Origin of the sequence: Pseudomonas sp. 2822-15 (genome assembly GCF_002742515.1) — a bacterium.
Taxonomy (GTDB): domain Bacteria; phylum Pseudomonadota; class Gammaproteobacteria; order Pseudomonadales; family Pseudomonadaceae; genus Aquipseudomonas; species Aquipseudomonas salomonii.
This window is the reverse complement of the sequence record NZ_LJRY01000377.1, coordinates 283924-337252: the sequence shown is the minus strand read 5'-3', so window position 1 is coordinate 337252 and position 53329 is coordinate 283924. Positions and strand designations below refer to the sequence as shown.

The window sequence follows — 53329 nt, the reverse complement described above, 5'->3', positions numbered from 1 at the left end:
CCCACGCAGAGCGTGGGAACGATCAAAAACGCCGGGCTAAGCCCGGCGTTTTTGTGTGTGCAGTTTAAGGTCAGGTGCGTTTGCGCTTGGGCAACACGTCCTTGAGCTTGGCATGCATGCTGCGCAGGGTGGTCTCGGTGGCGGACCAATCGATGCAGGCATCGGTGATCGACACGCCGTACTGCAAGTCGGCCAGGTCTTTTGGAATCGACTGGCAACCCCAGTTCAGGTGGCTTTCGACCATCAAACCGATAATCGACTGGTTGCCTTCGAGAATCTGGTTGGCGACGTTTTCCATCACCAGCGGTTGCAGGGCCGGGTCCTTGTTGGAGTTGGCGTGGCTGCAGTCGACCATGATGTTCGGCTTGATCCTGGCCTTGTTCAGCGCCTGTTCGCACAGCGCCACGCTGACCGAATCATAGTTGGGCTTGCCGTTGCCGCCGCGCAATACCACGTGGCCATAGGCGTTGCCCTTGGTGGTGACGATGGACACGCCACCTTCCTGGTTGATACCCAGGAAGCGGTGCGGGCTGGACACCGATTGCAGGGCGTTGATCGCAACCGTCAGGCCGCCATCGGTGCCGTTCTTGAAGCCCACGGCCGACGACAGGCCGGACGCCATTTCGCGGTGGGTCTGGGACTCGGTGGTGCGTGCGCCGATGGCCGACCAGCTGATCAGGTCCTGCAGGTATTGCGGGGAGATCGGGTCCAGCGCTTCGGTCGCGGTCGGCAGGCCCATTTCGGCCAGGTCCAGCAGCAATTGACGACCGATATGCAAGCCGTCCTGAATCTTGAACGAGTCGTCCAGGTACGGGTCGTTGATCAAACCTTTCCAGCCGACGGTGGTGCGTGGTTTCTCGAAATAGACGCGCATCACCAGGTACAAAGTGTCGGACACTTCAGCCGCCAGCACTTTAAGGCGCTCGGCGTATTCGTGGGCGGCCTTGAGGTCATGGATCGAGCAGGGGCCGATCACTACGAAAAGGCGGTGGTCGGTGCCGTCGAGAATGTCACGAATGACTTCGCGGCCCTTGGTCACGGTCTGCAGGGCAGCATCGCTCAAAGGGATTTCGCGCTTGAGCTGATCAGGGGTGATCAGGGTCTCGTTGGATTCGACGTTAAGGTCATTGATCGGTAAATCAGCCATCGTGTTACTCGCCAGGGTCACGGGTGCCGGCCGCCAGCTATCCCCGTGCGGCGGGCACAGCATGATTTGAATGCAGGGGGGAGGAACCTTAGCGCGTAACACGGGGCCGCGACAATGGGCAAAGCCGGCTTTAATCCAGCACCGGCGCCACAAAGGTGTCGTGGGCGAACTCACCGGCATGACGCGAAACCCACTCACGGGCCATGGTCTCGAGCTGGGCAGGGGTTGGCTCGGCGTCTTCGTGCAGGCGGCAGTAGCGTTCGATCTGGCACACTTGCTCGCCCATGCGCGCACCGAACAAGGCATGTTCATCGGTAAAGGAAATGCCGATACGGTAGCCATTTTCGACTTTGCGACACCAGGCTACATAGCCCGGATAACGGGCGCTGGCGCCCAGGGACGGGATACGCAGATCAACCGCCGTGCCCTGGCGCCAGGCACGCGGGCAATTGCAGGCGACGCCGCCCAGGCCGATAGTGTGCAGGCGTTGGCGGGGAATAGCGGGGGCGGGGCGTTGGATTAACTCGACAGCGACATCATCAGGGTGAGGTAAAAAACGACCCATGTACACGGACTCCGAGCACCGTCCAATTGACGGCAGTGGCAGCAGTATAGTGAAGGAACTGGAATTGACCGACCTGGATATTGACCAGCAATTGCTGGGATTGCCAGGTATTTCGCTGCTGGTGTTTACCAGCGCAGGCTGTTCCAGTTGCCGTTGGGCACGCCAGCAACTGCCCGGCTGGACGTTGCCGGTTGAGCGCGTGTGCTGGGTGGATGCCGGGCACAACGGCGGTGCGGTCGAACGCTACCAGATCTTTCATTTGCCTGCGTTGTTCCTCGTGTGCGAGGGTCAATTCCTTGGGCAATTACACACGCGTCTTACCCAGCCCGAGCTTGCGGACGCGATTAATCAAGCACTTACCCGTACTCCAGAGGATCTGCCATGACCCCCCAGTCGCCCCGCATCGGCATTATCGGCACCGGTGCCATCGGTGGTTTTTACGGCCTGATGCTGGCGCGTGCCGGGTTCGATGTGCACTTTCTGTTGCGCAGCGAATACGCGGCGGTCGCCGAGCACGGCCTGCACCTCAACAGTACCTTGCACGGCAAGCTGCACCTGCACCCGGTGCAGGCCTATGCCCAGGCGGCCGATATGCCGGCGTGCGATTGGCTGCTGGTCGGCACCAAATCCACCGGCAACGTGGAGCTGGCCCCGACCCTTGCCCAGGTTGCCGCACCGGGCGCCAAGGTGGTACTCCTGCAAAACGGCCTCGACGTCGAAGACAGCCTGCGCGAACACCTGCCAGCGTCGCTGCACCTGTTGGGCGGCCTGTGTTACATCGGCGTGCATCGTTCCGGGCCGGGTGTCGTCGAGCATCAGGCGCTGGGCCGCGTGAATCTTGGCTACCACAGTGGCACGGCGGCCGATGATGAGGCGCAGCAGAAAGCCATTGTCGAGGAGGGCGCCGCGCTGTTTCATCAGGCCGGCATCGAGTCCCAGGCCATGGCCAATGTGCACCAGGCGCGGTGGCATAAGTTGGTCTGGAATGTGCCGTTCAATGGCCTCTCGGTGTTGCTGGGCACCGGCACCAGCGCGATGATGGCCGATGAGTCCAGCCGCGAGCTGATCCAGGCCCTGATGACTGAAGTGGTGAAGGGCGCCCGTGCCTGCGGCCATGAAATTCCCGGCAGTTACGTCGAGCAAATGCTCACCATGACCGACACTATGGCTGACTACCTGCCCAGCATGTACCACGACCACGTGCACAAACGCCCCCTGGAACTGGCAGCGATCTACGCTCGGCCATTGGCCGCTGCCAAAGCGGCGGGCTGCGAATTGCCACGCATGCAGGCGCTCTACCAGGCCTTGAGTTTTATTGATCGGCGCAACCGCTGATTCGGGGAGAAATACCATGGCGAAAGGATTGGGCGACAAACTGGTGCTGGCGATTTCGTCGCGGGCACTGTTCGACCTGAGCGACAGCCACAAGGTCTACCTGACCGAAGGGGTGGAGGCGTATCGCAAATACCAGATCGAACACGAGGAAGAAACCCTCGAACCCGGCGACGCCTTCCCGTTGGTCAAGAAGCTCCTGAGCCTCAACGCCAGCCTCGGGCGTGCCCGCGTCGAAGTGGTGTTGGTGTCACGCAACAGCGCCGACACCGGTTTGCGCGTGTTCAATTCGATCCAGCATTACGACCTGGATATTTCCCGCGCCGCTTTCGTCGGTGGGCGTAGTCCCTATCCTTATTTGGCCGCGTTTGGTTGCCATCTGTTTCTATCCACCCATGCTGAAGATGTGCGCAGCGCCCTGGACGCAGGTTTCGCTGCGGCGACGATTTTGTCGGGCGGCGCACGCCGGGCATCGAGTGAAGAACTGCGCATTGCATTTGACGGCGATGCGGTGCTGTTTTCCGATGAATCCGAGCGGGTGTATCAAACCGGTGGGATAGCGGCGTTTCATGCCAGTGAGCGCGAGTCGGCACGCGAGCCTTTGCACGGCGGCCCGTTCAAGGGCTTCCTGGCAGCGCTCAACCTGTTGCAGCGCGAGTTTGCGGACGACGCCTGCCCGATCCGCACCGCCCTGGTCACTGCGCGTTCGGCGCCGTCCCATGAGCGGGTGATTCGCACCTTGCGCGAATGGGACATCCGCCTGGATGAGTCGCTGTTCCTTGGCGGCCTGGAGAAATCCGCGTTTTTGGAAGCGTTCGCCGCCGATGTGTTTTTTGATGACCAGGCCGGTCATTGTGAGAAAGCCAGGGAGGTGGTAACCACCGGGCATGTGCCCCATGGCATCAGCAATGAGTTGAAAATCCAGAGCGAGCACTAGCTGCTAAGCTCAATCAATCCCCGCCATCCTGGCAGTCCAGGAGGTTCTATGATTCGTTCGATGCTGTATGCCACGGACCTCGGTCTGTATGCGCCGTATGTCATGCAACATGCGCTGGCGCTGGCCCGAACGTTCAAGGCGGATTTATATGTGATCCATGTGGTTGAGCCGATCGGGTTGTTCGCCGAATCGGTGTTGCAAAGCTACCTTGATGAGCAGGCCCTGAGTGAATGGCAGAGCCAGGGCCTGAACACGTTGATGGCGACCATCGAGCAACGGGTGCTCGACAGTTTCCGCGAGGAGTTGGGGGAGGGCGAGCAAGACCTGCAGTTGATTCGCTCGGTGCGCGTGATCCAGGGGGACCCGTGCGAGGTGATTCTCGACCAGCTGCGTAAACTTTCCGTGGACCTGTTGATCGTAGGTAGTCATAGCCACGCAACTGCGGCCGCCACACCGCTTGGGCGCACGGCGGCGCGGGTGCTGCAACTGGCCACAGTGCCGGTTTACATGGTGCCGTCGCTGCAGCGTCGACGCAGTGATGACGCGTGATTGGTAAAAACGATAAAAAGTTCTAGATTTATCTGTCTGACCTTTAATATAGTTATATACCGTCGCTGATACCCGTGGCGTCTATCCGCTTTGAGGGACATATATGAAGCTTCAACAACTGCGCTACATCTGGGAAGTGGCGCACCACGACCTCAACGTTTCCGCTACCGCTCAAAGCCTTTACACCTCGCAACCCGGTATCAGCAAGCAGATCCGCCTGCTCGAAGACGAGCTGGGCGTCGAAGTGTTCGCGCGCAGCGGCAAGCACCTGACCCGAGTCACCCCGGCCGGTGAGCGCATCATCACCACCGCCGGCGAGATCCTGCGCAAAGTCGAAAGCATCAAGCAGATCGCCCAGGAATTCTCCAACGAGAAGAAAGGCACCCTGTCGATCGCCACCACCCACACCCAGGCGCGTTATGCCTTGCCGCCGGTGATCCGCGATTTCATCAAGCAATACCCCGATGTGGCCCTGCACATGCACCAGGGTTCGCCGATGCAGATCGCCGAGATGGCCGCTGACGGCACCGTCGATTTTGCCATCGCCACCGAAGCCCTTGAGCTGTTCGGCGACCTGGTGATGATGCCGTGCTACCGCTGGAACCGTTGCGTGGTCGTGCCCCAGGGCCACCCGTTGGCCAAGCTGCCGAAACTGACCCTCGAAGCCCTGGCTGAATACCCGATCGTCACTTACGTGTTCGGTTTTACCGGCCGTTCCAAGCTCGACGAAGCCTTCAGCCATCGCGGCCTCACGCCGAAGGTGGTGTTCACCGCCGCCGACGCCGACGTGATCAAGACCTACGTACGCCTGGGCCTGGGCGTGGGCATCGTCGCCAAGATGGCGGTCGACACCAACCTCGATAAAGACCTGGTGGTACTCGACGCCAGCGAGCTGTTCGAGTCCAGCGTGACCAAGATCGGCTTCCGCCGTGGCACCTTCCTGCGGGGTTTCATGTGCGACTTCATCGAGAAGTTTGCGCCGCACCTGACCCGTGAAGTCATGGCCAAGGCCATCCAGTGCCATAACAAGCAGGAACTGGAAGAGCTGTTTGACGGGGTTGAATTGCCCGTCCACTGAGTGGTTTATTTGGCCTCGGTAACCGTAAAGTGTTGCCGGGCGCCCGCCACCAGAATCTCCACCTCATCACCCTCGAACTTGCCCAGCAGGCTTTTGCCCAGAGGCGAGCGCGGGGTGATGACGGTCACCGGCTGGCCCACCACATCGACTTTCAAGCCGGCTGCATCCGGCGCCAGGAACAGCCATTGCTGGCGGCCGTTCTCGTCCTCCAGGCCCAGTAGCGTGCCGACCTCTATCCCGCGTTGATCATCGTAGGCGCGTAGTTGCAGGTTCTGGCACAACGCCAACGCTTGTTTGATCTCTTCGACGCGCCTGGCCTGCCCGGCTGCGAGGTAGGAAGCTTCCAGCCCCAGGGTGTCGTATTTGTTCTCCGCGATGTTTTCTTCGTGGGTCGCGGTCTCGTAGGCGGTCTGCGCGGCACGCTGGGCGATGTCGAGGTCGACGCTGAGTTTTTCCAGGATCAACTGGTGAACGGCATGTTTATTCATGGGTGTGTTGGGTCATTCGCAAAATTGCAGGACATTCGCCTTGCTCTTTTCATTGGGCGCGTTCCGGTCTTGTTGCAGCCAGAACTGGCATTTGGGGTTGGACAGGTTGCGCGCATTGTTGCGCGCCTGGTCCAGGGTTTGTTGTTGTTCCTGTTTGCGCAGGTTCTCGGTGTACTGCTCGAACATACGGTTGGGCGGCTCCGGTGCCACGGCGGCCGGTTTGCCGATCTGTTGAACGGCTTGTTGAACCGCTTGAGCCACGGGGGCGACGCTTTGCGGGAACAGGTAGCGCGAGGCCAGCCAGGCGGTCAGCACGATGGCGATAAACCCCAGCCACAGGCCAAAAGCCACGGCAGCACTGAGCTTGAACAGCGACAACGGACGTTCGGACATGTTGGCCTCCTGGCAGGCATTGATGGCGTGGCGGCGATTGTCGCACAGCCACTGTGCAGAATAATCGCGATCAAGCCTTCTGCATCGGCGCATTTATGCGGACAATCGAGCCTTTGAAGGTTGGAGCCCGGAATGAAAGCCCGCTGGGATATTTTTTGCAGCGTCGTCGACAACTACGGCGACATCGGCGTGACCTGGCGCCTGGCCCGGCAGTTGGTGGTGGAGCACGGGTGCGAAGTGCGCTTGTGGGTCGACGACCTGCGCGCCTTCGAGCGCATGTGCCCCGAAATCGATGTGCAGCTCGATCAGCAATGGCAGGAGGGCGTTGAAGTGCGCCACTGGCCGGGCGACTGGCCGCAGACGCAACCTGCTGACGTGGTGATTGCCGCCTTTGCTTGCCAGTTGCCGCCCGATTATATGGAAGCCATGGCGGCGTGCGAACGCACGCCGTTGTGGATGAACCTGGATTACCTCAGCGCCGAAGATTGGGTGGTGGGTTGCCACCGCCTGCCGTCGGTGAAGTTCAAGGGCGTGCAGAAGTACTTCTTCTTTCCGGGGTTTCGTCCGGGCACGGGCGGGCTTTTGCGTGAAAGCGGCTTGTTGGAACAGCGTCAGGCATTTCAGCAAGACGGCGCAGCGCAACAACAATTCCTACAGTCCATAGGCGTCGTTCCGGCAGCCGGTGCGCGGCTGATGTCGTTGTTTGCCTATGAAAATGCCGGGCTCGCCAGCTGGCTGGACGTGTTGGCGACGGATGGGCATGCCACTCATCTGTTGGTGCCGGAAGGCCGCATCCTCGGCGACGTGCAGCGCTGGCTCGGTGTCGAGGCGCTGGCGGTGGGCGATGTGCATCAACGCGAGGCGCTGACCGTGCAGGTGCTGCCGTTCGTGCGCCAGGAACAATATGACCGCCTGCTGTGGTGCTGCGACTTCAACGCCGTGCGCGGCGAAGACTCGTTCGTGCGTGCCCAGTGGGCCGGGCGGCCGTTGCTGTGGCACATCTACCGCCAGGACGAAGACATCCACCTGGACAAGCTTGATGCCTTTCTAGCGCTGTACACCGCCGCCTTGTCGCCCGCCGCCAAGGTCGCTGTGGTGACCCTGTGGCAAGCGTGGAACGCTGATGGCGATATGGCACAAGCGTGGAAAATGCTCATGGAACACTGGCCGCAGGTACACCTGCACGCGCAAACCTGGTGTCTGGAACAAGGCTTGCAGGCCGATCTTGCGACGGCGCTGGTACAGTTTTATGAAAGTTGGATATGATACGCCACCTTGAATTTTGTAAATCCCATCCAAATTTCGGATATATGCAATGAAAACTGGTAAAGAACTGAAACCCGGTACAGTGATCCGTCTCGAAAACGACCCTTGGCTGGTTCAGAAAGCTGAGTTCACCAAGTCTGGTCGTAACAGCGCAATCATGAAGACCAAGCTGAAGAACCTGCTGACCGGTTACAAGACCGAGATCGTTTACAGCGCCGATGACAAACTGGACGACGTGATCCTCGACCGCAAAGAAGCGACCCTGTCCTTCATCAGCGGCGACACCTACACGTTCATGGACACCACCGACTACACCATGTACGAGCTGAACGCTGAAGATATCGAAGCTGTTCTGCCGTTCGTGGAAGAAGGCATGGAAGACGTCTGCGAAGCGATCTTCTTCGAAGACCGTCTGGTTTCCGTAGAGCTGCCGACCACCATCGTGCGTAAAGTTGCCTACACCGAAGGTTCCGCTCGCGGCGACACTTCGGGCAAGGTGATGAAGCCTGCCAAACTGGCTAACGGTACCGAGCTGCAGGTTGCTGATTTTATCGAAATCGACGACCTGATCGAGATCGACACCCGTGAAGGTGGTTCGTACAAAGGTCGCGCCAAGAAGTAATTCTGGCCAAACCGTACGACACAAAAAGCCCGACCTGGCGTCGGGCTTTTTTGTGCGCGTCTGTTAATCAGACCGTCACGTGCAGGCGCACATCGACGTTGCCACGGGTAGCGTTGGAGTACGGGCAGACCTGGTGCGCGGCGTCGACCAGGCTTTGCGCCTCGTCTTGTGCCAGGCCCGGCAGGCTGATGTGCAGGTCGATATCCAGGCCGAAACCGCCGGGGATTTGACCGATGCCGACGTGGGCGGTGATCGAAGCGTCATCCGGGATTTTGCGTTTTGTCTGGCTGGCGACGAATTTCAGCGCGCCGATAAAGCAGGCCGAGTAGCCGGCGGCAAACAGTTGCTCCGGGTTGGTGGCCTGGCCGCCAGCGCCGCCCAGCTCTTTGGGCGTGGAGAGTTTGACGTCGAGGATGTTGTCGCTGGAAACAGCGCGACCATCACGGCCGCCGGTGGCGGTGGCTACTGCGGTATAGAGCGTTTGCATGGTGTCGTCCTCTTGGGTTTTTAGCACTAAATGTTTGTGCGCTAAGTAGTTGGTGAGGCGAATATATAGCGCTAATATTTAGCGCGCAAGATAAATTTACAAAATGTTTAGTTGAGTACAAAAATCCCAAAATGTGGGAGCGGGCTTGCCCGCGATGGCGGTGAATCAGTTAGCACATCTGGCGACTGACACACCGCTATCGCGGGCAAGCCCGCTCCCACATTCAGATTTTTAGTGTTTGGAAAATCGCGTCAGACGGCGTTCTGCAAATGACTACGCAACGCAATCAAATCCGCCTGCAGCTTGCGCAACTGCTCAAGCTGCATACCGCTCGCCCCTAGAATGCACTGCGGAATCCCCATCGCCTTTTCCTGCAAGGCACGTCCCGCTTCGGTCAATTTCACCACCACCACCCGTTCATCTTCGCGCTTGCGGGTGCGGCTGAGCAGGCCTTCGGCTTCCAGGCGCTTGAGCAATGGCGTGAGGGAGCCTGGGTCGGTGAGCAGGCGGTGGCTGATTTCGCCGACGGTCAAGCCGTCCTCTTCCCACAGCACCATCATGGCCAGGTATTGCGGGTAGGTCAGGCCGAGGGCCTGCAGCAGCGGCTTGTAGACTTTGGTCATCAGCAGCGACGTGGAGTGCAGGGCGAAACACAGCTGGTTGTCCAGCATCAGGTTTTCGCACGGGTTGGGATTTTTACTCATGGTGATGCCTTAAAAAGCGTGTCTGCCCAGGAATCTAGCGGGCAAACCTTTAATGCGCCAGATAATTCTGGCGCATCGGTCAGACCAAGCCGCTTTGCAGCGCCAGATCCCATGGCGGCACGGGGCTGAAGCGCGATTTGAGGTATTCCAGCAGCAAGCGGCTGCGCGCATTGGGTTGCTGTTCCAGGCGCAACGCATAGATGCCGGCGGTTTCCGGGCTGGGCAGTCCGTTTTCGCAAAACAGCGGCAGCAGCTCGCCGCGCACCAGGTATTCGCTGGCCAGCCACGTGGGCAGGTGGGCGATGCCCAGCCCGGCCAGGGCGCCAGACAGCAGGGCTTCGGCATTGTTGGCGCTCATGCGGATACGCCGCGGCCGGTAGAGGGTGCGGCGCCCATCCAGTTCGAAGCGCCAGGCGAACATCGGCGCCAGGCCGTCCCAGTCCAGGCCATCGTGCTCGCTCAACTCGCGTGGGTGGCTCGGCGTGCCATGGCTTTTGAGGTACGCCGGGCTGGCGCAGGCGATGCGCACAATGCTCGCCAGGGGCGTGGCCACCAGGCGCGTGTCAACGATATGCCCGGCGCGCAGCACCAGATCGACTTTGCCCAGGTGCGCACCCTGCATATCGACAAAGCTGTCGATCAAGTGCAGGTGCACATCGAGCCCAGGGTACACATTCAAAAAGTCGGCAATCACCGGCGCCAAGTGCCGTCGACCAAAGGCGGCGGGGGCGTCGACCCGGATCAAGCCTTCCGGCGCATGGCTCAAGGACACGGCTTCGGCGCGGGCCAGTTGCAATTCGCTGACGATCCGCCGCGCCCGCTCGGCAAAGGCCAGGCCCGCCGGCGTGGGCACCACCGCGTGGGTGCTGCGCTGGAACAGGCGGCTGCCCACCGAGCTTTCCAGGCTGTCGATGCGCCGCGCCACCGCCGAGGGTGTCAGTGGATGGCGGCGCGCGGCGGCGGAAAAGCTGCCGGCTTCCAATACATCCAGAAACAGGCTCAGTTGCTCGGTCAGGGTGTTGGGGTTCATGGGCATGTGCTTATGCGAGATTGGCACAGCCATTGTGCGTTGCTGTGCGTTTCCGCGCTAGAGTCGACTGCGTAGCATGCAAGGCCTGGGCTTCTGGAGTGGTGAGCTGTGGTGGATTTGGCGATGTATCTGGTATTGGGCGCGGCGCTCGGCACGGTCGGCGGCTTGTTTGGCATTGGTGGCGGGCTGATTGCAATTCCGGTACTGGGCGTGTTGTTCGGCCTGGATCAACAGATTGCCCAAGGCACGGCCTTGGTGATGGTTGTGCCCAACGTGATGCTGGCCTTGTGGCGTTACCACCAGCGTAACCGGATTGAATTGCGCCACGCGTTGCCGCTGGGGGTCATGGGCTTCAGCTTTGCCTGGCTGGGTTCGATCTGGGCGGTGGGCCTGGACGCCGGGGCCATGCGCATCGGCTTCATCGCGTTCTTGCTGACGCTGGCGGCGTACAACCTGCTGCGCCTGTTCACCCGCAACGCGCCGCCGACCGCGCAAATGCGTTATTCCTGGCCATGGCTTGGCGTGCTGGGTGCCGCGTCCGGCTCCATGGGCGGCTTGTTCGGCGTGGGCGGCGCGGTGGTTGCCACGCCGGTGCTGACCAGTCTGTTCGGCACCACTCAGGTGGTTGCGCAAGGCCTGTCACTGGCCCTGGCATTGCCCAGCACCAGCGTGACGCTGGTCACCTACGCCTGGCACCATGAGGTGGACTGGATGATCGGCGTGCCATTGGCGGTGGGCGGTCTGCTCAGCATCAGTTGGGGCGTGAAAGTCGCCCATGCACTGCCCGAGCGTGTGTTGCGCGGGCTGTTCTGCGCCTTCCTGGCCGTGTGTGCGGTGATGTTGACCTTTAAAGTCTGAAGCCTTCGACGATGTAGTCCGCCAGGCATTCGGTGATCGGCGAGGTCATCGCCGGGTTACGCAACAAGTGCAGGTTCATCGAAGGCAGTGGCGGGAAGCCTTCGTCACTGCTCAGGACTCGCAAGTCGTCGGTCACCAGGCTTTCCATGCACACCATCACGGCCAGGCCCGCGTTAACCACCGCCTGGATCGCTGCCACATTAGAGCTGTGGTAGGCCATGCGATAATCACGCCCGGCCGCATCCAGCGCTGCGCGGGTCCACTGGTAGTAGAGGCAGTCAGTACCGGAACCGGCCAGGGGCAGTGCCTCGTGCTCGTCCACGCAGAAGCACGGCGCGGCCGCCCACACCATGCGCTCGGTACGCAGCAACTCGCCGATTTCCTTGCCGGGTTCGCGGCTGATGACGGTCAGCGCCAAGTCTCTGCGCTGCATCAACACCGATGACGACTCACAGTGCATCTCGATCTGGATCAGCGGGTAGGCCTTGGAAAACTGTTTGAGAATGCCAGGCAGAAAACGCATCACGTAGTCATCCGGCGTGCCGATGCGCACCAATCCCACCATATGCGGCTCGCGCAGGGTGTTGAACACTTCACTGTGCAGTTTCAGGATGCGCCGTGCGTAACCCAGTAATACCTCGCCTTCCGGCGTGAGCCTGACTTGGCGGCCATCGCGCTCGAACAGCTTGCGTTGCAGCACGTCTTCTTCCAGCCGCTTCATCTGCATGCTCACTGCCGATTGCGTGCGGTTGACTAACTCGCCGGCGCGGGTAAAGCCGCCCTGGTCGGCAATGGCGACGAAGGTGCGCAGCACGTCGGTGTCGATGCTTGGGTAGCCGGACAATTGATCAATCTCCGAGATGTATTGCATAAGAAACATTCGTTGGATTGATCATAAGGTCAGGCACACACTTGCGCCATCCCCACGGGAGGGCGAGAAGATGAAAGGTCAGAAAGGTTTTGTGTTGCTGGGCAAACGCCCGTTTTCCGGGCTGTTGCGCACGGTCGCCCGCTGGCAGGCGCTGCATGAAGAGCGCCATGCCCTGGCAAGCTTGAGCGATGAAGCGCTCAAGGACATCGGGCTCAATCGCGGCGATGTCGAGCAGGAGCGTCACCTGCATTTCTGGCAAGACCCGCTGCGAAAATGACCCGGGATGCAGTAGGGTGGTCGGCGAGCTCACACGGAGAGAACCATGCCCGCCGACCTGTCCTTTTCCCTCAAGCAAGCACGCCGCATGGCGCTGGCGGCCCAGGGTTTTTCCGGGCGCCAGGCGCCAGCCTTGATCAAGACTGCGCACCTCAACCGTTTGATTGAGCGGTTGGGTGTATTGCAGATCGATTCGGTCAACGCCGTGGTGCGTTCCCATTACCTGCCGCTGTTTTCGCGCCTGGGCCATTACTCCCCGTTGATCCTTGAACACGCTGCCTGGAGCCAGGGCCGGCGCCGCTCGTTGTTTGAGTACTGGGGCCATGAGGCCTCTTTGCTGCCCATGGCGCTGTACCCGTTGATGCGCTGGCGCATGGAGCGGGCGAAGTTGGGGCAGGGCATCTATTCGCAGATGGCGCGTTTTGGGCGTGAGCAGCAGGCCACCATCGAGCGCGTGCTGCACACCGTCGAGCAGCAGGGCGCATTGGGCGCGGGCAGCTTGTCGACCCGCGAGGAGCGTGCCGGCCCTTGGTGGGATTGGAGTGAGGAAAAACACGCGCTGGAATGGCTGTTCGCTGCCGGTCTGGTCACCGTCGCGGGGCGGCGCGGTTTTGAGCGGCTTTATGATTTACCGGAACGGGTCATTCCTGCCGACATTCTTCAAGCGTCTGTGAGCGAGGCCGAAGCTCAGCGTGGCTTGCTGCTGCACAGCGCGACCGCATTGGGCGTCGCCACCGAAAAAGACCTGCGCGACTATTTCCGCCTCGACCCCGCCGACAGCCGTGGCCGCCTGGCCGAGTTGGTCGAGGATGGGCAGTTGCAGGTGTGCCAGGTGCAGGGCTGGAAACAGCCGGCGTACTGCCTGCCTGAACCCAAAGTGCCGCGCAAAGTGCCAGCAAGCGCCTTGCTCTCGCCGTTCGATTCATTGATCTGGGAGCGCAGCCGCACCGAGCGCCTGTTCGACTTCCGTTACCGGCTTGAGATCTACACCCCGCAACACAAACGGGTGTATGGCTACTACGTGTTGCCGTTTTTGCACAACGAACGGATCGCCGCACGGGTTGACCTGCGCGCTGAGCGCGCCAATGGGCGCCTGGCGGTGCACGCGGTGCATGAGGAGGAGCCGGGGCTGGATGAGGAAGGGATGCAGGCGTTAGCCCTGAATCTGCGGCAGATGGCGGACTGGCTGGGGCTGGAGCAGGTGCAGCTCAACTGCCAGCGGCCGAGTGCGGCGCGGCTTCGGGTGGCGATGTTGCAAATATGAGTTGTCGAGGGCTTTTGTGGCGAGCGGGCTTGCCCCGCGTTGGGCTGCGAAGCAGCCCCATCACAAACACCTCGGTATATCTGGAAGAACGGGGTGGCTGGTTTCAGGGTGGCTTCGCCACCCAACGCGGGGCAAGCCCGCTCGCCACAACAAGCCTATGAGTCAGCGTTTGACTTGCTTCAACGTCTCGGCAATCAGAAACGCCAGTTCCAGCGACTGGTCGGCATTCATCCGTGGGTCACAGTGGGTGTGATAACGGTCCGACAAACCATCTTCGGTAATCGGCCGTGCGCCGCCGATGCATTCGGTGACGTTCTGCCCGGTCATCTCGATATGGATCCCGCCGGCATAGCTGCCCTCGGCCTGGTGCACCTGGAAGAACTCCTTCACCTCGCCAAGAATCTGCGCAAAGTCGCGGGTCTTGTAGCCGCTGCTGGCTTTGATGGTGTTGCCGTGCATCGGGTCCGAACTCCACAGCACCTGCTTGCCCTCGCGCTGTACCGCACGAATCAGGTTGGGCAGGTGGTCGCCGACCTTGCCGGTGCCCATGCGCGCGATCAGGTTGAGGCGGCCTGGGTCGTTGTCCGGGTTGAGGATGTCGATCAGGCGGATCAGGTCCTCAGGCTTCATGCTTGGGCCGACCTTGACCCCGATCGGGTTGTTGACCCCGCGCAGGAACTCGACATGGGCGCCGTCCAGCTGACGGGTGCGGTCACCGATCCAGAGCATATGGGCCGAGCAGTCGTAATAGTCATTGGTCAGGCTGTCGCGGCGCACGAAGGCTTGTTCATAGTTCAGCAGCAGCGCTTCGTGGGCGGTGAAGAAGCTGGTTTCGCGCAGTTGCGGCGAGCTGTCCATGCCGCAGGCACGCATGAACGCCAGGGTTTCGTCGATGCGGTCGGCCAGTTGGCTGTATTTTTCGGCCAGCGCGGAGTTGGCGATAAAGTCCAGGTTCCACTTATGCACCTGGTGCAGGTCGGCAAACCCGCCCTGGGCAAACGCACGCAGCAAATTCAGGGTGGCAGTGGACTGGTGGTAGGACTGCAGCAGGCGGTCCGGGTCCGGCACGCGGCTTTTTTCATCGAAGCCGATGCCGTTGACGATGTCGCCACGGTAGGCGGGCAGGGTGACGCCGTCGATGGTTTCATCGTTGGCCGAGCGCGGCTTGGCGAACTGGCCGGCCATGCGTCCGACTTTGACCACCGGGCAACCGGCGGCGAAGGTCATCACGATCGCCATCTGCAGCAGCACCTTGAAGGTGTCGCGGATTTTTGCCGCAGAAAACTCGGCAAAGCTCTCGGCGCAGTCGCCACCCTGCAACAGGAAGGCGCGGCCCTGGGTCACTTCGGCAAACTGGCGGCGCAATTCGCGGGCTTCTCCGGCAAACACCAGTGGCGGGTAGCTGGCCAGGCTTTGCTCCACGTGCAGCAAGTGCGCAGCGTCCGGGTACTGGGGTTGTTGCTGGATCGGCAGGGCGCGCCAGCTGTCGGGGCTCCAGGGTTGGCTCATCATGAACTCGATAGGTTGATTGACGGTTGGGCGCCAATGTTAGCAGCAATTAGTGCGTGACCTGTTGCCGCCGCTTGGCCGACAATCGCGCCTTTGCCGTGCGGTAAACCCTTTAGGAGTAGTGATGAGCGAGGAGCGTGTCGAGCGCCTGCTGGCCGAAGTCCATGATGATTTCGGCATGATCCGTGTGCTCGAAGTGGCCGATTACCGTTTTCTCGAGTTTGGCGATGCCATCGAGCAAAGCTGCGTGTTTACCGCCGACCCGAGCTGGCTGGAGTATGACTACACCCGTGCGATGTTGATTGGCGCGTTGTGCCATGAGCAACCGGAGAGCGCGCTGTTCCTCGGCCTGGGCGCCGGCACGCTGACCCAGGCGTGCCTCAAGTTTCTGCCGCTGGAAGACGTCGAGGCCATTGAACTGCGCCCGGATGTGCCGCGCCTGGCCATCGAGTACCTGGGGCTGGATGACGACCCGCGCTTGTACATCCGCATTGGTGACGCGCTGCAATTGCTCGATACCGCCGAGTCGGCCGACCTGATCTTTGTCGACCTGTACACCGATGTCGGCCCGGGCGTCGGGCACCTGGCCTGGACCTTCCTGGAAAACTGCCAGAAAAAGCTCAACCCCGGCGGCTGGCTGGTGATCAACCAGTGGGCGACCGATGACGGTAAACCATTGGGCGCGGCGTTGTTGCGCGGGTTGTATCACCGGCATTACTGGGAACTGCCGGTGAAGGAGGGCAATGTGATTTTGCTGGTGCCTTCCGAGCTGGATCAAGAACTGGATATGGCTGCGTTGTCGGACCGCGCCGAGGCGTTGGCGCCGCGGTTGGGGTATTCGTTGCAGGCGTTGATCAAGGCGATTCGGCCGGCGACTTAGTTGCCTGTACTGACGCCATCGCGGGCAAGCCCGGCTCCTACAGTTGAATAGCATTTTCCGGTTGAAATGCATTCCACCTGTGGGAGCGGGCTTGCCCGCGATGAGGCCCGCACAGCCTACTCAAATCCCCTTGAACACCCCCGGCCGCTTCTCAACCATCGCCCGCACACCTTCTTTGGCATCTTCACTGTTCAACAGCTTCTCCACCACCCCCTGCAATCCGGCCGCCGCCACGGTTTCACCTTCCATGCGCGCCTGACGCGCCGACATCAATGTCGCCTGCACCCCTAACGGCGCCTGGCGGGCAATGCGGCTGGCCAGTTCGATGGCGCGCGGCAGCAGGTCTTCACTGGCCATCACTTCCTGCACCAGCCCCAGCCGCAGCGCCTCATGGGCGTCGAATTCATCGCCGGTCAGCAGCCAGCGCATGGCGTTGCCCCAGCCGGCAATCTGATGAAAACGCAGGGTCGCGCCGCCGAACGGGAAGATCCCGCGCTGCACTTCCATCTGGGCAAAGCGCGTGTTGCTGGCACAGAGGTTGATATCCGCCGCCAGCATCAACTCGATGCCGATGGTCAGGCAGTAACCCTGGGCCGCGACGATCACCGGTTTATTGACGCGGGGGCCGGCAAACACGCCCCACGGATCGCAGCCGCCCAACGGTGGTTGCCAGCCTCCCGACATCACGCCACTGACATTGGCCAGGTCCAGCCCGGCGGTAAAATGCTCGCCGTGGGCAAATACCACCGCCACCCGAGCGTCGTCGTTTCGATCAAATTCGCCATAGGCCAGGCTCAGCTCATTGAGCAGGTCCAGGTCAAAGGCATTGCGCTTGGCCACTCGATCCAGCCCCAACAGCAGGACATGACCCTTTAATTCACGGCTGACGCGACTGCTGCTGGCTTGATTCATCGGGGGTGGCCTCGGGGGCTTGGGTAGGGTTTTAGACCAATGGGTCTTGATGCACAGGTGAACCGTTTAAGTGTTGTGACCAACAGGGCCGGGCCTTTGAAAAATAGACCTTGGCGCGGGTATGCGCAAAGACTGTGACGCAGCGCGGTATATCGGCACTTTCGGATAAAAAAAGCTCCCTTTTTCAGCTATTTCCGGTATAGTGCGCGCCGGCCTTTAACCGGGCCGCGTTTAGGTAGCGCAATTCCCCGAAGTCAGCTTCGGCTGCACGTCCGCACAGCGGACTCTCCCTTGACGAATCTTTTTCATTCATTCGTTTTCGCAAATCCCCGCCGACAAAGCAGCCAGGGCGACTCTTGAGTCTCAACACGGCATGCGCAGCTTTGGAGCATGGGTCTTTGCGGATGCACTTAGAGGCAGACCCATGACCCAGGAAACCGGCGGCTTCGCCGCTTTTAATCTTAACCCGAACATTCTTGCTGCCGTCATTGCGACCGGCTACGAAGAACCTTCGGCTATTCAGCAGCAATCGATCCCGATCATCATGGCCGGCCAAGACATGATTGGCCAGGCGCAAACCGGTACCGGTAAAACCGCCGCGTTCGCCCTGCCTATCCTGCACTGCATCGATCCTGCCAAGCGCGAGCCGCAAGCCCTGATCCTGGCGCCAACCCGTGAGTTGGCGCTGCAAGTAGCAACCGCTTTTGAAACCTACGCCAAGCAAATGCCAGGCGTAACCGTTGTGGCCGTTTACGGCGGCGCGCCTATGGGCCCACAACTCAAAGCAATCCGTAACGGCGCACAGATCGTTGTCGCCACCCCGGGCCGTCTGTGCGACCACCTGCGTCGTGACGAGAAAGTGCTGTCGACCGTGAACCACCTGGTTCTGGACGAAGCTGACGAAATGTTGAAGCTGGGCTTCATGGATGACCTGGAAGTCATCTTTAAAGCGCTGCCACCGACCCGTCAGACCGTACTGTTCTCGGCCACCCTGCCACAGTCGATCCGTGCCATTGCCGAACGCCACCTGCGTGATCCGCAACACGTGAAGATCCAGACCAAGACTCAGACCGTTACCGCGATCGAACAGGCTCACCTGTTGGTTCACGCTGACCAGAAGACCTCGGCTGTATTGAGCCTGCTGGAAGTCGAAGACTTCGACGCCCTGATCATGTTCGTGCGCACCAAGCAAGCGACCCTGGACCTGGCCAGCGCCCTGGAAGCCAAAGGCTACAAAGCCGCTGCGCTGAACGGTGACATTGCCCAGAACCAACGTGAGCGTGTGATCGACTCCCTCAAGGATGGCCGTCTGGACATCGTTGTGGCGACCGACGTTGCCGCCCGTGGCCTCGACGTTCCACGTATCACCCACGTGTTCAACGTTGACATGCCTTACGATCCAGAGTCCTACGTTCACCGTATCGGCCGTACCGGCCGTGCGGGTCGCGAAGGTCGTGCATTGTTGCTGGTGACTCCACGTGAGCGCCGCATGCTGCAAGTGATCGAGCGTGTCACCGGTCAGAAAGTTGCCGAAGTCCGCCTGCCGGATGCCCAGGCCGTTCTCGATGCGCGCATCAAGAAACTGACCAACAGCCTGTCGCCGCTGGTGGCTGACGCTGAATCGACCCACGGCGACCTGCTGGACCGCCTGACTGCCGATATCGGTTGCACCCCACGTGCCCTGGCTGCAGCTCTGCTGCGCAAAGCCACCAACGGTCAGGCCCTGACCCTGGCAGCGATCGAGAAAGAACGCCCACTGGTACCGAACAACGCGCCACGCGGTGATCGTCCAGAGCGTACTGGCGACCGTCCGGACCGTGGTGATCGTGAGCGTCGCGCTCCGGTTCCATTGGCCGAAGGCCGTGCTCGTTGCCGTACCGCGCTGGGCGCGCGTGACGGTATCGCCGCCAAGAACCTGCTGGGCGCTATCCTCAATGAGGGTGGCCTGGCACGTGAAGCCATCGGTCGCATCCAGGTGCGTGACAGCTTCTCCCTGGTGGAGCTGCCGGAAGACGGTCTGGAAAAACTGCTGGCCAAGCTCAAAGACACTCGCGTTGCCGGTAAGCAGCTGAAGCTGCGTCGCTACCGCGAAGATTGATCTGCCTTTGGGCTGATTGATCGCACATAAAAAATCCCCGACTGGTTCGGGGATTTTTTTTGCCTGGCATTTCTTTCGAATCAGCACCCGATCAAATGTGGGAGCTGGCTTGCCTGCGATAGCGGTGTATCAGTGGCAAATAGGCTAACTGAACCACCGCTATCGCAGGCAAGCCAGCTCCTACCTTTAGATCTCCGTCAACCGAAGCGGTAGATGTCCATACCCAGCGCGCCCAGGGTAAAGCCCTGATGCGCCACACTGAAATCCCCTCCGGCACCCCGTGCAAAGTACAACGGCAACAAGTGTTCATCGCTGGGATGGCTGCGCACGGCGTGTGGCGCCTGGCGGCGGTAGTCGTGCAGGGCCGCTTCATCGTTGGCGGCAAGTTTATCCACCATCCAATCGCGAAAATCCCGTGCCCAGGGCTCGATGCTCTCGGGTCCGGCGCGCCAGTTCAGCTCACCCAGGTTATGGGTGATGCTGCCGGAGCCGATCAACAGCACACCCTGTTCACCCAGGCTCGCCAGGGCATGCCCGACTCGGGTTTGCAGTGCCGGGCCCATGCGGCTGGGCAAGGACACCTGCACCACCGGAATATCCGCCGCCGGGTACATCAGTGACAGCGGTACCCAGGTGCCGTGGTCGAAGGGGCGACGTGCATCGAGTTGCGCATCCAGGCCATCGGCTTGCAACAGCTCGACGATCTGCCCGGCCAGCTGCGGGTTGCCCGGTGCCGGGTACTGCACGGCAAACAGTTCGGCAGGGAAGCCGCCGAAGTCGTGCCAGGTTTCCGGGGCGGCGCTGCCCGTGACGAGTAATTCGTGGCTTTCCCAATGCGCCGATACCACCACAATCGCTTTTGGCCGTGGCAGTTCAGCCGCCAGACGGCGCAGCGCAGGGCCGCTGGCACCGGGTTGCAGGGCGAGCATGGGCGAGCCGTGGGAGATAAACAGGCTGGGGAGCATAAGTCGGGTCCTGAGGGTTAACATAGGCCCATCTTCAATCAGATCATTGATCTAAATCTAATATAAGTTTTAGCGCCTTTTGATCGAATTTTCAGGGTGATTTATGCAACCTAAGTTTTGGCAAGAGCGCTGGGCGCGCAATCAGATTGGCTTTCACCTGCCCGACGTCAACCCTTACCTGCAACGGCATTGGCCGAAACTGGCACTGCAGGACGGCGCAAAAGTGCTGGTGCCGTTGTGTGGCAAGAGCCTGGATTTGATCTGGCTCGAAAGCCTTGGGTATCGCGTAATGGGCGTGGAACTGTCGAAGCAGGCGGTTGAAGCCTTCTTCAGTGAGCAAGCGTTGACGCCGCATATCCGCCAGCAAGGCGCGTTCAAGGTATATGTGTCCGGCTTGATCGAGGTGTGGTGCGGCGACTTCTTCGCCATTGACGCCGAGGCGGTGAGCGATTGCACTGCACTCTATGACCGCGCGGCGTTGATCGCTCTGCCGCCGCTGATGCGGGCGCAATACGCTGAGCATCTGCATACGCTTGTGCGCCCTGGCTGCAAGGGGCTGCTGATTACCCTGGATTATGATCAGACGCAGAAGGCTGGACCGCCGTTTGCGGTGACTGACGAAGAAGTCAGGGTGTTGCTGGGCTTGCGTTGGAGCTTGGAGATATTGGAGGAGCGAGACATCCTGAGTGAGAGCTGGAAGGCTATGCAGGATGGCGTCACGCGGCTTGATGAGCGTGTGTATCAGCTGACTATGCGTTGACCCAGCCATCGCCATCGCGGGCAAGCCCGGCTCCCACATTGGAATGCGTTCACTGTGGGAGCCGGGCTTGCCCGCGATGGCGTTATCAGCACCCACAAAAAAGGGGCGACCAAGTCGCCCCTTTTTGTGTCACTGCAAAGCCGTCACTGCTGAGCCATCATCGCTGAGCTATCAGCCCCGGCGACGCAGCGCATCGATACGCTCCTCCAGCGGCGGGTGGCTCATGAAGAAGCGGGCAAAGCCTTGCTTGATGCCACCGTTGATGCCAAATGCGGTCAGGCTGTCCGGCATGTGCACCGGCAGGCCTTGTTCCGAGCGCAAGTGTTGCAGCGCTGCGATCATCGCCCCGGTGCCGGCCAGGCGGGCACCGGCTTCGTCTGCGCGGAATTCGCGTCTGCGCGAGAACCACATGGTGATCGCGCTGGCCAGGAAGCCCAGCACTACTTCAGCGAAGATGGTCGCCACGAAGTAGGCGATGCCACGGCCTTCTTCGTTCTTGAAGATCACCTTGTCGACAAAGTTGCCGATGATCCGTGCGAAGAACATCACGAAGGTGTTCACCACGCCTTGTACCAGCGCCAGGGTGACCATGTCGCCATTGGCCACGTGGCCGATCTCGTGGGCCAGCACGGCCTTCACTTCGTCGTAGGAGAAGCGTTCGAGCATGCCCTGGCTCACCGCAACGAGCGCGTCGTTCTTGTTCCAGCCGGTGGCGAAGGCGTTGGCTTCATAGGCGGGGAAGATCCCGACCTCAGGCATCTTGATGCCGGCCTCGCGGGACAGTTGCTCAACGGTTTGCAGCAACCATTGCTCATGCCGGGTGCGTGGCTGGGTGATGACCTGGGTGCTGGTGCTCATCTTCGCCATCCATTTGGAGATGAACAGCGAAAACAGCGAGCCGGCAAAACCAAAGACCGCACAGAAAACCAACAGCTGATTGAGGTTCAGATCAACCCCGTTGGCCGCCATGAACCCGTTGAAGCCGAAAAGGCTCAGGGTGATGCTGGCAATCAGCACGACCGCCAGGTTAGTGGCCAAGAACAGCAGGATGCGCATCATGGTTGTAGAGTTCTCCTCATGCTTAATATGTCGCGTACTGCGGGGTATATAAGGTGCGGCCTGGGGTGATTCAACCGAGCGACTATTTCAAACTGTGTCCTACAGCATCAATGTAGAGCCTTGAAGGGAATTTCTGACCTGAAAAGTGACCGCTGATCACCCCGCTCATGCCTTGGCGCCCTGTAGTTACAAGGGGCTGACCGGTCCGTGGTGTGCAGCGGCAAGCGAGGAGGGGAGGCAGGCTAGAGAAGTGTTGCCAGATACTCGCTGTACGACCGAATGGTGGTCGTACAGCGACTTTTACATTACTGGCGATAGGACTTGAGGAAGTTGCCGATGCGACCAATGGCCATGTCCAGGTCATCCACACGCGGCAAGGTCACCACGCGGAAGTGATCCGGCCACGGCCAGTTGAACGCCGTTCCCTGCACCACCAGCAGCTTTTCCGACAGCAGCAGGTCGAGCACGAATTTCTCGTCGTTGAGAATCGGGCAGACTTTCGGGTCGATGCGCGGGAAGGCATACAGCGCGCCCATGGGTTTCACGCAGCTGACGCCCGGGATCGCGTTGAGCAGTTCCCAGGTGCGGTTGCGTTGTTCCAATAGACGGCCCTGGGGCAAGACCAGGTCGTTGATGCTCTGGTAGCCGCCGAGGGCGGTCTGGATCGCATGCTGGCTCGGCACGTTGGCGCACAGGCGCATATTGGCCAGCATGTCGATGCCTTCGATGTAGCTCTGGGCATTGTGCTTGGGGCCCGAGATGGCGATCCAGCCGGAACGGAAACCCGCCACCCGATAGGACTTGGACAGGCCGTTGAAGGTCAGGCACAGCAGGTCCGGCGCGAGGGAGCCGGTGCAGATGTGCACGGCGTCGTCGTAGAGGATCTTGTCGTAGATCTCGTCGGAGAACACCACCAGATTGTGCTGGCGCGCCAGTTCGAGCATGCCCAGCAACACTTCTTTGGAATAGACCGCGCCGGTGGGGTTGTTCGGGTTGATGATCACCAGGGCCTTGGTGTTCGGGGTGATCTTGGCCTTGATGTCGGCCAGGTCCGGGAACCAGTCCGCGCCTTCATCGCACAGGTAGTGCACCGGGTGGCCGCCGGCCAGGGTCACGGCAGCGGTCCACAGCGGGTAGTCGGGCGCCGGCACCAGCACTTCATCGCCATTGTTGAGCAAGGCCTGCATGGACATCACGATCAGCTCGGACACGCCGTTGCCCAGGTAGATGTCTTCGATGCCGACACCTTCCACCTGCTTTTGCTGGTAGTACTGCATCACGGCTTTACGGGCGCTGAACAGGCCTTTGGAGTCGCTGTAGCCCTGGGCGGTCGGCAGGTTGCGGATCACGTCCTGGAGGATTTCGTCCGGTGCTTCGAAACCAAAGGGCGCCGGGTTGCCAATGTTCAGCTTGAGGATGCGATGGCCTTCCTCTTCCAGGCGTTTGGCGTGCTTGAGCACTGGGCCGCGAATGTCGTAGCAGACGTTGGCGAGCTTGTTCGATTTGCTGACCTGCATGGCGATGTGATCCTGAAAATGAACGATCCAGACGGCGTGGACACTACCGTACTGCGAAACCTGCGGGGCCCGCACCCATAAATACGTTTGAATGCCGGTAGCGCGGGTGCCAGACTGGCGTTTTGAAGAGGCGCAATCATACGTGCCGCCTGATCCATGGAAAAGACACAGATCAGGGTTTTTCAGTTGCCGAGGTGTACCGATGGATAAGTTGCAGAAAACCGTTGATGAATGGAAGGCGATGCTTGATCCGGAGCAGTACAACGTGTGCCGTCTCAAAGGCACCGAGCGACCTTTCAGCGGCAAATACAATGCCACCAAGACCGATGGCGTGTACCACTGCATTTGCTGCAATGAGCCGCTGTTCGATTCCACCACCAAGTTCGATTCCGGCTGCGGCTGGCCGAGCTTCTACGCACCGATTGCCGACAGCGCGATGATCGAGATCCGTGACGTCAGCCACGGCATGATCCGCACCGAAGTCACCTGCGCCAAGTGCGACGCGCACCTGGGGCATGTGTTCCCGGACGGCCCGCCACCCACCGGCCTGCGTTACTGCATCAACTCGGTGTGCCTGGACCTCGTTCCACGCTGACTGATCGTGACTGATCGTGACTGATCGTTCCCGCGCTCCGCGTGGGAATGCCTCCTGTGACGCTCCACGTCACGACTTTAGAAGCGAACGCAAAGCGTTCTGGGCTGCATTCCCACGCAGAGCGTGGGAACGATCTATGTAAAAGCATCACTGCGGTCAATTAAATTGCACACAATTAAATTGCCTACTATCTTTGCAGTTCTTTCCCCGTATTCGAGGCGCTGCCATGAGCGACAACCTGCTGAGCATCCCGTGCACCACCATCAAGGGTGAGCAAAAGACCTTGGCCGATTTTGCCGGCAAGGCCATTTTGGTGGTCAACACCGCCAGCAAATGTGGCTTCACCCCGCAATACAAGGGCCTGGAGCAGGTTTGGCAGCAGTACAAGGATCAAGGTCTGGTGGTGCTGGGCTTTCCCTGCAATCAGTTCGGCAAACAGGAACCTGGCAACGAAGGGGCGATTTCCGAGTTCTGCGAGCTGAACTTCGGCGTCAGCTTCCCGCTGTTCAAGAAGATCGACGTGAATGGCAGCGACGCCCACCCCCTGTTCGTGCAACTGAAAAAACAAGCGCCGGGGCTGCTGGGCTCCCAACGCATCAAGTGGAACTTCACCAAGTTCCTGATCGGCCGTGATGGCAAGTTGGTTAAGCGTTTTGCCCCGACCACCAAGCCCGAAGCCCTGACCCAAGAGATCGAAGCCCTGCTCAAATGACCGACGTGCCCCGTGTGTCCCTGGCCCTGGACGACCAGCTGTGCTTCAAGCTCTATGCTGCGTCCCGCGCGGTAACGCGGGCGTACAAGCCGATGCTCGACCCGTTGGGCCTGACCTACCCGCAATATCTAGCGATGCTGGTGTTGTGGGAGTGGCACGCCGCCACCCCGGCGCAACCCACAGTCAAAGCCCTGGGCGAGCGCCTGATGCTCGACTCGGGCACGCTGACGCCGTTGCTCAAGCGCCTGGAACAGTTGGCGTTGGTGCAGCGTCGGCGCAGCGCGCTGGATGAGCGCGAGGTGCATCTGAGCCTGAGCCCCGCGGGCGTGCAGTTGCGCGACCAGGCCCATGCCTTGAAAACCCGGCTGCTGTGCGACAGCGGCGTCGACCTGAACCAGGCCGACGTGTTGCGCAAGGGGCTGGACGAGTTGCTGGCGCAGATCAAAGGCTTGTCGAGTTCCGCACCCACAGGTCCAGCAGGGCCTTGAGCTCTTCGCGGCGAAACGGTTTGGCCAGGTAGTCATCCATTCCCGCCGCCCGGCAGCGCTCGCGCTCCTCCGCCAGGGCGTTGGCGGTCAAGGCGACGATAGGCAGTTCCGGCCAGCGCCCGCTGCGACGAATCTGCCGACTGGCCTCGTAGCCGTCCATCACCGGCATATTGCAGTCCATCAACACCATGTCGAAGCGCTGTTCTTCCAGCAATTTGAGCGCTTCGCCGCCATGGGCCGCCACGATCACTTCGCAGCCGAGCTTGCTGAGCATGCCCTTGGCCACCAGTTGATTGACCGGGTTGTCCTCCACCAGCAGGATGCGCGCGCGATGCGCCTGGGGCGCGGCCTCCATCTGGACAGGGTCGAGGATCAGTTGCGCCTCGCTGCGCAGGTTGCGTTGCAGAATCTGGTACAGCGCATTGCGACTCAGCGGGCGTGCCTGTTGCTGCAGCGGCATCAGGGCCGCGACTTCTTCGCTGGGCATGAAGTTGCCGTAGGCGGTCACCAGCAGAATCGGTGCGCTGATACCTGGGCGCAGGCGGAACAGGCACTCCGGGCAATCGGTGATCAGCAGGTCGGGGCGCAGCCCGGTCAAGTCATCGTCCTGGGAATAGCAGCGCAGCGCCAACCCCCAAGTCGGCAGCAAGGTGCCGAGCAATTCCGCCAGGCCGCTGCCGGCGTTGGTGATGGCGATGACTTCGCCCGTGAGTGGCGCTTGGCGTGCGGCCGGTAAATGTGTGGGCAGCGGCAGGTCGGCGCAGAACTGGCTGCCGAAGCCGACTTCCGAGCTGATGCTCAAGCGGCCCTTCATCGCTTCACACAGGTTATGCGTCAACGCCAGCCCCAGCCCGGTGCCGCCGAACTGGCGCGTGATACCCGCACCTGCCTGGGTAAACGGCTGGAATATCTTCACCTGCGCTTCCTGGGCAATGCCGATGCCGGTGTCACACACTTCGATTTTTACCCGGCCATTCTCGGCACTGAGGCGCACGTCCACGCGGCCGAAGCGGGTGAACTTCAAGGCATTGGACAGCAGGTTGCTGACGATTTGCCGTACCCGTGTCGGGTCGCCAATCACCTGCGCCGCAAACAGCGGGTCGATCAGGCAGGTCAACTCGACACTCGGCGCCGCGTTCTGCGACAGCAGGTTGGCGGTGTCCTCCACCAATGAGCCGAGGTCGAACGGGATGCGTTCGAGCTCCAACTGGCCGGCGTCGAATTTCGACAGGTCGAGGATGTCGTTGAGCAGTTCCACCAGCACCTTGCCCGAATCGTGGGCGATGGACAGTTGCTGGCGTTGTTCGGCGTTCAGCGGGCTGTCCAGCGACAGCGCGATCATGCCCAGCAAACCATTGAGCGGCGTGCGGATCTCATGGCTCATATTGGCCAGGAACGCGGCGCGCGCCTGGGCCATGGCCAGGGCGGTCAATTTGGCGGCTTCGAGCTCATCGTTGGATTGGCTCAAGCGCTGGTTGCTGGCCTTGAGCTCAAGGGTGCGTGCCGAGACGATATCTTCCAGTTGGCCCAGGTACTCGGTGAGGCGGTCCTCGGCATGGCGCCGTTGCTGGATTTCGGTCTGCATGTTTTCGAATTGCTGGTTGGCGACGTTCACCAGCACGCCGATTTCATCGTTTTCGTGACCCGGCGGGCAATCCAGGCGGGCCTGCTTGCTGGTGCTCAGCGCACGGATAATGCGCACCAGCGGCTGGGTCAGCATCACGTAGAACAGGCCCAGCAGAATGCCTGTGAGCAGCAGGCTGCGGGCGAACCCGTTGAGCAGGGTAATCTCGGCACGGTGCAGGAAACGGCTGCCAAAGGCATAGGTGTCGACGTCCAGGCGCAGCACGCCGAGGGAGTCATTGGGCATGTGGCTCAGGAACAGTCGGTCTTCAAACAGGCGGTTGGCGCCAAACAGGAAGTCACTGATGGGCCGGTACGCGCTCTCTTTGCGCGGCCGGTTCACGTCGGCCAGCACCACGCCATTGTTATCGACCAGTTGCGCGTGGGTGACGGCCGGCGAGTGCAACAGGCCCAGGGCCAGTTCCTGGGCGAGTTCGGCATCAATGTTGTAGGCGATACGTGAGGCAGGGTTATGGCTGATTTCGATCAGTGAGCGTATTTCACGGTTGATCGAGGCGTCTTCGCTGGCATAATCAATGCCGATTTGGATCAGACTGAGCAAGGTTCCCAAGACGAAACCGACCAGCACAGTCAATCGAGCTTGTTTATAAGACAAGCGGTGGGCGAACTTGATATCCATCGAGTGTTGAACCACTTCACGTTTCCCTTCGCCCGGCAAGCATAGCTGAACATCCACAGGCTTTGGCTTGGCCGGCATGAATCGTTTTATACGCAGCCTCGTGGGGTCTGCCACAGGGTTGCCAATACGCCATCTTTTGCAAGAACTTGCCAGAGGAATAATCGTGGACTCTCGATTGAATGCCTTTCTTGAGCGGGCCGATGCGGTTCTGGCTCGCCTGGAACCGCTGTTACCGGCACCGCGTCAAGCCATCGACTGGAATAATTGCCTCGCCGCCCGTTGGCAGCGCGAAGGCCGCAGCGGCTTTTTGCTGCCGCTGGACGTGAGCCTGGACATGCGCCTGTCCGACCTGATCGGCGTGGACAAGCAACGTGAGCAACTGGCGCGCAACACTCAGCAATTTCTCGATGGCCTGCCCGCCAACCATGCGTTGCTGTGGGGCTCGCGCGGCACCGGCAAATCCTCCATGGTGCGTGCCTTGCTGGCCCAGCATGCCAAGGCCGGTTTGCGCCTGATTGAAATCGAGCGCGACCACCTGGCTGACCTGCCGCGTGTGGTCGAGCAACTGCTCAAGCTGCCGCAGCGGTTTATCCTGTTCTGTGACGACCTGTCTTTCGAAGCGGGTGAGGGCGATTATCGCGTACTCAAGAGCGTGCTGGACGGCTCCCTTGAGCAAGCGCCGGAAAACGTCTTGCTGTATGCCACGTCCAACCGTCGTCACCTGGTGCCGGAAAACCAGAGCGACAATGACAATTGGAAGCGCGTGGACGGTGAGTTGCACCCCAGTGAGGCAGTGGAAGACAAGATTGCCTTGTCCGACCGTTTTGGCCTGTGGCTGTCGTTCTACCCGTTCAGCCAGGAGCACTTCCTGGACGTGGTCGAACACTGGATCGGCGAACTGGCCAGCAAGGCCGGCTTGCAGTGGCAGCGTGATGAAGCCCTCGATATCCTGGCCGTGCGCTGGGCCACCGGGCGTGGCAATCGCAACGGCCGGTGCGCGTATCAATTCGCCCGTTACTGGGTGGGTCTCAAGTTGTTGGAGCGTCAACCATGATCGATTTACAACAGGCCGGCACCGGCCTGGACGGTTATGCCATGCTCTGCGCGCAGCTGGAATCGCTGCTCGCCGATGAGCGTGACTTTATCGCCAACAGTGCGCAGTTCTCGGCGTTCCTGTTCAACCAGTTGGACGACTTGAACTGGGCGGGCTTCTACCTCAATCGCAATGAAGAACTGGTGCTTGGCCCGTTCCAGGGCCAGATCGCTTGCGTGCGTATCCCCTTCGGGCGTGGCGTCTGCGGCGCGGCAGCGGCATCGCGCCAAACCCAGCGGGTGGAAGATGTGCATGCATTCGCGGGCCATATTGCCTGTGACAGCGCTTCCAACAGCGAACTGGTGGTGCCATTGGTCAAGGATGGCATGCTGGTGGGTGTGCTGGATCTGGACAGCCCGTCGCTGGCCCGTTTCAGCGAGCAGGACCAGGCAGGCATCGAGCAGTTGGCGGCGATTTTCCTGCGGTTGACCGACTGCTGATCCAGCAGGAGAGGGCGGGTCGCCGTTATTGACTGCCCAGCTTATGGAGCTGCACCTGCAGCGTCCTCTCCAGCTCCAGCATGAGTTTTTCCAGGGCCTTGACCCCCACGTCCAACGTGGCGCGCGCTTCGTTGCGGGCACAGGCCTGTTCCAGCGCTTCGCATTGCGCGGCCAATGCACTTGCCTGGACGATGCGCGCGGCGCCCTTGATCTTGTGGGCTTGCTCAATGATCGCCTGGGGCGCTGCTTGGCGGGCCATCAAGGCCACCAGGTCCTCGCGGTCCTGACGGCTGCTGCTCAACAGTTCCGCCAGCAAACGTCGGCTCAATTGCGGGTCGCCGCCGGTCAGTGCGTCCAGGCACTCAAGTTCCAGCCGCTGGCCGCCGGATTGCGGTTTGATCTGCGCCAGATGCTGCTCCAGTGCCGTAAGGCTGATGGGCTTGAACAGGCAGTCATTCATGCCCGCTTGCGCACAACGAAGTTTTTCCTCGGGTTGGGCATTGGCGGTGAAACCGAGGATCACGCAGGGCAGCTGTTGCTCTCGCTGCTCGTATTCACGGATCGAACGGCTCAACTCATAGCCATTCATCACGGGCATGTTGCAGTCGGCAATCACCAGATCGAAGTGCTCCTGGCGCCAGGCCTGAAACCCGGCGGCACCATGTTGGGCCGCCGTGAACTGGTGCCCCAGGTAACCCAATTGCTGGCACATCAGCAAACGGTTCGCCGGGTGGTCGTCCACCACCAGCACATTGAGCACCGCCGCAGCTGTCGGCGCCTGGGACTTGAGCTCGTCCAGCGCTTCAATGGGCTTGAGGCAGGTCATCCTCAGGCTGACCTGTACTTGAGTGCCCACCATGGGCACGCTGCTCAGGCTCAGTTGCCCACCCATCATCTCGCACAGGCTGCGACAGATCACCAGCCCCAGGCCCGCTCCACTCCTGGCCAGGTGCCCGGAGTTGTCCGCCTGGGCAAAGGGTTCGAACAGGCGCAGTTGGTCGTCGCGGCTGATGCCGATGCCCGTGTCCTCGACCACCAGCTTCATCTGCACCTCGTGGGGCTGCTCGGTGGCTTGCACCTGCACCTTGATCTTCACCTGCCCACGCTCGGTGAACTTGATCGCGTTGCTGACCAGGTTGGACAGCACCTGCTTGAAGCGCAGCGGGTCTATCAGCACGGCGGTGTTGTCGAGGTGGGTGTCGAATTCGAGCAGCAGGCTGAGGGTTTTCTGGCGGGCCAGGCCGTCGAAGACGCGTACCACCGACTCGATCACTTCGCGCAGGTTCACGCGCTCGGGTGCCAGGCTCAGGCGGCCGGATTCGATGCGTGCAATGTCGAGGATATCGCCGATCAGCTCCAGCAGGTCCTTGGCCGAGTTGTAGGCCACTTCGATCGCCGGGCGGTCGAGATGGCCCTGGTCGGCGCGCTTGAGGGTCAGCTCGAGCATCCCGATCACGGCATTCATCGGCGTGCGAATTTCATGGCTCATGGTGGCGAGGAAGGTGCTTTTGGCCCGGTTGGCCTCGTCGGCGCGTTCCTTGGCGGTGCGCAACTCGTCGAACAGTTGGCGCCGGTCACTGATATCGATCCAGCCGCCGATGATGCCCTGCACTTCGCCGTCCGAATCGCGGTAGGGCAGGATCCAATGGTAGATCGTGAGTTTTTTGCCGTGAATGTGCAGGGTGCGATCGAGGATCAGCGGAGTGCCTTCCACCACTACCCGTTGGTAGTCGGCATGGTACTGCGCGGCCTCAGGGGCCAGTGCCATGTCCATTTGCACCACACTCTTGCCGATCACCTCTTCGCGTTTGACCCCGAACACTTGCAGGTAGCTGTCATTGCAGGTCTGCAACAGGCCCTTGCGGTCGCGTACGTAGATCGGGTGCGGTGTTTCATTGACCAATGCGCGCATGAACTCGAACTGGTCATTGAGGGCGCGCTCGGCCATTTTGCGATGCTTGATCTGGCGGCGCATGTAGGCGTTCCAGGTCAGGGAAATAAGCAGCAGCAACCCGGTGCCAACGATGATTTGCGCAATCAGTTGATGGTAATTGCGCCAGTAACTGTCGGAGGCCGGCGTGTAACCGCGCCAGCGGCTGTTGATCACGCCCATTTCGTCCGGGGCAATGCTCAGCAGCGCTTTGTCCAGGATTGAGCTCAGTTCAACGGCACCGCGTGGCGTGGCCAGCGCGAAGGTCGCGGGCAGTGTGCCGATGCTGGCGCTGATCTGCAGTTTGTCCTGGAACACCTGGGACGCCAGGAAATAGTTGGCGATGACCAACGAGTTCACCGCGCCGTCCACACTGCCTTGGGCCAGCATTTCCGAAGCCTTGAAGGTATCACTGACTTCCACCAGGCGAATCTGTGGGAAGTTATCCTCCAAGGTTTTCTCCAGCGGGTTGCCCAGGGTGATTGCCAGGCGCTTGCCTGCCATCTGCTCCAGGTTTGCGGCCGCGTCGGGCTCCTTGCGGGTCAGCAGGACGTAGGAGTTTTCCAGGTAAGGGCGGCTGAAGCTGAGCTGAGTCTCGCGTTCGGCGCTGGGGACGATGGCCCCGATGACATCAGCTTTACCCGTGGTGAGCTGCTCGATCATGGTGCTGAGTTCGCGACTGCGCTGGACTTCAAAACGCAGGCCGGTGCGCAGGCGGATCAGTTCCAGCAGGTCGGCGGTAATACCGCGAAAGTTGCCGTCGGCATCGAAGAACGTCAACGGCGCGAACGTCTCATTGACCACGACTTTGACCACCGGGTGTTCTTTGAGCCAACGCTCTTCACGCTGGGTCAATTGCAGTTTCTTGTCGGTCAGCAGGATGTCGCTGCCGGCGCTCCAACGCTTGGCGATGCTGTCGCGCTCGTTAATGGGGACGGCCGCCAGCACCGCATCGACGATGCTCAGTAGAACGTCCTGGTCGTGGCGCAAGGCGAAGCTGAACCCATAAGCTTCATGCTTGCCGAAGTTGGCCATGTGGACGTTTTTCAGGTAGCCCTTGTTGATCATGTAATGGGTGGAAATAGTGTCCCCCAGGAACACGTCCGCCTGATCGAACGCCACGGCATTGAGCGCGTTCTGATAAGAGGGAAACGCGCGGATATCCGCCTGCGGGTATAACTTTTCCACTTCGCTCAACGGCAGGTAGTGATAGACAAGGCTCAAGCGCAGGCCGGCCAGGCCATCGCTCAAACTGCGGGTTTCACCTTCGCGGGTCACCAGTACGGGCTGGTCCACCGCATACGGCTGCGACAGCATGAGCTTGGGGTTGGCAGCCTCAAAGCCGTTGGAAGAGCCCAGCAGGTCGATCTCCCCGGTTTCAAGCGCCTGGATCGCAGCGTCTCGTGTCGGATAGCGCAACACCTTGACGGGCAAGGCCATGGCTTTGGCCAGCAGCCCTGCGTAATCGGCGGTCAGGCCCTCATAGTCGCGACCGCTGGAGGTGAGGTCGAAGGGTGGATAGTCGGGGGCCGAGGTGCCCAGTACCAGCTCGCGTTTGTACAGTAGCCACTGGCGCTGGGCCTTATCCAGTTGAGTATCGAGTTGAACGGTACCCGCGCGGCTCAATAAGGTGAAGTGTTCCGGTCCGATTTGAAGGGCTGCGGGCACGGTCGTGCTCAAGCACAGGCCGGCCAATAATATAATCAGATAGTCCTTTATACGCCTGGGCATCCGCTTTCTCACACTAGCGCGTTTCGTTTTGCCATCTCGATAAGTTCTACCAAGGACTTGGCTTTAAGTTTTTGCATCAGCCTTTTTTTGTAAGTGCTTACTGTCTTGTTACTTAGAAACATTCCTTTGGCGATTTCTTTGTTCGTACGACCTTGTGCGAAAAGTTGCAACACCATCAGTTCGCGGTCGTTCACGGCCTTGAACAGTTCAAGTTCCAGTGCGTCCTTGCTGTCGACGCCATTGGAACTGAGTGCCTGGCTGGGGAAGTAGTTGTAACCCGACAGCACCGCACGAATGGCGCTCAGCAATTCGCTCAGGTCGCCTTCCTTGCACACATAGCCGTCTGCACCCGAGCGCATGCAGCGCGTGGCAAACAACGTCGGGCTCTGGGCAGTCAGGATCAGGGTTTTCATCGAGGTGTTCATCGCGTTGAATCGGCAGAGCACTTCGAGGCCGTCGAGTTTGGGAATACTGATGTCCAGAATGATCAGGTCGGGCAGGCATTCGCGAACCATCTGTATCGCATCACACCCGTTGTCCGTTTCGCCAACGATTTTATAACCCTCGTGTTCCAGCAACATGCGAATGGCCAGCCGGATAACCGGATGGTCATCAATGATAAAAACCGTGTTCATAATCATATTCCATGCAAGTGCAAATAAAGCGGGCACATTAGCTCAGAAGATGAGGCAGGAGGATGAGCGTTGGGGGGAGTAGATATAAAACAGGAGAATTCCTACATAATAAAAGGTAACGACCTACCGTTCGATAAGGCTTTGCGTCGTCGGATGTAAGCAATAGTTGAATCAGTCAGCCCTGGAACGGTGTCAGGGGTTCAACGAGGGTATTGCGGCGATTATAGACCCGTGAACAGTGTTTACAGTCCTGCATTTATATCGAGGACAGTGGCGCAATCAATTCGGCCAGCGCCTCTTTATTCAGCGGCTTCAATAAGTAACCCAGCAGTGGCAAGCCGCGCTGCAGGGCCTGGAGTGTCAGGTTGGACAACTCTGTTGCCGGCAGGCTGCTCAATAAGATGGCGCCGGTGATGAAGTGTCCGCGATGGGCAATGTCTACCAGTTCCAGCCCAGGCAGGTCAGGCAGGCATTGATCGCACAGCATCAAGTCAAAGGGGCGGGCGGCGCAGGACATCGAGCGGATCGCCTGTTCGGCATTTTCCGCAAGGGTCAGTTGCTCGAACCCGAAACTCTTGAGCAGGCACTGAGTGGCCAGGAGCTGAAAGGGATGATCCTCCACCAATAGGATTCGAAGACAGGGTATGGGCATAGAAGGCACATGGCTCAGTCAGAGGGGCGTGACGTAGGAATTGTGTGTCAGGTTCGCAAGAAGCCTGCGCGATTATTCCTCGAGCCGATGTGCGAATTCGATCAGGCCGCTCTGTTCCCGTCGTAGGTAAAGTCTGTACGAGACGCAGGCGGCGAGATCAACGTTTTATTGTGGGCTGGAGCGCCCGGTCATCTCCCGTGCCATTTCGGTGGCGTAGCTGTCGGTCATGCCGGCGATAAAGTCGATCATGCGCAGAAACGAAGCGTGCAGCGACCACGCCGGGTTCGGCGCACTGTTACCCAGCAAGTCAAGGATGCGCCGGTTCTTGAACGACGGCGTGCGCCCGCCATGCTGTTCCAGGGCGGCACCGCAAAAGGCGTTCAGCAGGATTTCCAGGGTGGTGTAGGCGCCGATTTCGTGCAGGGTCTTGCGCTTGTCCTGGAAGATTTTCTTGCGTGCCATGTCCTTGGCGTCCAGTACACAGCGCTTGGCCGGGCCGTGCATGTGTTCCACCAGGTCGCCTGGCAGCGTGCCGGCGAGCAAGGCGTCCTGCTGCTCGACAAAGGCGCGTGCCGCCGCATTGGTCAGGTGCTCGATGGCCTTGCCGCGCAAAATCGCCAGCTTGCGCCGACGTGAATCCAGCGGGCCCAGTTGCCGGTAGGTCTGGGGCAAATCGTCACCCACCAGGTCGAGCAGCAGCGACTCGACTTCGGCATAGTCGAGCAGCTCCATTTCCAGGCCGTCTTCGAGGTCGATCAAGGCGTAGCAGATATCGTCGGCCGCCTCCATCAGGTAGACCAGCGGATGACGCGCCCAGCGTTGCTCTTCCAATTGCGGCAAGCCGAGCTTGTGGGCGATCTGCTCAAGGATCGGCAACTCGCTCTGGTAACAGCCGAACTTGTGCTTCTTGTAGCCCAACGAATCCGCGTGGCGGGCGGTCCAGGGGTACTTCAGGTAAGTGCCGAGGGTGGCGTAGGTCAGGCGTGTGCCGCCGTCGAACTGATGGTATTCCAGCTGAGTGAGCACCCGGAAACCTTGGGCGTTACCTTCGAAATTGAGGAAGTCATTGCGCTCGGCCGTGCTCATGTCATCCAGCCAGCCGCGTCCGGCCGCCTGTTGGAACCAGTGGCGAATGGCATCTTCACCCGAGTGACCGAACGGCGGGTTGCCGATGTCATGGGCCAGGCAAGCCGATTGCACCACCATGCCCAGGTCGCTTGGCTCGCACCAGTCGGGCAGGGCGCTGCGCAGGGTTTCGCCGACGCGCATACCAAGGGAGCGGCCGACGCAGCTGACTTCCAGGGAGTGGGTCAGGCGTGTATGGATATGGTCGTTACTGGACACCGGGTGCACCTGGGTCTTGCGGCCCAGGCGGCGGAACGCGCCGGAGAAAATAATCCGATCGTGGTCTTTGTGAAACGGGCTACGGCCGAGTTCTTCCGGGCTGTGCAGGGGTTTTCCAAGACGTTCGCGGGTAAGCAGGGTGGGCCAATCCAAGGCGGTTACTCTCCGTGCGGTGAATGACCCTCCCAGCTTCCCGGTTCAGCGCGGCATCGGCAAGCAAAAATCTACAGGCCGGCCGCATCGATATCGATTAACAGCAAGCGCTGACCGTTATCAAAGAACTGTCCGGCAGTGAGGCAATACTGGTTGGTGGTGGCGTCGCGGTAGGTCGACGACAGGGTCAGGCGCCGCTCCTCCCAGCCTTCGGCGAGCAGGTAATAGAAATACGGCCGCCATGACCAGTTGTGGCCCAGGTAGCGGCTGTCGGCCTGCCAGGCATCCTGGCGCCACTCGAAGTTGGGCGTCAGCTGGGTGCCATGGCGGTCGCACTGGTAAAAGCGCAGCAGCCATGGAAAGTCCGGCAATTGGGGCAACTGATCGAGCGGCGCGCGGGCCTGTGCCCAGCGTTGCAGGATGCTCATCAGCTCGGCCAATTGCACGCGCAACTGCATCACACGGCCACGCTCGGCGAGTTTGTGCTGCACGTAAACCCTGCGCAGTTGGGCAAAGCGCGCTACGAATGCATCAGTGGCAAACCAGTCCAGTTGGGCCTGGGCGAACAGAAAACCCTGCACATAACGCGCGCCGCACTCCAGGGCAAAATTCAGTTGCGCCTCGGTTTCCACGCCCTCGGCGATGATCCAGCAGCCGGTTTTTTCGGCCATTTGCGCCAGTGCCCGCACCACGTCACTGCTCGGCCCGCCTTTAGCGGCTTCCTGGAACAGGCGCATGTCGAGCTTGAGAATATCCGGCTGCAGCGCCAGTACGCGGTCGAGTTGCGAATAGCCGGCGCCGAAGTCATCGATGGCGATGCGTGCGCCGGCTTCTCGATAGCGTGCGACCACCTCGGCCAGGCGCTGGATGTCGCCACCCAGTTCGGTGATTTCAAACACAATGCGCCGCGGATCGACGTTGTGGGCCTGCACTTGTTTCAGGCTGGGCAAGGCTTGGCCAGGGCGCAGGCGGTTGATCCAGCGGGGTGAGATATTCAGGCTCAGAAACCAGTCGACGGGTGCTTCATGCAGGCGGCTCAAGGCGTTTTCGCGGATCTGCCGGTCCAGGCGGCGCAGGGCCACGCCCGGTGTGCGCGGGTCGGCAAACAGCGGGCCCACCGACTGCAAGTGACCATCGGCCTGACGCAGGCGGCCCAGGGCTTCGACGCCGGCAATGCGCCCGGTGGCGGTATCGATGAAGGGTTGGAAGCAGGCGAGCGGTTGCCCGTCGATCACGGGGCCTCCTTAACAGAGCTGGCGAAAAAAGGCCCGGACCTCAATCACGAGGGCCGGGCCGATTCTGTTTGCAAGAATGCAGCCAGCCAGCTTCAGCCTTTACGCTGCATGGCCAATTTGATCAGCGGGATCAAACCGGCACCCAGCCGCACCAGGCGCGTCAGGCTGCTGATGCCGCCGCCCTTGGCGCCCTTGCCGGTAAAAAAGCCCATCAGGGTCACCGCCGCCACGCCCCACAGCGGCGCGTGCTTGATGCCCAGGCTGTCTTGCCAGTTGTGGCGCATGTCGCGCATTTTGTTCAGCGGCGCCATCAGTTGCTGGGACTCGTGACGGATCTCCTGGCGATGCATTTCCATGCGCAGGCGAATCAACGCCTTGCGCATTTCCCGGCGCGAGGTGTTTTGCGGGATTTCAGTCATGCTCATGGCAGCAGGCGCTCCCGATCATTGGCCAGCTCTTCGAGGGTGGCATGGAAGGGCGTGGACTCATCGAACACCGCCGCTTTCAAACGCACCCCACAGAAGGCCGCAGCCAGGCTGTAGAACACGCAGAGGCAAATGATCCCGGTCAGGCGGTAACCGGTGTCCCACACCAGGATCATCACCAGCGTCGACAACCCCACCAGCAATAACAGGGCAAACACCAACGCCAACCCTGCAAACAACAGCAGGCTCACGGTGCGGGCCTTCTGTTCCTGCAACTCGATGCCAAATAATTCGACGTGGCTGTGCAGCAAGCCCAGAACGGCTGCGCCCAGGCGTCGTGAAGTGGAACTTGTGCCCGTGGACGAGCCGGTTTCGCCGATAGACATGATAGTTAGCGCCTTGTAGCCAGCAGACCAATCAGGAAGCCCACGCCGGCGGCAATGCCCACCGACTGCCAAGGGTTGGCCTGCACGTAATCTTCGGTGGCCGTGACCGCCGCCTGGCCGCGTTCACGCAGGGAATCTTCGGTCAGTTGCAGGGTTTCACGGGCTTTGAGCAGGCTTTCGTGAATCTTGCTGCGCAGCTCATCGGCCTGGTCACCAGCGAGTACGGCGGTGTCGTCGAGCAACTTTTCGGTGTCACTGACCAGGGTTTGGAAATCCGCCATCAGTATTTCTTGAGCAGTCTGAGCAGTTCTTCTGGCCATGGGTATCTCCGTGATTGGCTGATCTGTTTTGTACGTGTGGTTTCGAGTCACCGGTTTCGGTGAAGGTTCACTTCAATTGTCTGGTACAGCTTTTGCTTTGCCTTGGTGCGCAGGCCCTTTGGCTTGCGCCGAGTCAGGGCGGATCGAGGCCGATGCCTGGAAAAACCTTACCCTAAATCACACAAACTCGCGGAAAAACCCTGTCGGCAACGGCCCGTTGTGTTGATCGCTGCGCTAAAGCGGTTCACGCCTCCTCAAGAGGGGCGGGGCCGGTGGTGCCAATTTAGTGCGCGTAACCCCGGCTTGAACCGCTTTGGTGCTTTTTGCCTTGAATGCAGGCCTGCCAACCTCCATGGAAAATTTGCAAAGCGCAGTGGACACCCTCGTCCACAGCTCCAACACCCTGTTTATCCTGATTGGTGCGGTCATGGTCCTGGCCATGCACGCCGGCTTCGCGTTCCTGGAAGTCGGCACCGTGCGCCAGAAAAACCAGGTCAACGCCCTGTCGAAAATCCTCAGTGACTTCGCGATCTCGACCCTGGCTTATTTCTTTATAGGCTATTGGATCTCCTACGGTGTGAGCTTTATGCAGCCGGCCGCGGTGATCAGCGCCGATCACGGCTATGGCCTGGTGAAGTTCTTCTTTCTGTTGACCTTCGCAGCAGCGATCCCTGCGATCATTTCCGGCGGCATTGCCGAGCGCGCCAAATTCGCCCCGCAATTGTGTGCCACCGCGCTGATCGTGGCGTTTATCTACCCGTTTTTCGAAGGCATGGTGTGGAACGGCAATTTCGGCCTGCAAGCCTGGTTGCTCGCGCGCTTTGGCGCCAGCTTCCATGACTTTGCCGGCTCGGTGGTGGTGCACGCCATGGGCGGCTGGCTGGCGCTGGCGGCGGTGCTGCTGTTGGGCCCGCGTAATGGGCGTTACAGAGAAGGGCGGCTGGTCGCGTTTGCGCCTTCGAGCATTCCGTTCCTGGCGTTGGGTTCGTGGATTCTAATCGTCGGCTGGTTCGGCTTTAACGTGATGAGTGCGCAAACCCTCAACGGTGTCAGCGGCCTCGTGGCGGTCAACTCACTGATGGCGATGGTCGGCGGCACGGTCGCAGCCTTGGTGATCGGCCGCAACGACCCAGGCTTCTTGCACAACGGCCCGCTGGCCGGGCTGGTGGCGATTTGCGCCGGCTCCGACCTGATGCACCCGGTGGGCGCGCTGGTCACCGGTGTGATCGCCGGTGGTTTGTTCGTGTGGTGCTTTATCGCCGCCCAGGATCGCTGGAAGATCGACGACGTGCTGGGCGTATGGCCGCTGCATGGCCTGTGCGGCGTGTGGGGCGGCATCGCCTGCGGCATCTTTGGCCAGACCGCACTCGGTGGCCTGGGCGGCGTCAGCCTGATCAGCCAGTTGATCGGCACTGCACTGGGTGTGGCCGTGGCGCTGGGCGGCGGTTTGCTGGTGTACGGCGTGATCAAGCGTGTGCATGGGCTACGCCTGAGTCAGGAGCAGGAGTATTACGGCGCGGATTTGTCGATCCACAAGATTGGCGCGGTCAGCCAGGATTGATCGGCCGCCTGGCAACCGGCTGGCTCGCTCGCCACCGTCAGGTGGGTGGGCTTAGAATGGAGGCCTGTTTTTGATCGGGTCCATTTGCCATGCTGCCTGAATGCCAGTTGTTCGGCACCCTGGGTTGCCATCTTTGTGAGCTTGCTGAAGCCGAAATCATGCCGCTCGTCGAACACGGGTTGATGGTGGAGTTGGTGGATATCACCGACCCTGCCGACCTCACCGAGGTCTACGGGCTGCGCATCCCGGTGCTTCGGCGCCTGGATACCGGGGCGGAGCTGGATTGGCCGTTCGAGACCGAGCAGGTGGTCAACTTCCTTAAATAGCGTGAGCCCGGTGGCTTGCTGACCACCAGGTTTTGGTTGTTCAAGCGCCTTAAGTGTTCTCCAGACCGCAGCGCTCATGCGCGATCAAGTCATCGTGTGATTCGCGCCGCCGTATCAGTGTGGCGTGTGCTCCCTCCACCAGCACTTCTGGCGGGCGCCCTCGGGAGTTGTATTGGCTGGCCATGCTCATCCCATAAGCGCCACATGAGAAAATCGCCAATAAGCTTGCGTCTTCCAGGACGGGCAAAAACCGACCTAATGCGAAGTGATCGCCGGTTTCACAAATGGGGCCGACAATGTCGACTTCTTCCAGGGGCGCGCCTCCCGCCGTACGGACGCTCTCGCTCAACGCCGTCCAATGGCCGGAAAAGTCACCAAATCGGGTTGGCCAGATGACGTGATTCGCACCGTATAAAGTGGGGCGCAGCAGAACATTCATACCCGCATCAACAATCGCAATCTTGCGGTCCCAGCCTTGTTTGATGTACTCGACCGTGGTGAGTAAAACGCCCGCGTTCGCGCTGATCGAACGGCCCGGCTCAATGATGAAGCGCAGACCACGACGTTTCAGTTCTTGCAGACGCTCGCAAATAAGCGCGCCCGTTTCAGTCAATGAACAGACGGGATTACTTTCGTTGCCGTATTGCGCTGGAAAACCTCCGCCGATATTGATGAACTCAATCGAGCAGTCAGCGGCCTGAAGCCGGTTGACCATGTCTTCAATCTTGTCGATGGCAGACACGTAGGTGTGGGCCGACGGGATCGGGGACCCGAGATGAATATGAATGCCAACGACATCGACGCTCGCGTAACGCTTTGGGGCAAACAGTTCATAGGCGCGTTCAATCGGTATGCCAAATTTTGTCTGGCGGCCGCCGGTGGCTGTTTTCTCATGGGTGCCGGCATCCGCCACATCGGGATTGACCCGAATGGCCACCTTTACCCGCTTGCCGGCCGCCGACGCGATCGCATCCAGGCGCAGCAGCTCTGCCTCGGACTCCACATTAAAAAGGAACACGCCCACGTCAACGGCATAGCTGATTTCTTCACGGGATTTGCCGACACCCGCGAACACTATCTTGTCTGCGGTCACGCCTGCCATCAGTGCCCGGTACAGTTCACCGCCACTGACCACGTCGAGGCCGGAACCTTGATCGACCAGCAGCTTGAGGACGCTGAGATTGCTGCAGCTTTTAACCGAGAAACACATCAAAGGCGACAGTGCAGAAAATGCGTTTTGGAGTACGGCATAGTGATTTTTCAGCGACTGTGCCGAATAAAGATAAACAGGGCTGCCGTGCTGTTCGACAATGGCACGTACATCCACTTGTTCTGCATGTAAATGGCCGTTGATAAAATTAAAATGATCCATCTTCCTACCTCGATTGGATGAGGCCAACTAAACGCACTGACAACTTTCTCAGCGCAGACGAGGCAAGTGTGCATGGCGAAAAAATAAAGAAAAAATATCAAAATGATGGCCATCTATTCATTTCTGATATGGTTCCATCCATTCAATTCAGTGCGTGGGTTTGCTCATGAATTTTAGTTTTCGCCATGTGGAAGTGTTCTGGGCAGTGATGACCACCGGCAGCGCAACCGCTGCCGCTGCTCTCCTGCATACTTCGCAGCCCACTATCAGCCGCGAGCTGAGTCGGTTTGAAACCTTGACTCAGTTGACCTTGTTCAAACGCGCGGGCGCAAAACTGATACCCACCGAGCATGGCCTGATGCTCTTCGATGAAGTTCAGCGCAGCTATGTAGGCCTGGCGCGCGTCAAGAACGCCGCTGAGGCGATCCGGTACTTTCGCCATGGGCAAATTTCGCTGACCTGCCAGCCGGCGTTTTCGAATGCCTTGCTGCCACAGGTGTGCCAGGATTTTTGTAATAAATTCCCGGGTGTCAGCATCAATGTCACGCCGCAGGAGTCTCCCGCCCTGGAAGAGTCGCTGACGGCTCAGCGTTATCATTTGGGGCTGACTGAAACTCTTGAGACGCCACCTGGAACCCACAGCGAAACCTTGTTAAACCTTGATGTGGTGTGCGTCTTGCCGTCTCACCACGTGCTCAATGCAAAATCTGTCCTCACACCAGAGGATTTCAATGGGCAAAATTTTGTTTACCTGGCGGCGGATGACCCCTACAGGATCAAAACCGACGCGATCTTTCACCAGGCGGGCATTGAGAGACGGCTGGTGGTCGAAACGCATAACGCCAGCGCTGTGTGTGCGACCGTCAACCTGGGTGTCGGCGTTGCAATCGTCAATCCACTCACTGCGCTGGACTATGTGGGCAGAGGTTTGCAGATCCGGCGTTTTTCCCATTCGATCTCTTACTGTGTGAGTGTCGTACGGCCGTTGCACCGCCCCGAATCGTCCAGCGTCCTCCACTTTGTGGAGGTGCTGCGCAGCAATTGCCAGCGCATCAGTGCTCAGTTGCAGAACCTCTGAGCAGACCCACTGGTCGTGTACGGGGGGTCTTGATCGCACGGGCGCGTTTTCGCGATGGCGAGTTTCCAAATATTGCGTTACTGTATGTTTGTACAGCGATTGAATAGAGGGAACGCCCGTGGTGAATGTTGAACAACTGAAAAGCAGCGTCAATCGCATGTCCGCCGACGTCGTGCGCGACGCGGTGAACGAGCTGCGCCTCGACGGCCTGGTCACGGAAGGCAAGACGCCGTTTAACAAAGTGCATTTCAATACCTGCTTTGCTGAAATCGAGGCATTGTTCCAGCGCGCCGGTTATCACAAGCAGCTGGATGTGGTGGGTTATCAGGGCTTGTTGTACGCGCTCTACGATCCCGGCCGCTGGGAAGCGGTGGACGTGTTGCGCTGGCTCAAGGAATTTACCGAGGCGGCCAGCGCCTCGCCGGTGTTGCGAGCGCAATTGGCCAAGGCCTGAGATCCGCCCTAGGCTCAATCGTGCTCCATGCGGGATAATGCCAGCCGGTTTATCCAGGTTTCGAGCATTGCATGTCCACATCCGCTTTCTCTGCGTCCCAGCATCAAGCCAGCACCTTGTACCTGCCGCCCGGCCCGTGGGCGACGGTGCTCGATTGCCTGTGCGAGCACTTCCCGGCGATTGGCCGTGAGCAGTGGCTGGACCGCGTCGCCCGTGGCCGTGTCTTGGACATCAATGGCCAGCCAATCAGCCTGGACCTCGCCTACAAGGAAGGCCTGTGCATTTATTATTTCCGCGAAGTGCCGAATGAGAAGGTGATCCCGGTTCAGGAAACCATTCTGTACGCCGATGAGCACTTGGTGGTGGCCGACAAACCGCACTTTCTGCCGGTGACCCCGGCCGGCGAATACGTTGAGCAAACCCTGTTGCGCCGCCTGATTCGTCGCCTGGACAACCCCGCGCTGGTGCCCTTGCATCGTATTGATCGCCACACGGCGGGGCTGGTGCTGTTCTCGGCCAACCCGCAAACCCGGTCGGCGTATCAGCAGCTGTTTCCCACACGGCGCATCGACAAATTCTACGAAGCCATTGCTCCGGCTTTACCCGACCGGACCTTCCCACTGGTGCATAAAAGCCGCCTGGTCGATGGCCAGCCGTTCTTTCGCATGCAGGAAGGGCCGGGCGCCAGCAACACCGAAACGGCGGTGCAAGTGCGCGAGAAAAATGGCGATCTGTGGCGCTATGGCCTGTTCCCCGTGACCGGCAAGAAGCACCAGTTGCGTGTACACATGACGGCGCTGGGGGCGAGTATCTGCAACGACCTGTTCTACCCCGACGTGCTCAAGGATGCCGAGGACGACTACGCCAACCCGCTCAAACTGCTGGCCCAGGGCGTGCGCTTTATCGACCCGGTGACCGGTGAACAACGTGAGTTTCGCAGCCGCATCACCCTCGACTGGTAACCGCCGGAAACGACAAGGCCCGCACATGGCGGGCCTTGTGGGCAAACGCTTAAGACTTACAGGTCTTTAACGGTGCGAACCTGATCCTTGTTGATGCGGGTCTGCTTGCCGTCAAGTTGTTCGAACTCGTAGAAGCCAGAAGCCTTGTCGTATTTAGGGGTGTCGACGGCCTGGATTTCGCGACCGTCATTCAGGGTGATCACTGTAGGCGAAGCGCAACCGGCGAGAGTGGCGAGGCCCAGTGCAAGCATGAGAGCGGCGATGGTCCGTTGAGTCATGAGTTTGTCTCCAAGAGAATTCTTTTAAATTGCTGACCTTGTGACGCGCAGGGCGTCGACAAAGTTCCTTGTGCGAGGTTCATTCTGACACGCCGGACCCAGGGTGCAACAGCTCGGGTGTATTCAGGTTGGCCAGGCGTGGGTCATCGGCGGGGCATTCCAGGCCCACACCGCCCAATTGCAGGAAGAGCTTGCGCGGGCTGCGCTCACCGGCGTTCCATGCCTGTTCTACCTGGGTTTTGAGGTGGGTGGGGATGATGCAGATCAAGGGTTCCCAGAATTCACCATGACGCACCATCACCGGCAGCTGCGGGTTGCGGCGTGCCGCCTCACACAAATCGCCCAACAGCCCTACGTCGATGTTGGGGACGTCACACGGCAGTATCAGCACATGCGCATGCCGCGCGGCGGCCAGCCCCGCGCGGATGCCCGCCAGCGGGCCGGGGAAGTCCGGGCTGTCGTCGCTCACCAACTGGTCGGCATACGGCGCGTACTGCTCATGGTTGCGGTTGCACGAGATGATCAGGTCATCGGTGAGCGGGCGGGTCAGGCGCTGCAAATGGGCAACCAACGGCTGGCCGTGCCAGGGCAGCAGGCCTTTGTCCTGGCCGCCCATGCGTTGGCCACGGCCGCCGGCCAGCAGCAGGATCGAACAGGGCAGGGGCAAAGAATCAAGCGACATGGTGGTTCCGCTGCGGCAGGCAAATGGGGGCCTGTGATATAACATCGGGCTGTTCATTCGACAACCGGACCGAGCCATGAAAGCCAAGGCTGATGCGCCTTTCGTACCCCTCAATATCGCAGTGCTGACCGTCAGCGACACCCGCACCCTGGACACCGACACCTCCGGCCAGGTCTTCGTCGATCGCCTGACCGCCGCCGGCCACAACCTGGCCGAGCGTGTGCTGCTCAAGGATGACCTGTACAAAATCCGCGCCCAGGTCGCCCACTGGATCGCCGAAGACGTGGTGCAAGTGGTGCTGATCACCGGCGGCACCGGCTTCACCGGCCGCGACAGCACGCCCGAAGCCGTCAGCTGCCTGCTGGACAAGCAGGTCGACGGTTTTGGCGAGCTGTTCCGCCAGATCTCCGTGGCCGACATCGGCACCTCCACCGTGCAATCACGCGCCCTGGCCGGCCTGGCCAATGGCACGCTGGTCTGCTGCCTGCCAGGCTCGACCAATGCCGTGCGCACCGGTTGGGACGGCATCCTCGCCGAGCAGCTGGATAACCGTCACCGCCCATGCAATTTCGTTCCCCACCTGAAGCAGGCTGAACCCTGCGTATCCCGTGGATAAGCCAGGCAAGACCGGTGCCCTGATGCCGGTGGAACAAGCGCTGCAGCAATTGCTGGACATGGCCGAAGCGGCGCCGATTCGAGAGCAGCAGGTGCTGCCCTTGGCCGACTGTGATGGTCGCGTATTGGCGCAGGACCTGATCTCCACGCTCGACCTGCCGCCCTGGCCGAATAGCGCCATGGACGGTTATGCCCTGCGCCTGGCCGACTGGACCGGCGAGCCGCTGCCCGTGAGCCAGCGCATCTTCGCCGGCCAGGCGCCGCAGCCACTGGCGGCCGGCACCTGCGCGCGCATCTTTACCGGCGCGCCGGTGCCCGCAGGCGCCGATTGCGTGGAGATGCAGGAAAACGCCGTGGTCCACGCCGACGACCGCGTGAGCTTCACCGAGCGTTTGCGGGCCGGCCAGAACATCCGCCCCCAAGGCCAGGAAACCACGGTCGGCGAGTTGGTGTTAAACGCCGGCACTCGCCTGGGCCCGATTGAACTGGGCCTGGCCGCCTCCCTCGGGCATGACTGTTTGAGTGTGGTGCGCCGGGTGCGCGTGGCCGTGCTGTCCACCGGCGATGAATTGATCGAACCCGGCCTGCCGCTGGGGCCGGGGCAGATCTACAACAGCAACCGGCGTGTGTTGTGCAGCTGGCTTGTGCGCATGGGCTGTGAAGTGATTGATGCCGGGATTCTTCCGGATGACCTGGAAAAGACCCGCACACGTCTGGCCAGCCTGGGCAGTGTCGACCTGATCCTGTCCACCGGCGGTGTCTCGGTCGGCGAGGCGGACTTTCTCGGCATCGCCCTGCGCGAAGAGGGCGAACTGGCCCTGTGGAAACTTGCGATCAAACCGGGCAAACCGCTGACCTTCGGGCACTTTCGCGGTGTGCCGGTGATCGGCCTGCCCGGCAACCCGGCCTCGACCCTGGTGACCTTTGCACTGCTGGCCCGGCCTTATCTGCTGCGCCGCCAAGGCGTGCGGGACGTGGCGCCGCTGCGTTTCGAAGTGCCGGTGGGGTTCGTATGGCCTCAGCCGGGCAACCGTCGCGAGTACCTGCGCGGGCGTATCGAACAGGGCCGGGCGATTATCTACCGCAACCAGAGCTCCGGCGTGCTGCGCAGCGCGGCGTGGGCCGAAGGGTTTGTGGAGGTGTTGGAGGGGACGACACTCGATATTGGCGACCGCGTTAATTTCATTCCCTTGAGTGAAGTCCTGAACTGACAATAGAGACCCACTGTGGGAGCTGGCTTGCCTGCGATAGCATCAACTCGGTGTACCTGATGTACCGAGGTGTCTGCATCGCAGGCAAGTCAGCTCCCACATTGGACTTGTGTGCAGCTAGTAATCATCCCCACGCTCAGTCACATCCCGCTCCACCGGCTCGGCATTCGGGTCATAGCCCACCGGGAATTTGCCCTTGAGCGTCCACGCGAACGCAATAATCTCGGCCACCGTGCGGTACAGCTCCTCCGGGATGCTGTCGCCCAATTCCATGCGCGCCAGCAGTTTCACCAGCTCGGCATTCTCATAGATCGGCACTTCATGTTCCCGCGCCAACTTCAAAATGGCTTCGGCCAAGGCATCGTCGCCTTTGGCCGTCAGGGTTGGCGCTTGCTGGCCGTCGTACTTGAGGGCAATCGCCTGGCGCGGCGGGGTCGGATTTTTCATGCGGTTTCATCCACCCAGCGTTGCTCCAATCCGGTTCGAGGCCCGCGTGGCGGCGTGCCGAGGTGGCAGTCCAGGTCGCCGACATTGATGCCCGAGGTCACCAGGCGCTCGCGCAAGCTGCCCAAATGGCTTTCGATCAGGCTGGCGGTGAACGGGCGTGAGGCCCACAGCTGACTGGACAATTTGCCCTGGGTCAGTTGCGCCTGCACCTGCAACGGGCCCAGTGGTTCCATGTCGAAGGCCAGCTCGACGCGCCAGAGCATTTGCTTGGGGTCTTTCTTGTCCTTGCGCTCCGGTTGGTCCTTGTCCGGCGGCGGCTCTTCACGCTGGAACTTGACCTGCAACGGCACAATGTCCTGCAAGGTGCGCATGGGGATTTCCAGCTGCCAGGTGGTTTGCAGCCGGCCATCGGCGGTGGTGCCGGTTTGCTCCAGGCTCGACAGCTGGTGGCTTTGCAGCCGGGAAATCGCCCCGGCGGCCAGGCGCAGCAGGTTTTCCAGATCGCCTTCGCCTGAAAGCTTGGCCATCAGCCGGTCCGGCAGCGGAAAGCCGGCCGGGGCTTGTCGTGCGCCGATCTGGCCGAGGGTGCTGAGCGGGTTACGCACGAAATTGGGCAGTACCTGGGCCAGCGTATTGGCGGCGAGGATGGCGTTCAGATTCGTCGCGGCGGGCAGGGCGGGCAGTAGTTCGGCGACCAGCCGCAACAGGCTGCCTTTCATATCCAGTGGTGGCACCTGCGGGTTTTGCCCGGCGAGCAATTTGGCTTCAAGAAACACACCGCTGTTTTGTACCAACTGCGCCAGCACCTTGGGATTGCTGACTTGCGCCAGATCGGGCAGGGCGTTGAGCAAGCGCGCGGCGGCGGCGCGCAGGTCGCTGGAGGTGGTGTCGTCGGCAGGCAGGCTTTGCAGCGCGGTGAACAGCACATCCAGCGAGCCTTGGCGACTTTGCTGGGTCGACAGCTGTTGCGCCACGGCCAACTGATCCTTGAGCCCGCTCAACGGCACGAAATTCAGGGTTTGCGCATTCTGCACCACGGCGCTGAGCAAGCTGCCGACCCGCAACGGCTGCGGGCTTTCCAGGCTCAACGTGGTGCCGGCCAGGGCGTTATTGAGCACGCTGACCAGTGAGCGATAAATCGCCGGTTGTGCGCTGCCTTGCGGCAGCATCTGAGTGGTCAGCACCTTGGCCTGCAACAGCGTGCCCACCGGCATTTGCGTGGTGTCGATGCGCGTCAGCGCAGCCACATTGGCGCTCAAGGCTTGCTGCAAAGTGATGCTCAGGTTGCCGGTCGGCGTCTGGCTCACCGCCACGTTGCTGCCCAACGGTAACGGCTGGGCGCTGCTGGCCTGCACCAAGGTCTGGCGGCCGCCTTCGAGGGTCAACTTGAGCAACAGCTGAAACGCGTCACCGCCTTGTTTAAGCGCAATCACCTCGGCGTTGGCGGTTTTGCCAGGGTCGATCAGGCCGGTCTGCGGCTCCAGCAGTTTCAACAACTCGCCGGTCGGCGGCAGCGGGGCAGGCCCGAGCGTCGGTGCTGGCGGCAGCGTAGGAAGGTTGATCTCACCGGTCATCGTGCGCGTCGTCTCTGGGGAAATTGCCCTCTTTAGAGTAGGGCATCACATGTATAATGCCGCCCGTCTGCAAAGAGAGCGGTAAAAACCTCACAACTATTTGATCCAGCTCTCTAAAATCGGTCGCCAAAGCCGTTATTGTGCATTTCTCTATAACGGCCGCTGCACCGCCGACTTGAACCGTAAAGGCCCGCGATCTTTTGACCAGCCCTCTTCTAGAAGCCGTAGCGCTTGCCTGTGAACGCGACCTGCGCCTGCTGTTCGAGCACCTCGAACTGCGGCTGGCGGGCGGCGACATGGTGCAGATCAGCGGCCCCAACGGCAGCGGCAAGACCAGTTTGCTGCGCCTGCTGGCCGGTTTGATGCAGCCGACGGCCGGTGAGGTTCGACTCAACGGCAAGCCCCTTAACGAGCAACGCACCGAGCTTGCGCGCAACCTGATCTGGATCGGCCACGCCGCCGGCATCAAGGACGTGCTCACGCCGGAAGAAAACCTCAGCTGGCTCAGCGCCCTGCATCATCGGGCGTCCCGCGATGCCATCTGGCAGGCACTGGCCGTGGTCGGCCTCAAGGGTTTTGAAGATGTGCCTTGCCACACCTTGTCCGCCGGCCAGCAGCGCCGCGTGGCGCTGGCGCGTTTGTATCTGCCTGGCCCGCCGCTGTGGATTCTCGATGAGCCTTTCACCGCTCTCGACAAGCAAGGCGTCGCCCAGCTCGAAGAACACTTGGCCCAGCACTGCGAGCAGGGCGGCCTGGTGCTGCTCACCACCCACCACACGCTGGTGCGCAGGCCCGCCGGTTACCGCGACCTGGATTTAGGGCGGTGGTCGGCATGAGTGTGTTCGCGCTGTTAGTCACCCGTGAAGCCCGCCTGCTGTGCCGCCGCCCGGCCGAATTAGCCAACCCCTTGGTATTTTTCGCCATCGTCATCGCACTGTTCCCGCTGGCGGTCGGCCCCGAGACTAAACTGTTGCAAACCTTGTCCCCAGGATTGGTGTGGGTGGCCGCGCTTTTATCGGTGCTGCTCTCGCTGGACGGGCTGTTTCGCAGCGATTTTGAAGACGGTTCCCTCGAACAGTGGGTCCTTTCGTCGCACCCCTTGCCACTTCTGGTACTGGCCAAGGTGCTGGCACACTGGGTTTTTTCCGGCTTGGCGCTAGTATTGCTCTCGCCGCTGCTGGCGATGATGCTCGGCTTGCCCGTCGAGTGCCTGCCGGTGTTGCTCCTGTCCTTGTTACTCGGTACGCCGGTGCTCAGCCTGTTGGGGGCGGTGGGCGCAGCGTTGACCGTCGGTTTGAAGCGGGGTGGCCTGTTGCTGGCCCTGCTGATTCTGCCTTTGTATATCCCGGTGTTGATCCTGGGCAGCGGCGCCTTGCAGGCCGCGCTCATGGGCATGCCGGCGACCGGTTACCTGCTGTGGCTTGGCAGCCTGACCGCCCTGGCGGTAACCCTGACACCCTTTGCTATAGCGGCTGGCCTGAAGATCAGCGTCGGCGAATAATGAGGTCTGGTTAAGCGACATAATCAGCTCTTCAACATAAGAAAGACCCTGAGCTTTGCGCAATGACGCACAGCCACCGTGATGGAAACAGCAATGAACTGGACCTGGTTTCACAAGCTCGGCTCGCCCAAATGGTTTTACGGCATCAGCGGCAAATTGCTGCCGTGGTTGAGCGTCGCCGCCATTTTGCTGATCGGCATCGGCCTGGTCTGGGGCCTGGCCTTCGCGCCGCCGGACTACCAGCAAGGCAACAGCTTTCGCATCATCTATATCCACGTGCCCGCCGCCATGCTGGCGCAGTCCTGTTATGTGATGCTGGCCGTGTGCGGCATCGTCGGCCTGGTGTGGAAGATGAAACTGGCCGACGTGGCCCTGCAATGCGCCGCGCCCATCGGCGCGTGGATGACCGCCGTGGCGCTGGTCACCGGCGCGATCTGGGGCAAACCGACCTGGGGTTCGTGGTGGGTGTGGGATGCGCGGCTCACCTCCATGCTGATCCTGCTGTTCCTGTACTTCGGCCTTATCGCCCTGGGCAATGCCATCAGCAACCGCGACAGCGCCGCCAAGGCCTGCGCGGTGCTGGCGATTGTCGGCGTGATCAACATCCCGATCATCAAATACTCGGTGGAGTGGTGGAACACCCTGCACCAGGGCGCCACCTTCACCCTCACCGAAAAACCGGCGATGCCCGTGGAAATGTGGGCGCCGCTGCTGCTGATGGTGCTGGGGTTCTACTGTTTCTTCGGCGCCGTGCTGCTGATGCGCATGCGCCTCGAAGTGCTCAAGCGTGAAGCCCGCACCAGCTGGGTCAAGGCCGAAGTGCAAAACAGCCTGGGAGCGCGCGGATGAACTTCAACTCATTCGGTGAATTTCTCGCCATGGGCCATCACGGCCTGTATGTCTGGACGGCCTATGGCATCTGCCTGGCGGTGCTGGCCCTCAACGTCGCCGCGCCGATCCTGGCCCGCAAGCGTTACCTGCAACAAGAGGCGCGTCGTTTGCGCCGGGAGACCGATAAGTGAATCCGCTGCGTAGAAAGCGTCTGTTGATCATCCTCGCCATCATGGCCGGCGTCGGCATTGCCGTGACCCTCGCCCTGAGCGCCTTGCAGCAGAACATCAACCTGTTCTACACCCCGACCCAAATCGCCAATGGCGAAGCGCCTGTGGACACGCGCATCCGCGCCGGCGGCATGGTTGAGAAGGGTTCCTTGAAGCGTTCCGGCGATTCCCTCGACGTGACCTTTGTGGTCACCGACTTCAACAAAGCCGTGACCATCACCTATCGCGGCATCCTCCCGGACCTGTTCCGTGAAGGCCAGGGCATCGTCGCCCTGGGCAAGCTCAACGCCGACGGCGTGGTGGTGGCCGATGAAGTACTCGCCAAGCACGATGAGAAATACATGCCGCCGGAAGTGACCAAGGCGTTGAAAGACAGCGGCCAATCGGCCCCAGCACCTGCCAAGGAGGGCTAAGCCATGACGTCCGCACTGTTTATTCCGGAGCTGGGCCAGCTGGCGATGATCCTCGCCCTGTGCTTCGCCATCGTCCAGGCCGTGGTGCCGTTGCTCGGCGCCTGGCGCGGCGATCGCCTGTGGATGAGCCTGGCGCAGCCGGCTGCCTGGGGCCAGTTCGCGTTCCTGGTGTTCGCATTCGGCTGCCTGACCTACGCCTTTATGACCGACGACTTTTCCGTCGCCTATGTCGCCAATAATTCCAACAGCGCCTTGCCGTGGTACTACAAGTTCAGCGCCGTGTGGGGCGCCCACGAAGGTTCGTTGCTGCTGTGGGCCTTGATCCTCGGCGGCTGGACCTTTGCCGTATCGGTGTTCTCGCGCCAACTGCCGCAGGTCATGCTGGCCCGCGTGCTGGCGGTGATGGGCATGATCAGCATCGGCTTCCTGCTGTTTTTGATCATGACCTCCAACCCGTTCACGCGCATCCTGCCGCAGATCCCGATGGATGGGCATGACCTCAACCCCTTGTTGCAAGACATCGGCCTGATCGTGCACCCGCCGATGCTTTATATGGGCTACGTCGGTTTCTCCGTGGCCTTTGCGTTTGCCATCGCCGCCTTGCTCGGTGGGCGCCTCGATGCAGCCTGGGCGCGCTGGTCGCGGCCGTGGACCATCGTCGCCTGGGCGTTTCTCGGTATCGGTATCACCCTCGGTTCGTGGTGGGCCTATTACGAACTCGGCTGGGGCGGCTGGTGGTTCTGGGACCCGGTGGAAAATGCTTCCTTCATGCCTTGGCTGGTCGGCACCGCGCTGATTCACTCGCTGGCCGTCACCGAAAAACGCGGCGTGTTCAAAAGCTGGACGGTGTTGCTGGCCATCGCCGCGTTTTCCCTCAGCCTGCTGGGTACTTTCCTGGTGCGTTCGGGCGTGCTGACCTCGGTGCATGCGTTTGCGTCCGACCCGGAGCGCGGCGTATTCATCCTGATCTTCCTGCTGTTTGTGGTTGGCGGCTCGCTGACCCTGTTTGCGTTGCGCGCGCCGGTGGTCAAGAGCCAGGTCGGCTTTAACCTGTGGTCGCGGGAAACCCTGCTGCTGGGCAACAACCTGGTGCTGGTAGTGGCCGCGTCGATGATCCTGCTCGGCACCCTGTACCCCTTGGTGCTGGACGCTTTGAGCGGCGCCAAGCTGTCCGTCGGCCCGCCGTACTTCAACGCGTTGTTTATACCGTTGATGGGCCTGTTGATGGTGGTGATGGCGGTCGGCGTGCTGGTGCGCTGGAAAGACACGCCGGTCAAATGGCTGGCCGGCATGTTGATGCCAGTGCTGCTCGGCAGTGTGGCTTTGGCGGTGATCGCTGGTTTCGCCTATGGCGACTTCAACTGGGCGGTGCTCGCCACCTTCCTGCTCGCCGCCTGGGTATTGCTGGCCGGCGTGCGCGACATCTTCGACAAGACCCGCCACAAAGGCCTGATCAAAGGTCTGCCAACATTGACCCGCAGCTACTGGGGCATGCAGGTCGCCCACATCGGCATCGCCGTGTGTGCCCTCGGCGTGGTGCTGTCCAGCCAGAACAGCGCCGAGCGCGACCTGCGCCTGGCGCCGGGCGAGTCCATGGACCTGGCCGGTTACCACTTTATCTTTGAAGGCGCCAAGCATTTCGAAGGCCCGAACTTCACGTCCGACAAAGGCACTGTGCGTGTGGTGCGCAACGGCAAGGAAGTGGCGGTGCTGCACCCCGAGAAACGCCTGTACACCGTGCAAAGCTCGATGATGACCGAAGCCGGGATCGACGCCGGTTTCACCCGCGACCTGTATGTGGCGCTGGGTGAACCCTTGGGCGACG

Annotated in this window: 58 protein-coding genes (1 of these 58 cut by a window edge); 31 read left to right on the top strand and 27 right to left on the bottom strand. The window is 60.7% G+C overall.

What is annotated here, in order from left to right; translation table 11 throughout:
• Nucleotides 1-70: 70 nt before the first annotated feature.
• Nucleotides 71-1147 (bottom strand): 3-deoxy-7-phosphoheptulonate synthase, encoded by a 1077-nt coding sequence (locus AOA59_RS30625; protein WP_017136144.1) that lies wholly within the window; start codon nt 1145-1147, stop codon nt 71-73.
• Between the two features lie 130 nt (nt 1148-1277).
• Complete coding sequence (locus AOA59_RS30620; protein ID WP_065929722.1) at nt 1278-1712, bottom strand: PilZ domain-containing protein; 435 nt, start codon at nt 1710-1712, stop codon at nt 1278-1280.
• Between AOA59_RS30620 and AOA59_RS30615 the strand changes: the two genes are divergently transcribed.
• The 5 genes from AOA59_RS30615 (at nt 1711) to cysB (ending at nt 5608) form a co-directional block, all read left to right on the top strand.
• A complete protein-coding gene (locus AOA59_RS30615; RefSeq protein WP_058422835.1) occupies nt 1711-2097 on the top strand; it encodes a co-chaperone YbbN in 387 nt (128 codons plus the stop codon). The two genes, AOA59_RS30620 and AOA59_RS30615, sit on opposite strands and share 2 nt — an antisense overlap.
• A complete protein-coding gene (locus AOA59_RS30610) occupies nt 2094-3047 on the top strand; it encodes a putative 2-dehydropantoate 2-reductase (RefSeq protein WP_099490028.1) in 954 nt (317 codons plus the stop codon). The genes AOA59_RS30615 and AOA59_RS30610 overlap by 4 nt, the downstream gene beginning before the upstream one ends.
• Before the next feature lie 16 nt (nt 3048-3063).
• Nucleotides 3064-3981, top strand: a complete 918-nt coding sequence (locus tag AOA59_RS30605; protein ID WP_099490027.1) for a 5'-nucleotidase — start codon at nt 3064-3066, stop codon at nt 3979-3981.
• 48 nt (nt 3982-4029) lie between these two features.
• Entirely contained in the window at nt 4030-4530 is a 501-nt protein-coding gene (locus AOA59_RS30600; RefSeq protein ID WP_099490026.1) for a universal stress protein, read from the top strand.
• A gap of 103 nt (nt 4531-4633) precedes the next feature.
• A complete protein-coding gene (gene cysB, locus AOA59_RS30595; protein WP_003189876.1) occupies nt 4634-5608 on the top strand; it encodes an HTH-type transcriptional regulator CysB in 975 nt (324 codons plus the stop codon).
• 5 nt (nt 5609-5613) lie between these two features.
• Here the strand turns inward: cysB and AOA59_RS30590 are convergent, their stop codons facing one another.
• The gene (locus AOA59_RS30590; protein ID WP_099490025.1) at nt 5614-6096 is read right to left on the bottom strand and encodes a GreA/GreB family elongation factor; all 483 of its coding nucleotides are present in this window, start codon (nt 6094-6096) and stop codon (nt 5614-5616) included.
• 12 nt (nt 6097-6108) lie between these two features.
• On the bottom strand, nt 6109-6489 hold the full coding sequence (locus AOA59_RS30585) for a hypothetical protein (RefSeq protein WP_099490024.1): 381 nt from the start codon (nt 6487-6489) through the stop codon (nt 6109-6111).
• 132 nt (nt 6490-6621) lie between these two features.
• Here AOA59_RS30585 and earP point away from each other — a divergent pair, with 132 nt between their 5' ends.
• Nucleotides 6622-7755, top strand: a complete 1134-nt coding sequence (earP, locus tag AOA59_RS30580) for an elongation factor P maturation arginine rhamnosyltransferase EarP (RefSeq protein WP_099490023.1) — start codon at nt 6622-6624, stop codon at nt 7753-7755.
• Nucleotides 7756-7804: 49 nt separating this feature from the next.
• Nucleotides 7805-8377 carry an elongation factor P gene (locus AOA59_RS30575; protein WP_003218698.1) on the top strand — a complete coding sequence of 191 codons (573 nt, stop codon included), beginning with the start codon at nt 7805-7807 and terminating at the stop codon, nt 8375-8377.
• Nucleotides 8378-8444: 67 nt separating this feature from the next.
• Here the strand turns inward: AOA59_RS30575 and AOA59_RS30570 are convergent, their stop codons facing one another.
• The 3 genes from AOA59_RS30570 to AOA59_RS30560 form a co-directional block, all read right to left on the bottom strand.
• A complete protein-coding gene (locus AOA59_RS30570; RefSeq protein WP_056857183.1) occupies nt 8445-8864 on the bottom strand; it encodes an organic hydroperoxide resistance protein in 420 nt (139 codons plus the stop codon).
• A 251-nt stretch (nt 8865-9115) separates the two neighbouring features.
• Complete coding sequence (locus AOA59_RS30565; RefSeq protein ID WP_099490022.1) at nt 9116-9568, bottom strand: MarR family winged helix-turn-helix transcriptional regulator; 453 nt, start codon at nt 9566-9568, stop codon at nt 9116-9118.
• 79 nt (nt 9569-9647) lie between these two features.
• Entirely contained in the window at nt 9648-10598 is a 951-nt protein-coding gene (locus AOA59_RS30560; RefSeq protein WP_056857181.1) for a LysR family transcriptional regulator, read from the bottom strand.
• 108 nt (nt 10599-10706) lie between these two features.
• Between AOA59_RS30560 and AOA59_RS30555 the strand changes: the two genes are divergently transcribed.
• Entirely contained in the window at nt 10707-11456 is a 750-nt protein-coding gene (locus tag AOA59_RS30555) for a sulfite exporter TauE/SafE family protein (protein WP_056857180.1), read from the top strand.
• Here the strand turns inward: AOA59_RS30555 and AOA59_RS30550 are convergent.
• Complete coding sequence (locus AOA59_RS30550; RefSeq protein ID WP_056857179.1) at nt 11446-12327, bottom strand: LysR substrate-binding domain-containing protein; 882 nt, start codon at nt 12325-12327, stop codon at nt 11446-11448. The genes AOA59_RS30555 and AOA59_RS30550 overlap by 11 nt on opposite strands.
• Nucleotides 12328-12397: 70 nt before the next feature.
• On the opposite strand from AOA59_RS30550, the gene AOA59_RS30545 reads away from it, so the two are divergent.
• Both AOA59_RS30545 and AOA59_RS30540 read left to right on the top strand, forming a co-directional pair.
• Complete coding sequence (locus AOA59_RS30545; protein WP_069788698.1) at nt 12398-12604, top strand: DUF1127 domain-containing protein; 207 nt, start codon at nt 12398-12400, stop codon at nt 12602-12604.
• A gap of 45 nt (nt 12605-12649) precedes the next feature.
• Nucleotides 12650-13867: a winged helix-turn-helix domain-containing protein gene (locus AOA59_RS30540; RefSeq protein WP_099490021.1), complete on the top strand. Its 1218-nt coding sequence runs from the start codon at nt 12650-12652 to the stop codon at nt 13865-13867.
• A gap of 162 nt (nt 13868-14029) precedes the next feature.
• On the opposite strand, the gene AOA59_RS30535 is transcribed toward AOA59_RS30540, so the two are convergent.
• On the bottom strand, nt 14030-15376 hold the full coding sequence (locus AOA59_RS30535) for a class II 3-deoxy-7-phosphoheptulonate synthase (RefSeq protein WP_099490020.1): 1347 nt from the start codon (nt 15374-15376) through the stop codon (nt 14030-14032).
• Nucleotides 15377-15500: 124 nt separating this feature from the next.
• Here AOA59_RS30535 and AOA59_RS30530 point away from each other — a divergent pair, with 124 nt between their 5' ends.
• Nucleotides 15501-16256, top strand: coding sequence for a spermidine synthase (locus tag AOA59_RS30530; RefSeq protein ID WP_017136161.1), 756 nt, complete (start codon nt 15501-15503; stop codon nt 16254-16256).
• A gap of 120 nt (nt 16257-16376) precedes the next feature.
• Here the strand turns inward: AOA59_RS30530 and AOA59_RS30525 are convergent, their stop codons facing one another.
• Nucleotides 16377-17168 (bottom strand): crotonase/enoyl-CoA hydratase family protein, encoded by a 792-nt coding sequence (locus AOA59_RS30525; RefSeq protein ID WP_099490019.1) that lies wholly within the window; start codon nt 17166-17168, stop codon nt 16377-16379.
• Between the two features lie 424 nt (nt 17169-17592).
• Here AOA59_RS30525 and AOA59_RS30520 point away from each other — a divergent pair, with 424 nt between their 5' ends.
• Nucleotides 17593-19266: a DEAD/DEAH box helicase gene (locus tag AOA59_RS30520; RefSeq protein ID WP_017136163.1), complete on the top strand. Its 1674-nt coding sequence runs from the start codon at nt 17593-17595 to the stop codon at nt 19264-19266.
• A gap of 197 nt (nt 19267-19463) precedes the next feature.
• Here AOA59_RS30520 and AOA59_RS30515 read toward each other — a convergent pair whose 3' ends face one another.
• The gene (locus AOA59_RS30515) at nt 19464-20231 is read right to left on the bottom strand and encodes a class III extradiol ring-cleavage dioxygenase (protein ID WP_099490018.1); all 768 of its coding nucleotides are present in this window, start codon (nt 20229-20231) and stop codon (nt 19464-19466) included.
• Nucleotides 20232-20334: 103 nt separating this feature from the next.
• Here AOA59_RS30515 and AOA59_RS30510 point away from each other — a divergent pair, with 103 nt between their 5' ends.
• Nucleotides 20335-20991: a thiopurine S-methyltransferase gene (locus tag AOA59_RS30510; protein WP_099490017.1), complete on the top strand. Its 657-nt coding sequence runs from the start codon at nt 20335-20337 to the stop codon at nt 20989-20991.
• A gap of 171 nt (nt 20992-21162) precedes the next feature.
• On the opposite strand, the gene htpX is transcribed toward AOA59_RS30510, so the two are convergent.
• Nucleotides 21163-22050 carry a protease HtpX gene (gene htpX, locus AOA59_RS30505; protein ID WP_056857171.1) on the bottom strand — a complete coding sequence of 296 codons (888 nt, stop codon included), beginning with the start codon at nt 22048-22050 and terminating at the stop codon, nt 21163-21165.
• A gap of 305 nt (nt 22051-22355) precedes the next feature.
• Nucleotides 22356-23567, bottom strand: a complete 1212-nt coding sequence (locus AOA59_RS30500; RefSeq protein ID WP_017136168.1) for a pyridoxal phosphate-dependent aminotransferase — start codon at nt 23565-23567, stop codon at nt 22356-22358.
• A gap of 202 nt (nt 23568-23769) precedes the next feature.
• Between AOA59_RS30500 and msrB the strand changes: the two genes are divergently transcribed.
• The 3 genes from msrB (at nt 23770) to AOA59_RS30485 (ending at nt 25362) form a co-directional block, all read left to right on the top strand.
• The gene (gene msrB / locus AOA59_RS30495; RefSeq protein WP_065912389.1) at nt 23770-24162 is read left to right on the top strand and encodes a peptide-methionine (R)-S-oxide reductase MsrB; all 393 of its coding nucleotides are present in this window, start codon (nt 23770-23772) and stop codon (nt 24160-24162) included.
• 226 nt (nt 24163-24388) lie between these two features.
• Complete coding sequence (locus tag AOA59_RS30490; protein WP_065912391.1) at nt 24389-24874, top strand: glutathione peroxidase; 486 nt, start codon at nt 24389-24391, stop codon at nt 24872-24874.
• Nucleotides 24871-25362, top strand: coding sequence for a MarR family winged helix-turn-helix transcriptional regulator (locus AOA59_RS30485; RefSeq protein ID WP_099490016.1), 492 nt, complete (start codon nt 24871-24873; stop codon nt 25360-25362). Before AOA59_RS30490 ends, AOA59_RS30485 begins: the two co-directional genes overlap by 4 nt.
• Here the strand turns inward: AOA59_RS30485 and AOA59_RS30480 are convergent.
• Complete coding sequence (locus tag AOA59_RS30480) at nt 25316-27625, bottom strand: response regulator (RefSeq protein WP_099490015.1); 2310 nt, start codon at nt 27623-27625, stop codon at nt 25316-25318. The two genes, AOA59_RS30485 and AOA59_RS30480, sit on opposite strands and share 47 nt — an antisense overlap.
• Before the next feature lie 163 nt (nt 27626-27788).
• On the opposite strand from AOA59_RS30480, the gene AOA59_RS30475 reads away from it, so the two are divergent.
• Complete coding sequence (locus AOA59_RS30475) at nt 27789-28679, top strand: ATP-binding protein (protein WP_058422851.1); 891 nt, start codon at nt 27789-27791, stop codon at nt 28677-28679.
• Nucleotides 28676-29158 (top strand): GAF domain-containing protein, encoded by a 483-nt coding sequence (locus tag AOA59_RS30470; RefSeq protein WP_099490014.1) that lies wholly within the window; start codon nt 28676-28678, stop codon nt 29156-29158. The genes AOA59_RS30475 and AOA59_RS30470 overlap by 4 nt, the downstream gene beginning before the upstream one ends.
• A 25-nt stretch (nt 29159-29183) precedes the next feature.
• Here the strand turns inward: AOA59_RS30470 and AOA59_RS30465 are convergent, their stop codons facing one another.
• From AOA59_RS30465 to AOA59_RS30430, 8 genes are all read right to left on the bottom strand, one after another.
• Entirely contained in the window at nt 29184-32819 is a 3636-nt protein-coding gene (locus AOA59_RS30465) for a transporter substrate-binding domain-containing protein (protein WP_099490013.1), read from the bottom strand.
• An 8-nt stretch (nt 32820-32827) separates the two neighbouring features.
• Nucleotides 32828-33454: a response regulator transcription factor gene (locus tag AOA59_RS30460; protein WP_069788708.1), complete on the bottom strand. Its 627-nt coding sequence runs from the start codon at nt 33452-33454 to the stop codon at nt 32828-32830.
• Nucleotides 33455-33710: 256 nt separating this feature from the next.
• Entirely contained in the window at nt 33711-34106 is a 396-nt protein-coding gene (locus tag AOA59_RS30455) for a response regulator (RefSeq protein ID WP_065912404.1), read from the bottom strand.
• A 165-nt stretch (nt 34107-34271) separates the two neighbouring features.
• Nucleotides 34272-35603, bottom strand: a complete 1332-nt coding sequence (locus AOA59_RS30450; protein WP_065912406.1) for a deoxyguanosinetriphosphate triphosphohydrolase — start codon at nt 35601-35603, stop codon at nt 34272-34274.
• A 71-nt stretch (nt 35604-35674) separates the two neighbouring features.
• Complete coding sequence (locus AOA59_RS30445; RefSeq protein ID WP_065912410.1) at nt 35675-36838, bottom strand: EAL domain-containing protein; 1164 nt, start codon at nt 36836-36838, stop codon at nt 35675-35677.
• A 92-nt stretch (nt 36839-36930) separates the two neighbouring features.
• On the bottom strand, nt 36931-37263 hold the full coding sequence (locus tag AOA59_RS30440) for a hypothetical protein (RefSeq protein ID WP_017136180.1): 333 nt from the start codon (nt 37261-37263) through the stop codon (nt 36931-36933).
• Complete coding sequence (locus AOA59_RS30435; protein WP_017136181.1) at nt 37260-37649, bottom strand: phage holin family protein; 390 nt, start codon at nt 37647-37649, stop codon at nt 37260-37262. The genes AOA59_RS30440 and AOA59_RS30435 overlap by 4 nt, the downstream gene beginning before the upstream one ends.
• 5 nt (nt 37650-37654) lie before the next feature.
• Nucleotides 37655-37969, bottom strand: a complete 315-nt coding sequence (locus AOA59_RS30430) for a YqjD family protein (RefSeq protein ID WP_056857159.1) — start codon at nt 37967-37969, stop codon at nt 37655-37657.
• A gap of 352 nt (nt 37970-38321) precedes the next feature.
• Here AOA59_RS30430 and AOA59_RS30420 point away from each other — a divergent pair, with 352 nt between their 5' ends.
• Together AOA59_RS30420 and AOA59_RS30415 are read left to right on the top strand one after the other, a co-directional pair.
• Nucleotides 38322-39530 (top strand): ammonium transporter, encoded by a 1209-nt coding sequence (locus tag AOA59_RS30420; RefSeq protein ID WP_058422871.1) that lies wholly within the window; start codon nt 38322-38324, stop codon nt 39528-39530.
• An 89-nt stretch (nt 39531-39619) separates the two neighbouring features.
• The gene (locus AOA59_RS30415) at nt 39620-39856 is read left to right on the top strand and encodes a glutaredoxin family protein (RefSeq protein ID WP_099490012.1); all 237 of its coding nucleotides are present in this window, start codon (nt 39620-39622) and stop codon (nt 39854-39856) included.
• 49 nt (nt 39857-39905) lie between these two features.
• Here the strand turns inward: AOA59_RS30415 and lysA are convergent, their stop codons facing one another.
• Nucleotides 39906-41228 carry a diaminopimelate decarboxylase gene (gene lysA / locus AOA59_RS30410; protein WP_099490011.1) on the bottom strand — a complete coding sequence of 441 codons (1323 nt, stop codon included), beginning with the start codon at nt 41226-41228 and terminating at the stop codon, nt 39906-39908.
• 166 nt (nt 41229-41394) lie between these two features.
• Here lysA and AOA59_RS30405 point away from each other — a divergent pair, with 166 nt between their 5' ends.
• The 3 genes from AOA59_RS30405 (at nt 41395) to AOA59_RS30395 (ending at nt 43722) form a co-directional block, all read left to right on the top strand.
• Nucleotides 41395-42306, top strand: coding sequence for a LysR family transcriptional regulator (locus AOA59_RS30405; RefSeq protein WP_099490010.1), 912 nt, complete (start codon nt 41395-41397; stop codon nt 42304-42306).
• A gap of 118 nt (nt 42307-42424) precedes the next feature.
• A complete protein-coding gene (locus AOA59_RS30400; protein WP_003189932.1) occupies nt 42425-42760 on the top strand; it encodes a hypothetical protein in 336 nt (111 codons plus the stop codon).
• A 71-nt stretch (nt 42761-42831) separates the two neighbouring features.
• Nucleotides 42832-43722: a pseudouridine synthase gene (locus tag AOA59_RS30395; protein ID WP_099490009.1), complete on the top strand. Its 891-nt coding sequence runs from the start codon at nt 42832-42834 to the stop codon at nt 43720-43722.
• A 56-nt stretch (nt 43723-43778) separates the two neighbouring features.
• On the opposite strand, the gene AOA59_RS30390 is transcribed toward AOA59_RS30395, so the two are convergent.
• Nucleotides 43779-44000, bottom strand: a complete 222-nt coding sequence (locus AOA59_RS30390; RefSeq protein WP_017136187.1) for a YgdI/YgdR family lipoprotein — start codon at nt 43998-44000, stop codon at nt 43779-43781.
• Between the two features lie 79 nt (nt 44001-44079).
• Entirely contained in the window at nt 44080-44682 is a 603-nt protein-coding gene (gene mobA / locus AOA59_RS30385; RefSeq protein ID WP_099490008.1) for a molybdenum cofactor guanylyltransferase MobA, read from the bottom strand.
• 76 nt (nt 44683-44758) lie between these two features.
• On the opposite strand from mobA, the gene moaB reads away from it, so the two are divergent.
• Nucleotides 44759-45298 carry a molybdenum cofactor biosynthesis protein B gene (moaB, locus tag AOA59_RS30380; protein WP_065912422.1) on the top strand — a complete coding sequence of 180 codons (540 nt, stop codon included), beginning with the start codon at nt 44759-44761 and terminating at the stop codon, nt 45296-45298.
• Nucleotides 45299-45320: 22 nt separating this feature from the next.
• Entirely contained in the window at nt 45321-46508 is a 1188-nt protein-coding gene (gene glp, locus AOA59_RS30375; RefSeq protein WP_099490086.1) for a gephyrin-like molybdotransferase Glp, read from the top strand.
• Between the two features lie 117 nt (nt 46509-46625).
• Here the strand turns inward: glp and AOA59_RS30370 are convergent, their stop codons facing one another.
• Together AOA59_RS30370 and AOA59_RS30365 are read right to left on the bottom strand one after the other, a co-directional pair.
• On the bottom strand, nt 46626-46955 hold the full coding sequence (locus AOA59_RS30370) for an EscU/YscU/HrcU family type III secretion system export apparatus switch protein (protein WP_099490007.1): 330 nt from the start codon (nt 46953-46955) through the stop codon (nt 46626-46628).
• Nucleotides 46952-48529, bottom strand: coding sequence for a flagellar hook-length control protein FliK (locus tag AOA59_RS30365; RefSeq protein ID WP_099490006.1), 1578 nt, complete (start codon nt 48527-48529; stop codon nt 46952-46954). Before AOA59_RS30365 ends, AOA59_RS30370 begins: the two co-directional genes overlap by 4 nt.
• A 200-nt stretch (nt 48530-48729) precedes the next feature.
• Between AOA59_RS30365 and ccmA the strand changes: the two genes are divergently transcribed.
• The 6 genes from ccmA to AOA59_RS30335 all read left to right on the top strand — a co-directional run.
• Nucleotides 48730-49365, top strand: a complete 636-nt coding sequence (gene ccmA, locus AOA59_RS30360) for a cytochrome c biogenesis heme-transporting ATPase CcmA (protein ID WP_099490005.1) — start codon at nt 48730-48732, stop codon at nt 49363-49365.
• A complete protein-coding gene (gene ccmB, locus AOA59_RS30355) occupies nt 49362-50030 on the top strand; it encodes a heme exporter protein CcmB (RefSeq protein ID WP_065912482.1) in 669 nt (222 codons plus the stop codon). Before ccmA ends, ccmB begins: the two co-directional genes overlap by 4 nt.
• Nucleotides 50031-50123: 93 nt before the next feature.
• Nucleotides 50124-50879 carry a heme ABC transporter permease gene (locus AOA59_RS30350; protein ID WP_065912425.1) on the top strand — a complete coding sequence of 252 codons (756 nt, stop codon included), beginning with the start codon at nt 50124-50126 and terminating at the stop codon, nt 50877-50879.
• Nucleotides 50876-51052 carry a heme exporter protein CcmD gene (ccmD, locus tag AOA59_RS30345; RefSeq protein WP_065912427.1) on the top strand — a complete coding sequence of 59 codons (177 nt, stop codon included), beginning with the start codon at nt 50876-50878 and terminating at the stop codon, nt 51050-51052. The genes AOA59_RS30350 and ccmD overlap by 4 nt, the downstream gene beginning before the upstream one ends.
• Nucleotides 51049-51504 carry a cytochrome c maturation protein CcmE gene (ccmE, locus tag AOA59_RS30340; RefSeq protein ID WP_017136197.1) on the top strand — a complete coding sequence of 152 codons (456 nt, stop codon included), beginning with the start codon at nt 51049-51051 and terminating at the stop codon, nt 51502-51504. The genes ccmD and ccmE overlap by 4 nt, the downstream gene beginning before the upstream one ends.
• A gap of 3 nt (nt 51505-51507) precedes the next feature.
• Nucleotides 51508-53329, top strand: partial view of a heme lyase CcmF/NrfE family subunit gene (locus tag AOA59_RS30335; RefSeq protein WP_065912430.1) — the 5' portion only. 167 nt of this gene lie beyond the right edge of the window; the window shows 1822 of its 1989 coding nt (coding positions 1-1822); its start codon is at nt 51508-51510; its stop codon lies beyond the right edge, outside the window.

Excerpts from the sequence above, each read along its gene's own strand:
- AOA59_RS30430 (WP_056857159.1), bottom strand. The coding sequence starts at position 37,969 with ATGGCCAGAAGAACTGCTCAGACTGCTCAAGAAATACTGATGGCGGAT.
- AOA59_RS30535 (WP_099490020.1), bottom strand. The coding sequence starts at position 15,376 with ATGAGCCAACCCTGGAGCCCCGACAGCTGGCGCGCCCTGCCGATCCAG.
- moaB (WP_065912422.1), top strand. The coding sequence starts at position 44,759 with ATGAAAGCCAAGGCTGATGCGCCTTTCGTACCCCTCAATATCGCAGTG.
- AOA59_RS30620 (WP_065929722.1), bottom strand. The coding sequence starts at position 1,712 with ATGGGTCGTTTTTTACCTCACCCTGATGATGTCGCTGTCGAGTTAATC.
- AOA59_RS30515 (WP_099490018.1), bottom strand. The coding sequence starts at position 20,231 with ATGCTCCCCAGCCTGTTTATCTCCCACGGCTCGCCCATGCTCGCCCTG.
- AOA59_RS30500 (WP_017136168.1), bottom strand. The coding sequence starts at position 23,567 with ATGCAGGTCAGCAAATCGAACAAGCTCGCCAACGTCTGCTACGACATT.
- AOA59_RS30625 (WP_017136144.1), bottom strand. The coding sequence starts at position 1,147 with ATGGCTGATTTACCGATCAATGACCTTAACGTCGAATCCAACGAGACC.
- AOA59_RS30485 (WP_099490016.1), top strand. The coding sequence starts at position 24,871 with ATGACCGACGTGCCCCGTGTGTCCCTGGCCCTGGACGACCAGCTGTGC.
- AOA59_RS30550 (WP_056857179.1), bottom strand. The coding sequence starts at position 12,327 with ATGCAATACATCTCGGAGATTGATCAATTGTCCGGCTACCCAAGCATC.
- AOA59_RS30405 (WP_099490010.1), top strand. The coding sequence starts at position 41,395 with ATGAATTTTAGTTTTCGCCATGTGGAAGTGTTCTGGGCAGTGATGACC.
- AOA59_RS30390 (WP_017136187.1), bottom strand. The coding sequence starts at position 44,000 with ATGACTCAACGGACCATCGCCGCTCTCATGCTTGCACTGGGCCTCGCC.
- AOA59_RS30540 (WP_099490021.1), top strand. The coding sequence starts at position 12,650 with ATGCCCGCCGACCTGTCCTTTTCCCTCAAGCAAGCACGCCGCATGGCG.
- AOA59_RS30565 (WP_099490022.1), bottom strand. The coding sequence starts at position 9,568 with ATGAGTAAAAATCCCAACCCGTGCGAAAACCTGATGCTGGACAACCAG.
- AOA59_RS30520 (WP_017136163.1), top strand. The coding sequence starts at position 17,593 with ATGACCCAGGAAACCGGCGGCTTCGCCGCTTTTAATCTTAACCCGAAC.
- cysB (WP_003189876.1), top strand. The coding sequence starts at position 4,634 with ATGAAGCTTCAACAACTGCGCTACATCTGGGAAGTGGCGCACCACGAC.
- AOA59_RS30525 (WP_099490019.1), bottom strand. The coding sequence starts at position 17,168 with ATGAATCAAGCCAGCAGCAGTCGCGTCAGCCGTGAATTAAAGGGTCAT.
- AOA59_RS30530 (WP_017136161.1), top strand. The coding sequence starts at position 15,501 with ATGAGCGAGGAGCGTGTCGAGCGCCTGCTGGCCGAAGTCCATGATGAT.
- AOA59_RS30605 (WP_099490027.1), top strand. The coding sequence starts at position 3,064 with ATGGCGAAAGGATTGGGCGACAAACTGGTGCTGGCGATTTCGTCGCGG.
- lysA (WP_099490011.1), bottom strand. The coding sequence starts at position 41,228 with ATGGATCATTTTAATTTTATCAACGGCCATTTACATGCAGAACAAGTG.
- ccmD (WP_065912427.1), top strand. The coding sequence starts at position 50,876 with ATGAACTTCAACTCATTCGGTGAATTTCTCGCCATGGGCCATCACGGC.
- AOA59_RS30575 (WP_003218698.1), top strand. The coding sequence starts at position 7,805 with ATGAAAACTGGTAAAGAACTGAAACCCGGTACAGTGATCCGTCTCGAA.
- AOA59_RS30395 (WP_099490009.1), top strand. The coding sequence starts at position 42,832 with ATGTCCACATCCGCTTTCTCTGCGTCCCAGCATCAAGCCAGCACCTTG.
- AOA59_RS30365 (WP_099490006.1), bottom strand. The coding sequence starts at position 48,529 with ATGACCGGTGAGATCAACCTTCCTACGCTGCCGCCAGCACCGACGCTC.
- AOA59_RS30440 (WP_017136180.1), bottom strand. The coding sequence starts at position 37,263 with ATGAGCATGACTGAAATCCCGCAAAACACCTCGCGCCGGGAAATGCGC.
- AOA59_RS30455 (WP_065912404.1), bottom strand. The coding sequence starts at position 34,106 with ATGCCCATACCCTGTCTTCGAATCCTATTGGTGGAGGATCATCCCTTT.
- AOA59_RS30415 (WP_099490012.1), top strand. The coding sequence starts at position 39,620 with ATGCTGCCTGAATGCCAGTTGTTCGGCACCCTGGGTTGCCATCTTTGT.
- mobA (WP_099490008.1), bottom strand. The coding sequence starts at position 44,682 with ATGTCGCTTGATTCTTTGCCCCTGCCCTGTTCGATCCTGCTGCTGGCC.
- AOA59_RS30470 (WP_099490014.1), top strand. The coding sequence starts at position 28,676 with ATGATCGATTTACAACAGGCCGGCACCGGCCTGGACGGTTATGCCATG.
- AOA59_RS30560 (WP_056857181.1), bottom strand. The coding sequence starts at position 10,598 with ATGAACCCCAACACCCTGACCGAGCAACTGAGCCTGTTTCTGGATGTA.
- AOA59_RS30600 (WP_099490026.1), top strand. The coding sequence starts at position 4,030 with ATGATTCGTTCGATGCTGTATGCCACGGACCTCGGTCTGTATGCGCCG.
- AOA59_RS30570 (WP_056857183.1), bottom strand. The coding sequence starts at position 8,864 with ATGCAAACGCTCTATACCGCAGTAGCCACCGCCACCGGCGGCCGTGAT.
- AOA59_RS30510 (WP_099490017.1), top strand. The coding sequence starts at position 20,335 with ATGCAACCTAAGTTTTGGCAAGAGCGCTGGGCGCGCAATCAGATTGGC.
- htpX (WP_056857171.1), bottom strand. The coding sequence starts at position 22,050 with ATGATGCGCATCCTGCTGTTCTTGGCCACTAACCTGGCGGTCGTGCTG.
- AOA59_RS30370 (WP_099490007.1), bottom strand. The coding sequence starts at position 46,955 with ATGAAAAATCCGACCCCGCCGCGCCAGGCGATTGCCCTCAAGTACGAC.
- ccmB (WP_065912482.1), top strand. The coding sequence starts at position 49,362 with ATGAGTGTGTTCGCGCTGTTAGTCACCCGTGAAGCCCGCCTGCTGTGC.
- AOA59_RS30350 (WP_065912425.1), top strand. The coding sequence starts at position 50,124 with ATGAACTGGACCTGGTTTCACAAGCTCGGCTCGCCCAAATGGTTTTAC.
- AOA59_RS30490 (WP_065912391.1), top strand. The coding sequence starts at position 24,389 with ATGAGCGACAACCTGCTGAGCATCCCGTGCACCACCATCAAGGGTGAG.
- AOA59_RS30590 (WP_099490025.1), bottom strand. The coding sequence starts at position 6,096 with ATGAATAAACATGCCGTTCACCAGTTGATCCTGGAAAAACTCAGCGTC.
- AOA59_RS30420 (WP_058422871.1), top strand. The coding sequence starts at position 38,322 with ATGGAAAATTTGCAAAGCGCAGTGGACACCCTCGTCCACAGCTCCAAC.
- earP (WP_099490023.1), top strand. The coding sequence starts at position 6,622 with ATGAAAGCCCGCTGGGATATTTTTTGCAGCGTCGTCGACAACTACGGC.
- glp (WP_099490086.1), top strand. The coding sequence starts at position 45,321 with ATGCCGGTGGAACAAGCGCTGCAGCAATTGCTGGACATGGCCGAAGCG.
- AOA59_RS30585 (WP_099490024.1), bottom strand. The coding sequence starts at position 6,489 with ATGTCCGAACGTCCGTTGTCGCTGTTCAAGCTCAGTGCTGCCGTGGCT.
- msrB (WP_065912389.1), top strand. The coding sequence starts at position 23,770 with ATGGATAAGTTGCAGAAAACCGTTGATGAATGGAAGGCGATGCTTGAT.
- AOA59_RS30460 (WP_069788708.1), bottom strand. The coding sequence starts at position 33,454 with ATGAACACGGTTTTTATCATTGATGACCATCCGGTTATCCGGCTGGCC.
- AOA59_RS30545 (WP_069788698.1), top strand. The coding sequence starts at position 12,398 with ATGAAAGGTCAGAAAGGTTTTGTGTTGCTGGGCAAACGCCCGTTTTCC.
- AOA59_RS30435 (WP_017136181.1), bottom strand. The coding sequence starts at position 37,649 with ATGTCTATCGGCGAAACCGGCTCGTCCACGGGCACAAGTTCCACTTCA.
- AOA59_RS30480 (WP_099490015.1), bottom strand. The coding sequence starts at position 27,625 with ATGGATATCAAGTTCGCCCACCGCTTGTCTTATAAACAAGCTCGATTG.
- AOA59_RS30615 (WP_058422835.1), top strand. The coding sequence starts at position 1,711 with ATGTACACGGACTCCGAGCACCGTCCAATTGACGGCAGTGGCAGCAGT.
- AOA59_RS30610 (WP_099490028.1), top strand. The coding sequence starts at position 2,094 with ATGACCCCCCAGTCGCCCCGCATCGGCATTATCGGCACCGGTGCCATC.
- AOA59_RS30465 (WP_099490013.1), bottom strand. The coding sequence starts at position 32,819 with ATGCCCAGGCGTATAAAGGACTATCTGATTATATTATTGGCCGGCCTG.